Annotated in this window: 61 protein-coding genes and 1 pseudogene (1 of these 62 running past the window's edge); 28 read left to right on the forward strand and 34 right to left on the reverse strand. The window is 67.8% G+C overall.

Going from position 1 to position 54,347, the window contains the following annotated elements; all coding sequences use genetic code 11:
- Nucleotides 1-131: 131 nt before the first annotated feature.
- Nucleotides 132-488, reverse strand: coding sequence for a DUF7344 domain-containing protein (locus NDI79_RS07515; RefSeq protein ID WP_310927862.1), 357 nt, complete (start codon nt 486-488; stop codon nt 132-134).
- A 162-nt stretch (nt 489-650) separates the two neighbouring features.
- Complete coding sequence (locus NDI79_RS07520) at nt 651-1,172, reverse strand: Lrp/AsnC family transcriptional regulator (RefSeq protein ID WP_310927863.1); 522 nt, start codon at nt 1,170-1,172, stop codon at nt 651-653.
- A gap of 166 nt (nt 1,173-1,338) precedes the next feature.
- On the opposite strand from NDI79_RS07520, the gene NDI79_RS23760 reads away from it, so the two are divergent.
- Nucleotides 1,339-1,530: an HVO_A0114 family putative DNA-binding protein gene (locus NDI79_RS23760; protein WP_484494544.1), complete on the forward strand. Its 192-nt coding sequence runs from the start codon at nt 1,339-1,341 to the stop codon at nt 1,528-1,530.
- A gap of 149 nt (nt 1,531-1,679) precedes the next feature.
- Here NDI79_RS23760 and NDI79_RS07525 read toward each other — a convergent pair whose 3' ends face one another.
- Nucleotides 1,680-2,918, reverse strand: a complete 1,239-nt coding sequence (locus NDI79_RS07525) for an MFS transporter (RefSeq protein ID WP_310927864.1) — start codon at nt 2,916-2,918, stop codon at nt 1,680-1,682.
- A 401-nt stretch (nt 2,919-3,319) separates the two neighbouring features.
- Here NDI79_RS07525 and NDI79_RS07530 point away from each other — a divergent pair, with 401 nt between their 5' ends.
- Entirely contained in the window at nt 3,320-3,610 is a 291-nt protein-coding gene (locus tag NDI79_RS07530; protein WP_310927865.1) for a hypothetical protein, read from the forward strand.
- Nucleotides 3,611-4,463: 853 nt separating this feature from the next.
- On the opposite strand, the gene NDI79_RS07535 is transcribed toward NDI79_RS07530, so the two are convergent.
- Nucleotides 4,464-4,679 (reverse strand): hypothetical protein, encoded by a 216-nt coding sequence (locus NDI79_RS07535; RefSeq protein ID WP_310927866.1) that lies wholly within the window; start codon nt 4,677-4,679, stop codon nt 4,464-4,466.
- A gap of 145 nt (nt 4,680-4,824) precedes the next feature.
- Here NDI79_RS07535 and NDI79_RS07540 point away from each other — a divergent pair, with 145 nt between their 5' ends.
- A complete protein-coding gene (locus NDI79_RS07540; RefSeq protein WP_310927867.1) occupies nt 4,825-5,001 on the forward strand; it encodes a hypothetical protein in 177 nt (58 codons plus the stop codon).
- Between the two features lie 256 nt (nt 5,002-5,257).
- On the opposite strand, the gene NDI79_RS07545 is transcribed toward NDI79_RS07540, so the two are convergent.
- The gene (locus NDI79_RS07545; protein ID WP_310927868.1) at nt 5,258-5,662 is read right to left on the reverse strand and encodes a hypothetical protein; all 405 of its coding nucleotides are present in this window, start codon (nt 5,660-5,662) and stop codon (nt 5,258-5,260) included.
- A gap of 298 nt (nt 5,663-5,960) precedes the next feature.
- Between NDI79_RS07545 and NDI79_RS07550 the strand changes: the two genes are divergently transcribed.
- The 3 genes from NDI79_RS07550 (at nt 5,961) to NDI79_RS07560 (ending at nt 8,972) form a co-directional block, all read left to right on the forward strand.
- The gene (locus NDI79_RS07550) at nt 5,961-7,043 is read left to right on the forward strand and encodes a winged helix DNA-binding domain-containing protein (protein WP_310927869.1); all 1,083 of its coding nucleotides are present in this window, start codon (nt 5,961-5,963) and stop codon (nt 7,041-7,043) included.
- A gap of 149 nt (nt 7,044-7,192) precedes the next feature.
- Nucleotides 7,193-7,951, forward strand: coding sequence for a coenzyme F420-0:L-glutamate ligase (locus tag NDI79_RS07555; protein ID WP_310927870.1), 759 nt, complete (start codon nt 7,193-7,195; stop codon nt 7,949-7,951).
- Nucleotides 7,944-8,972, forward strand: coding sequence for a 5,10-methylenetetrahydromethanopterin reductase (locus NDI79_RS07560; RefSeq protein WP_310927871.1), 1,029 nt, complete (start codon nt 7,944-7,946; stop codon nt 8,970-8,972). The genes NDI79_RS07555 and NDI79_RS07560 overlap by 8 nt, the downstream gene beginning before the upstream one ends.
- Here the strand turns inward: NDI79_RS07560 and NDI79_RS07565 are convergent.
- Nucleotides 8,938-9,183 (reverse strand): DUF8024 family protein, encoded by a 246-nt coding sequence (locus NDI79_RS07565; protein WP_310927872.1) that lies wholly within the window; start codon nt 9,181-9,183, stop codon nt 8,938-8,940. The two genes, NDI79_RS07560 and NDI79_RS07565, sit on opposite strands and share 35 nt — an antisense overlap.
- 118 nt (nt 9,184-9,301) lie before the next feature.
- On the opposite strand from NDI79_RS07565, the gene NDI79_RS07570 reads away from it, so the two are divergent.
- Together NDI79_RS07570 and NDI79_RS07575 are read left to right on the forward strand one after the other, a co-directional pair.
- Entirely contained in the window at nt 9,302-9,631 is a 330-nt protein-coding gene (locus tag NDI79_RS07570; RefSeq protein ID WP_310927873.1) for a DUF7573 domain-containing protein, read from the forward strand.
- 5 nt (nt 9,632-9,636) lie between these two features.
- On the forward strand, nt 9,637-9,795 hold the full coding sequence (locus NDI79_RS07575; protein ID WP_310927874.1) for a hypothetical protein: 159 nt from the start codon (nt 9,637-9,639) through the stop codon (nt 9,793-9,795).
- A gap of 13 nt (nt 9,796-9,808) precedes the next feature.
- Here NDI79_RS07575 and mutL read toward each other — a convergent pair whose 3' ends face one another.
- Nucleotides 9,809-11,563 (reverse strand): DNA mismatch repair endonuclease MutL, encoded by a 1,755-nt coding sequence (mutL, locus tag NDI79_RS07580; RefSeq protein WP_310927875.1) that lies wholly within the window; start codon nt 11,561-11,563, stop codon nt 9,809-9,811.
- On the reverse strand, nt 11,535-14,375 hold the full coding sequence (gene mutS / locus NDI79_RS07585) for a DNA mismatch repair protein MutS (protein WP_425499587.1): 2,841 nt from the start codon (nt 14,373-14,375) through the stop codon (nt 11,535-11,537). Before mutS ends, mutL begins: the two co-directional genes overlap by 29 nt.
- A 195-nt stretch (nt 14,376-14,570) precedes the next feature.
- On the opposite strand from mutS, the gene NDI79_RS07590 reads away from it, so the two are divergent.
- The 4 genes from NDI79_RS07590 (at nt 14,571) to yciH (ending at nt 19,252) form a co-directional block, all read left to right on the forward strand.
- Nucleotides 14,571-15,545, forward strand: a complete 975-nt coding sequence (locus tag NDI79_RS07590; protein WP_310927876.1) for an AAA family ATPase — start codon at nt 14,571-14,573, stop codon at nt 15,543-15,545.
- A gap of 4 nt (nt 15,546-15,549) precedes the next feature.
- On the forward strand, nt 15,550-16,587 hold the full coding sequence (locus tag NDI79_RS07595; protein WP_310927877.1) for a DUF58 domain-containing protein: 1,038 nt from the start codon (nt 15,550-15,552) through the stop codon (nt 16,585-16,587).
- On the forward strand, nt 16,584-18,818 hold the full coding sequence (locus NDI79_RS07600; protein WP_310927878.1) for a transglutaminase TgpA family protein: 2,235 nt from the start codon (nt 16,584-16,586) through the stop codon (nt 18,816-18,818). The genes NDI79_RS07595 and NDI79_RS07600 overlap by 4 nt, the downstream gene beginning before the upstream one ends.
- 140 nt (nt 18,819-18,958) lie before the next feature.
- Nucleotides 18,959-19,252 carry a stress response translation initiation inhibitor YciH gene (gene yciH, locus NDI79_RS07605; RefSeq protein WP_008384152.1) on the forward strand — a complete coding sequence of 98 codons (294 nt, stop codon included), beginning with the start codon at nt 18,959-18,961 and terminating at the stop codon, nt 19,250-19,252.
- 87 nt (nt 19,253-19,339) lie between these two features.
- Here yciH and NDI79_RS07610 read toward each other — a convergent pair whose 3' ends face one another.
- The 9 genes from NDI79_RS07610 to NDI79_RS07650 form a co-directional block, all read right to left on the reverse strand.
- Entirely contained in the window at nt 19,340-19,726 is a 387-nt protein-coding gene (locus NDI79_RS07610; RefSeq protein WP_310927879.1) for a rhodanese-like domain-containing protein, read from the reverse strand.
- Nucleotides 19,727-19,777: 51 nt separating this feature from the next.
- Nucleotides 19,778-20,341, reverse strand: a complete 564-nt coding sequence (locus NDI79_RS07615; protein ID WP_310927880.1) for an NUDIX hydrolase — start codon at nt 20,339-20,341, stop codon at nt 19,778-19,780.
- Between the two features lie 26 nt (nt 20,342-20,367).
- Nucleotides 20,368-20,874, reverse strand: a complete 507-nt coding sequence (locus NDI79_RS07620) for a DUF5809 family protein (RefSeq protein WP_310927881.1) — start codon at nt 20,872-20,874, stop codon at nt 20,368-20,370.
- 81 nt (nt 20,875-20,955) lie between these two features.
- Complete coding sequence (locus tag NDI79_RS07625) at nt 20,956-21,180, reverse strand: hypothetical protein (protein WP_310927882.1); 225 nt, start codon at nt 21,178-21,180, stop codon at nt 20,956-20,958.
- A 174-nt stretch (nt 21,181-21,354) separates the two neighbouring features.
- A complete protein-coding gene (locus tag NDI79_RS07630) occupies nt 21,355-21,822 on the reverse strand; it encodes a DUF5810 domain-containing protein (RefSeq protein ID WP_310927883.1) in 468 nt (155 codons plus the stop codon).
- Nucleotides 21,823-21,953: 131 nt separating this feature from the next.
- Nucleotides 21,954-22,328 carry a HalOD1 output domain-containing protein gene (locus tag NDI79_RS07635; protein WP_310927884.1) on the reverse strand — a complete coding sequence of 125 codons (375 nt, stop codon included), beginning with the start codon at nt 22,326-22,328 and terminating at the stop codon, nt 21,954-21,956.
- A gap of 125 nt (nt 22,329-22,453) precedes the next feature.
- A complete protein-coding gene (locus NDI79_RS07640; RefSeq protein WP_310927885.1) occupies nt 22,454-25,630 on the reverse strand; it encodes a bacterio-opsin activator domain-containing protein in 3,177 nt (1,058 codons plus the stop codon).
- Between the two features lie 124 nt (nt 25,631-25,754).
- A complete protein-coding gene (gene rimI / locus NDI79_RS07645) occupies nt 25,755-26,222 on the reverse strand; it encodes a ribosomal protein S18-alanine N-acetyltransferase (protein WP_310928702.1) in 468 nt (155 codons plus the stop codon).
- 248 nt (nt 26,223-26,470) lie between these two features.
- Nucleotides 26,471-28,450, reverse strand: a complete 1,980-nt coding sequence (locus NDI79_RS07650) for an aconitate hydratase (protein ID WP_310927886.1) — start codon at nt 28,448-28,450, stop codon at nt 26,471-26,473.
- A 289-nt stretch (nt 28,451-28,739) separates the two neighbouring features.
- Between NDI79_RS07650 and NDI79_RS07655 the strand changes: the two genes are divergently transcribed.
- From NDI79_RS07655 to NDI79_RS07680, 6 genes and pseudogenes are all read left to right on the forward strand, one after another.
- Nucleotides 28,740-29,138 (forward strand): DUF7522 family protein, encoded by a 399-nt coding sequence (locus tag NDI79_RS07655; RefSeq protein ID WP_310927887.1) that lies wholly within the window; start codon nt 28,740-28,742, stop codon nt 29,136-29,138.
- Between the two features lie 82 nt (nt 29,139-29,220).
- A pseudogene (locus tag NDI79_RS07660) lies at nt 29,221-29,700 on the forward strand (deoxyuridine 5'-triphosphate nucleotidohydrolase); the annotation flags it as partial.
- Nucleotides 29,701-29,774: 74 nt separating this feature from the next.
- Nucleotides 29,775-30,800, forward strand: a complete 1,026-nt coding sequence (locus NDI79_RS07665) for a PAS domain-containing sensor histidine kinase (RefSeq protein ID WP_310928703.1) — start codon at nt 29,775-29,777, stop codon at nt 30,798-30,800.
- A 106-nt stretch (nt 30,801-30,906) separates the two neighbouring features.
- The gene (gene pan2, locus NDI79_RS07670; protein WP_310927888.1) at nt 30,907-32,136 is read left to right on the forward strand and encodes a proteasome-activating nucleotidase Pan2; all 1,230 of its coding nucleotides are present in this window, start codon (nt 30,907-30,909) and stop codon (nt 32,134-32,136) included.
- A gap of 121 nt (nt 32,137-32,257) precedes the next feature.
- Nucleotides 32,258-32,728, forward strand: coding sequence for a pyruvoyl-dependent arginine decarboxylase (locus NDI79_RS07675; protein WP_310927889.1), 471 nt, complete (start codon nt 32,258-32,260; stop codon nt 32,726-32,728).
- A gap of 86 nt (nt 32,729-32,814) precedes the next feature.
- Nucleotides 32,815-33,195: a DUF5811 family protein gene (locus NDI79_RS07680; RefSeq protein WP_310927890.1), complete on the forward strand. Its 381-nt coding sequence runs from the start codon at nt 32,815-32,817 to the stop codon at nt 33,193-33,195.
- A gap of 47 nt (nt 33,196-33,242) precedes the next feature.
- On the opposite strand, the gene NDI79_RS07685 is transcribed toward NDI79_RS07680, so the two are convergent.
- The 3 genes from NDI79_RS07685 to infB form a co-directional block, all read right to left on the reverse strand.
- A complete protein-coding gene (locus tag NDI79_RS07685) occupies nt 33,243-33,461 on the reverse strand; it encodes a DUF8015 family protein (protein WP_310927891.1) in 219 nt (72 codons plus the stop codon).
- Nucleotides 33,462-33,568: 107 nt separating this feature from the next.
- Complete coding sequence (locus NDI79_RS07690) at nt 33,569-33,778, reverse strand: hypothetical protein (RefSeq protein WP_310927892.1); 210 nt, start codon at nt 33,776-33,778, stop codon at nt 33,569-33,571.
- 71 nt (nt 33,779-33,849) lie between these two features.
- Nucleotides 33,850-35,670, reverse strand: a complete 1,821-nt coding sequence (gene infB, locus NDI79_RS07695) for a translation initiation factor IF-2 (RefSeq protein WP_310927893.1) — start codon at nt 35,668-35,670, stop codon at nt 33,850-33,852.
- Nucleotides 35,671-35,966: 296 nt separating this feature from the next.
- Between infB and NDI79_RS07700 the strand changes: the two genes are divergently transcribed.
- Nucleotides 35,967-36,212 (forward strand): PRC-barrel domain-containing protein, encoded by a 246-nt coding sequence (locus NDI79_RS07700; protein ID WP_310924721.1) that lies wholly within the window; start codon nt 35,967-35,969, stop codon nt 36,210-36,212.
- Between the two features lie 23 nt (nt 36,213-36,235).
- Nucleotides 36,236-36,694 (forward strand): NOB1 family endonuclease, encoded by a 459-nt coding sequence (locus NDI79_RS07705; RefSeq protein WP_310927894.1) that lies wholly within the window; start codon nt 36,236-36,238, stop codon nt 36,692-36,694.
- Nucleotides 36,695-36,770: 76 nt separating this feature from the next.
- Here the strand turns inward: NDI79_RS07705 and NDI79_RS07710 are convergent, their stop codons facing one another.
- Nucleotides 36,771-37,520 carry a CPBP family intramembrane glutamic endopeptidase gene (locus tag NDI79_RS07710; RefSeq protein ID WP_310927895.1) on the reverse strand — a complete coding sequence of 250 codons (750 nt, stop codon included), beginning with the start codon at nt 37,518-37,520 and terminating at the stop codon, nt 36,771-36,773.
- 77 nt (nt 37,521-37,597) lie between these two features.
- Complete coding sequence (locus NDI79_RS07715) at nt 37,598-38,890, reverse strand: glucose-6-phosphate isomerase (RefSeq protein ID WP_310927896.1); 1,293 nt, start codon at nt 38,888-38,890, stop codon at nt 37,598-37,600.
- 467 nt (nt 38,891-39,357) lie between these two features.
- On the opposite strand from NDI79_RS07715, the gene NDI79_RS07720 reads away from it, so the two are divergent.
- Together NDI79_RS07720 and NDI79_RS07725 are read left to right on the forward strand one after the other, a co-directional pair.
- Entirely contained in the window at nt 39,358-39,891 is a 534-nt protein-coding gene (locus NDI79_RS07720; protein ID WP_310927897.1) for a DUF8056 family protein, read from the forward strand.
- A 246-nt stretch (nt 39,892-40,137) separates the two neighbouring features.
- Nucleotides 40,138-42,090 carry a DUF7405 family protein gene (locus NDI79_RS07725; protein ID WP_310927898.1) on the forward strand — a complete coding sequence of 651 codons (1,953 nt, stop codon included), beginning with the start codon at nt 40,138-40,140 and terminating at the stop codon, nt 42,088-42,090.
- A 56-nt stretch (nt 42,091-42,146) separates the two neighbouring features.
- Here NDI79_RS07725 and NDI79_RS07730 read toward each other — a convergent pair whose 3' ends face one another.
- The 3 genes from NDI79_RS07730 to NDI79_RS07740 all read right to left on the reverse strand — a co-directional run bounded on the left by NDI79_RS07730 (nt 42,147) and on the right by NDI79_RS07740 (nt 44,224).
- Entirely contained in the window at nt 42,147-42,833 is a 687-nt protein-coding gene (locus tag NDI79_RS07730) for a TVP38/TMEM64 family protein (protein WP_310927899.1), read from the reverse strand.
- 1 nt (nt 42,834) lies between these two features.
- Complete coding sequence (locus NDI79_RS07735) at nt 42,835-43,548, reverse strand: CDP-alcohol phosphatidyltransferase family protein (RefSeq protein ID WP_310927900.1); 714 nt, start codon at nt 43,546-43,548, stop codon at nt 42,835-42,837.
- A 67-nt stretch (nt 43,549-43,615) separates the two neighbouring features.
- Nucleotides 43,616-44,224 carry a GNAT family N-acetyltransferase gene (locus NDI79_RS07740; protein ID WP_310927901.1) on the reverse strand — a complete coding sequence of 203 codons (609 nt, stop codon included), beginning with the start codon at nt 44,222-44,224 and terminating at the stop codon, nt 43,616-43,618.
- Between the two features lie 100 nt (nt 44,225-44,324).
- Here NDI79_RS07740 and NDI79_RS07745 point away from each other — a divergent pair, with 100 nt between their 5' ends.
- From NDI79_RS07745 to NDI79_RS07755, 3 genes are all read left to right on the forward strand, one after another.
- Nucleotides 44,325-44,861 carry a DUF5812 family protein gene (locus NDI79_RS07745; RefSeq protein WP_310928704.1) on the forward strand — a complete coding sequence of 179 codons (537 nt, stop codon included), beginning with the start codon at nt 44,325-44,327 and terminating at the stop codon, nt 44,859-44,861.
- A 103-nt stretch (nt 44,862-44,964) separates the two neighbouring features.
- A complete protein-coding gene (locus tag NDI79_RS07750; protein ID WP_310927902.1) occupies nt 44,965-45,240 on the forward strand; it encodes a hypothetical protein in 276 nt (91 codons plus the stop codon).
- Between the two features lie 47 nt (nt 45,241-45,287).
- Nucleotides 45,288-45,578 carry a hypothetical protein gene (locus tag NDI79_RS07755; RefSeq protein WP_310927903.1) on the forward strand — a complete coding sequence of 97 codons (291 nt, stop codon included), beginning with the start codon at nt 45,288-45,290 and terminating at the stop codon, nt 45,576-45,578.
- A 6-nt stretch (nt 45,579-45,584) separates the two neighbouring features.
- Here the strand turns inward: NDI79_RS07755 and NDI79_RS07760 are convergent, their stop codons facing one another.
- Nucleotides 45,585-45,992: a DUF7968 family protein gene (locus tag NDI79_RS07760; RefSeq protein ID WP_310927904.1), complete on the reverse strand. Its 408-nt coding sequence runs from the start codon at nt 45,990-45,992 to the stop codon at nt 45,585-45,587.
- Nucleotides 45,993-46,109: 117 nt separating this feature from the next.
- On the opposite strand from NDI79_RS07760, the gene secF reads away from it, so the two are divergent.
- The 3 genes from secF (at nt 46,110) to NDI79_RS07775 (ending at nt 48,996) form a co-directional block, all read left to right on the forward strand.
- Nucleotides 46,110-47,006, forward strand: a complete 897-nt coding sequence (gene secF, locus NDI79_RS07765) for a protein translocase subunit SecF (protein WP_310927905.1) — start codon at nt 46,110-46,112, stop codon at nt 47,004-47,006.
- Nucleotides 47,006-48,577: a preprotein translocase subunit SecD gene (locus NDI79_RS07770; protein ID WP_310927906.1), complete on the forward strand. Its 1,572-nt coding sequence runs from the start codon at nt 47,006-47,008 to the stop codon at nt 48,575-48,577. Before secF ends, NDI79_RS07770 begins: the two co-directional genes overlap by 1 nt.
- 212 nt (nt 48,578-48,789) lie before the next feature.
- On the forward strand, nt 48,790-48,996 hold the full coding sequence (locus tag NDI79_RS07775; RefSeq protein WP_310927907.1) for a DUF7511 domain-containing protein: 207 nt from the start codon (nt 48,790-48,792) through the stop codon (nt 48,994-48,996).
- 43 nt (nt 48,997-49,039) lie between these two features.
- Here the strand turns inward: NDI79_RS07775 and rnhB are convergent, their stop codons facing one another.
- The 8 genes from rnhB to aceA all read right to left on the reverse strand — a co-directional run.
- Nucleotides 49,040-49,714, reverse strand: coding sequence for a ribonuclease HII (rnhB, locus tag NDI79_RS07780; RefSeq protein ID WP_310927908.1), 675 nt, complete (start codon nt 49,712-49,714; stop codon nt 49,040-49,042).
- A gap of 68 nt (nt 49,715-49,782) precedes the next feature.
- A complete protein-coding gene (locus NDI79_RS07785) occupies nt 49,783-49,929 on the reverse strand; it encodes a hypothetical protein (RefSeq protein ID WP_310927909.1) in 147 nt (48 codons plus the stop codon).
- 69 nt (nt 49,930-49,998) lie between these two features.
- Entirely contained in the window at nt 49,999-51,291 is a 1,293-nt protein-coding gene (locus NDI79_RS07790) for a tRNA pseudouridine(54/55) synthase Pus10 (RefSeq protein ID WP_310927910.1), read from the reverse strand.
- A 39-nt stretch (nt 51,292-51,330) separates the two neighbouring features.
- Complete coding sequence (locus NDI79_RS07795; RefSeq protein ID WP_310927911.1) at nt 51,331-51,861, reverse strand: DUF4112 domain-containing protein; 531 nt, start codon at nt 51,859-51,861, stop codon at nt 51,331-51,333.
- A gap of 81 nt (nt 51,862-51,942) precedes the next feature.
- Nucleotides 51,943-52,260: a hypothetical protein gene (locus NDI79_RS07800; protein ID WP_310927912.1), complete on the reverse strand. Its 318-nt coding sequence runs from the start codon at nt 52,258-52,260 to the stop codon at nt 51,943-51,945.
- A 228-nt stretch (nt 52,261-52,488) separates the two neighbouring features.
- Complete coding sequence (locus NDI79_RS07805) at nt 52,489-52,617, reverse strand: hypothetical protein (RefSeq protein WP_310927913.1); 129 nt, start codon at nt 52,615-52,617, stop codon at nt 52,489-52,491.
- Nucleotides 52,618-52,745: 128 nt separating this feature from the next.
- Nucleotides 52,746-53,699, reverse strand: coding sequence for an HpcH/HpaI aldolase/citrate lyase family protein (locus tag NDI79_RS07810; protein ID WP_310927914.1), 954 nt, complete (start codon nt 53,697-53,699; stop codon nt 52,746-52,748).
- A gap of 2 nt (nt 53,700-53,701) precedes the next feature.
- On the reverse strand, nt 53,702-54,347 hold the 3' portion of the coding sequence (gene aceA, locus NDI79_RS07815) for an isocitrate lyase (RefSeq protein ID WP_310927915.1). Its footprint extends 395 nt past the window's final position; 646 of the gene's 1,041 nt are visible here — the last part of the coding sequence; the start codon falls outside the window, past its right edge; the stop codon is at nt 53,702-53,704.

Consider the following 54,347-nt stretch of genomic DNA (forward strand, 5'->3'; position numbering starts at 1 on the left):
GTCTTCTCGCAGACAGGGCACGAAAACAGGGCCGTGGTGACTTCGTCCTCGGAGTCGTCGCGAGTGGGCAGTGTCTCGGCCTGTGTGCGCCTACTGAGTCGGGAGAGCCACGTGTGGAGCCGGCTCATGGGTTACGACCCTCCCGCGGGCAGTACGTCTTCATGGTCGGTCACCAACCGGAACAATGACGCGTTGTCGTCGAAGCTGGATCCCCGCCGAATCGTGCGGGAGCCCGTATTCCACGCGAGATAGTCTGCCTCGGAGAATTTGGGCAGATGAATGTGATACAGGGCTGTACGCATCTCGGTGAGGGTGGCGTCGTCAACGGCGTCCGGGTCGCAGTCGATGTGCCAAGTGGCAACCCGAGTGGCGAGGCAGTTGAGGGAGACGGGAGTCTCCTGCTCGTCGAGGTAGTACAGGACGTACCGACGAACGGGATTCGACAATATGCTGAAAGTATTGGTTACCGCCTCGGTTGCCTGGGCCATACTGTGGCAAGGACGAGCTAACGAATAAGCCCGTTTATCTAGACGAGCGATATATTTTGAAAATTCAACCTAATTCAATTATCTATTGATATATCCAAACTCAAATGGGAACTTAGAGCATATGGGCCCCGGATAGATTTGAAAATTCCAAGCGATCCTCGATTATCCTTGATTGGTGACAGACCCGTCGTCGATGTCGTCGTCCTGGCGCGCGCCGGGGTCCGGCCGTGGATAGAAGTGGTCCCATGGCTGGACCCGCGTCTCGGAGATGATCTCAGAACTGTTGATAGTCAAGCCTAAGTCCGCTAGTTCGTTGCGGATCTCTTCGATCTCCCCGACCGTGTCGGCGACGACTTCGACGTGGACATTCCGTTCGCCCCCAAGCAAATCGCGGGTGGTCACCACACCGCGAACGTCGAGGATCTGTTCGGTCATTGATTCCAGCTTATTCGGATTGACCGTGCAGACAAACATGACGTGGAGGGGGTAGCCCGCTTGCTCGTAGTTGATCTCGGGGCGATAGCCCCGGATCACGCCCCCGCCCTCGAGTTTGTCGAGGCGATTCCGGACCGTCGTGGAGGTCACATCCACCTTCTCGGCGATCTCCGTATCGGTCTGACGGGCGTTAAGTTGGAGTTGGTGCAGGATGCCCCGGTCCACGTCGTCGATTTGAATGTCGTCCATACCGTGCCTTGGACGGGGGGAGTGAAAAGTCCGCACGGGCCCCTTCACTACCACGAATACACTCAAAATCACGTACGGACAGCGCGAGAATAACCAGCGAGCCGCTCGCGAACGACTCCGTCGGGCGGAAGATGGAGAAGAGTTCGACGAGCAGGAGGCAGCGTTTATCCTCAACTTCGAGGATCTTAACGACGTCGAACGACTCATGCGTCGGTTGAATCTCCAACACCTGGACATCGTCGCCAGTGAACGTCCGGAGAGTATTCGCGAGACGGCTCGACTCGTCGACCGCGATTACAAAGCAAGAGACATCAGCGTGAGAACGAAACAGTGCTTAGAACGTCTGCTGGCACGTTGAGTCCGTTGACATTCTCATCTCATGACAGTGTATTGGGATGTGCTGAATAGAGAGTGTATATTTAGTATTCGAGCTGCGTTTTGCCCGTGGTGCTCTGAGCTACTATCTATCCAGTCGGGACCTACTGAAGTGAACTGGCTATGCGGAGCTTAGTGTTGGATTGATTCGTCGCCGATAGGAGCCTCCCAGAGAAGGATGGCCGTTGCCCCAACGACGAGAACGATACCACCGACACCCAGTGCGAACAGCGGAGAGACGGCGTCGGATATGACGCCGCTTCCGAGTTGAAACGGGACGACTGCGAGGCCGCTGACCATCGCCATCGCACTTAGAACGGTGGCGCGACCGAGCGTCTCCACACGGTCATTGATGTACTGCCCAGCGAACGATCGGGTGACGTCCGAGACTCCTCGAATCAGAAGGAACGTCGGGAGGGCAAGCACCGGGAGGAAGTACATCCCGATCAACGCGCCACCGACGGCGAACGGGAGGACGAGAAACCACGTTTGTAGTCCGATCGTCTCTCTGATCCTTCCCGTGTAGTAGTTGAGCATCGCACCAACGAGGCTGTACGCCGCATAGAACCACCCCAGCAGGGCTTCAACCTGCGATTGCTGGATTCCAAGGTCGAGAACGACGGTCTCGAAGATCGGCTGGAGAAAGACGAATACGAGGTAGGTGACCGCGGCGTACAGAACATAGTAGTAGAGCAGGAACGACCGCAAACGGCGACGACCGAGGACCGTTCTCACGATACGGACCGTTCGACGGAGGCTCAACTCCTCAGTCGCGGTTTCCTTGTACGTCTGGGGTTCGTCAAGCGTGAGCAGTACCACGACCCCGAGACTCGTCACGCCCGCTGCGACGAACCAGGGATACGAGAGGTCGATGCTGCCGAGATACCCGCCGAGAATCGCCGCACCGGCTCCAACGGCCAACGCCGCCGATTCTCCTCGCCCCCGAACGTGGGCGAACTCGTCTTCGGAGAGGTCGTCGGTGAGTGTGTCGTAGAGCCACGCGTCTTCGCTCCCGGAGCGGAAGTTGTAGCCCAGTGACCAGCAGACGTAGAGGCCTGCCAGCGGAAGAAACGAGTTCGACAGACCGATACCGAGGAGTGTCAGTGATATGAGTGACGTCCCGATGAGGAGACTGTTGCGTCGTCCAACGCGGTCGCCGATGTAGCCAGTCGGTATCTCTCCGAACAACGTCGTCAGATTGTAGAGCACCTCCAGAATGGAAATCTGAGTGAACGAAAGCCCCTGAGCCAAAAAGAAGAGGTACATGATGGGTCGATAGAATTCGACCGCTTTGGTCGACTTGTATATGTAATAATGTAGGATGTTTTTAGAGACAGCCTCCCGGATACCATCTCCTGTGGCTTCTCCCATGCGTATGCTGGCGAAGGAAGAGCCGACAGGTATAGCCTGTTATTACAGAATAGCTGATTAGTGCATATTTCGGCGTATTTAGCCGGTATACTCATCCGATCAATTGCTCTAAGAAGCGGTTGGATGGCGATTAGTCAACAGTCAATTCGCACGTCTCTACTGAACGCCTGTTTCACAACGAGAAGCGTGAAACAAACCGCAGTGCCGTGCTGAATACACCCTCTAAGTCTTGCACGGCTTTTCTGACAGCGTTCGGTGGGGTTTCTAGGGTCGTGCTGAACTCACAGCGCGAGTCGGTCACTAGTTTTCCTTGGAAGAGCTTGCCAAATCGCTCAGAACGGACTGCGGTTTTATCATATCAACCGGAAGTAATTTTCTATCTGACGTTCTATACATGGATGATGGCTGACTCTGCACTCTGGATTGGACTCCTCATACTGGGCGGATTGCTCTGCCTTGCTGGGACAGTCGGCCAGTACATCCGGACGAACGAACTCAACTACTGGGGGTGTTCGGGGACGTGCACCGCTGCTGGAGGTGTCGTCGAGCTTCTGGTTTCCAGTAACTATCTCGCTGAGTCGGGTTTCAGCGACGGTGTCACTTGGTTATTCCTGCTACTCGGATTCGTGTTCATCGCAGTAGCACTCCGAAGGCATGGACTCAGTTGGGGAAATTCGAGCGAAAAGGTCTGAGACACCCGCGCCTTTCTACTGCACGGCTGTTTCGCAACCAACGGGGTGACACGAATCGCAGTGGCGTGCTGAATACATCCTCTGTACTCGACGCCCTCTTTCTGACAGTGTCCGGTGAGGTGCTTGCGGGTGTGCTGAATAGAGGGCGCGAATCGGTCAGTGGACTATCGCTGTAACGGGCCGGGGAGCATCGCTACTCACAGACCACTACTGACTGCACCCTTCGAACTGTGATTCGGACGGCATATCCCTGAATCGTCCATCCATCCCAACGCGAACGGTCACTGAGTAACAATCACCACCTTTGGTTGGATACGTTCTCGCTATCGAATCTTCCCCTCCATCGAGAGTAGCCGAGACGGTGTATTTTCTGCGTCCAGTCGGCAGCCCATCCTCGGAAGTAATGATGGGCTGTTCCTCGTCCGATGGCGGCATCTCTTCGCTCAAGCTGTAGAGCGTCTCGCCTGAGGACTGAATCTGTACTCGAACTGTATGACTCTCATCGTCCATATTCAACAGGACAATCTCTCCGAGACGGGTTTGAGAGCGCTGGAAAGGGGAGGTACAACCTGCGACGGCGAGGAGGCTGGAGCTCAAACCGGTGAGGAACGCACGACGCGAGGGGGACACAGTTTGATAAATAGTGTCGGTTTTGAAAATACTTCGCTTGGTGACCAAGCGAGCGAACGACGACTTGCTGAATACACCCTCTGAGTCGGTCACGACGCTTCTGACAGTTTTCGGTGTGGTTACTGTGGACGTGCTAAATAGAAGGCGCGAATCGGTCACGGGCTCGGGCCTGTTGTAAGAGAATCGAATCGCTCAGAACAGAGTGTATCTCGAACAGAGGATTCTAGGTGGTACCGTCCGCTTCCTCCTTCGGGAGATTCTTTCGCTCTGAGAGATAGTAGAGTACTACGACGAACCCTACTGCGGGGATAACCACTCCCAACCAGTACTTCTCCGGGTTTTTGAGCTTCAGCCGCTTCGCGTCAAAGAACATGAGAACTCCGATAGGTAGTTGCAGGGCGAGCACGCCGTAGAACAGTGTAATTCCTGCGTCGACCATTTCCAACATTTATCTCTCACAGAACATATTAGTTCCGTCAAGTGGTACCGAGGAGTCTGTTGTGTGGCGTAATAGACCATCGGTACTACCTTCTAATCACGAACGGACATGACGTAAATCAAAGATGGATTCGTACCCCAAATTTATGCTCATCACTGCAGCAACGCTGTTACTTGTAACACCCGGTGGAATTGCAATCCTGTATCCAGACATATCCTTTCTCGGACTGTTCACCAGCTTAGGGTTCTGGATTCCGGTGATGATCCTGTTTCTCGTGATGCTGTTCGGGTTCTGGGTCGGTCAGCAGTCGAAGTATACGTGACCTCTTTTTCGCTGAGTAATCGCTCACTACGCAGGCGCTACTCAGCGGTTAGTTCAGCGTAAAGAGGACGGGATAAACGAACCCTCGGCGCTGAATACAGCCTCTGAGTCGGTCACGGCGCTTCTGACAACCTTTGGTGAGGCTTCTGTGGCCGTGCTACAGTGAGAGCGCGAATCTTGAACCGTGCCAGCATGGGAACGTAGATGTCGAAATCGTTCAGTAGAGAACGTGGGTGAAGCAGAGAAATCGACGTGACTTAGCTGGATTTGGGGGTACGGTAGTGGTGATAGAGCAGTTGCGTCACTGGCACTGCCCATGTGAACGCGAGTGAAAACTGAATGACTGCCCCAATATACTGTTGGGGGACAAGCAGCCACACTGCTATGGTTACCACGCAAATACAGCCGAGCGCGACAACCGACGCCGTCACATCGTTCACGTCTCGGAGGTCCACGTCGACCAGTCCGACAGCTGCCACGATTCCGAGAGCCACCCCCAATCCGATGGCCGCCAGTGTCGCCTCCAGTGAGACGATTCGACGAGCCGGGTCAATGGACAGTAGCCACGGGGTCCCAATGAGTGCAACCCCAAATAATCGGAGTGCCCGCGCTCGCTCGCCAGTGCCTAGCAACAAGTGTGTCTCAGAGGAGGACTGGTTCATAAGATGAAAGTGAGATGGCACGAGCATATCTGTTTCGACCAGCCCCTTCGACTGAACACGCTGATACACTCGCACGTCTCCACTGAACGGCTGTTTCACAATGAGAAGCGTGAAACGAATCGTAATGGCGTGCTGAATACATCCTCTGTATCGGTCACGCCAGTACTGGCAGTCATCAAACAGTATATGCACGGTCTGATGGATACCGAGCGCGAGCGTAGCAAATCGGGCCTGTAACCGCCTCTCAGAATGCCCCAGTCGCCGAGCAGATGAATACTCACCGTGTCGTATCGGCGTCATGCGTACCCACACCGACGCGGAAGCGTGGCGCTTGCGGGCGGCGGCGAACGGACTGGACGGGGACGCGGACTCCGCCGCTGCCGTCGTGAAGCGGGTGTGCGGGATTCAGGCACAGGACCCTCGCTCGGCCGCGTTGTCGATACGGCCACGTGCGAGAACTCTCGACGCCGAAGCCGTCGAGTCGGAACTGCACGACGAAGTGATTCGGACGTGGAGCATGCGGGGCACACTGCATCTGATCGCGGCGGAGGACCTCCCGTGGTTGCTGTCGTTGTTCGGTCCGCACTTCGCCGAACGGGGACCGGAGCCGAAACGCTTGGAGGAAGCGGGACTGGACAAGGGGGGAGTGGAGACAGCCGTCGCCACGCTCGGTCGACTACTCGACGATGCGGGGCCGATGACCCGCGACGAGGTAGCAGCCGAACTCGTCGATTCCGGTATCGACATCGACCCGTCGAGTCAGTCTCCGAACTTCCTGATACGAAGAGCCGCACTCAGGGGCATCATCCGCGAGGTTGCGCCTATCGACGGGGCCGTGGCGTACGATGTCCTCGACGTCGAGATTCCGCCACCGGGGTTCGACCGCGAGGCGGCGCTCGTTCGGTTGGCTGAGCGGTACCTCGCCGCCTACGGCCCGGCGACCCTCGACGACTTCGTCGCGTGGACCGGCCTCGGAAAGCGGGATGCCCGACTCGGATGGGAGGAGGCCGAAAGCGTCACCGTGACCGTGGGGGACGCCGAGATGCTGACTACCGTCGATGGCTCCGCCGAGCCACCAGGTGCGACCGGCGACCTCCGACTCCTCCCCGCGTACGACACGTATCTGCTCGGGTACGCCGCGGCGAACCGCCCCGTTCCAGAAGCCCACCGGACGGATGTGTGGCCGGGAGCGGGGATAATCAGGCCGACCATCGTTCGCGACGGCGTCGTCGTCGGGACGTGGCGGCTGGATCGCTCACGTGCGACGTCGGCCGTCGAGGTAACGTCGTTCGACGAACTCGACACGGACGCGCTGGACGAAGAAGTCGCCGACGTCGGTCGGTTCCTCGACGAGGAACTCGACCGCTCTCTGTCGCATTGAACTCCGTTCCGCGCTGAACGCATCCTCTCTGCTCAGCACGCGGTTCGTGTCGGATTCGACAGATTCCAACGGAACCGACGGCGTCGGAGGAACCGGCCGCACTCACCAACATCTGTCCGCTTTTTACGTCCCCGCGCCGACCGACGAGCATGGAACTGTTCGCCGTCCCCGACGTGCCGGAGGTCCGGCCGGGCGACGACCTCGCGGCGACGATTCGCGACCGGGTCGAGTTACGCGAAGAGGACGTCGTCTGCGTCGCCTCGACGGTCGTCTCGAAGGCCGAGGGGCGACTGTTCGACTTGGAGGACTTCCCCGCCGGCCCCCGCGCCCGCGAGATAGCCGCCGACTTGGAGGAATCGACCGGCGAGGAGAAGGACCCGCGCTTCGCGCAGGCCGTGTTGGAGGAGAGCGTCGACCTGTTGATGGAGTCGCCCTTCCTCCTCACCGAGACGCGCTTCGGCCACGTCGGCGTCAACGCCGGCATCGACCGCTCGAACGTCGCCGGCAGCGACCTGTTGCTCCTGCCGAAGCGACCCTCCGAGAGCGCCGAGCGACTCCGCGCGGGCCTGCCCGCCGAGCGGGTTATCGTCACCGACACCTGCGGACGGCCGTTCCGTCACGGGCAACGCGGCGTCGCCCTCGGGTGGGCCGGCATGAAGGCGTCCAGAGACTGGCGCGGGGAGACGGACCGCGACGGCCGCGAACTCGGCGTAACCGTCGAGAGTGTCGTCGACGAACTCGCCGCGGCCGCGAACCTCCTCGCCGGCGAGGGCGACGGCGGCACGCCCGTCGTCGTCGTTCGGGACTTCGAGTGGGGCGACCACGACGGCAGCGACAACCTCTACCGGGAGATAGAGGGCGATTTCGTCCGGCAGGCCGTGCGCGCCTGGGAGCACGACGATGCGTGAGGATACCGACGGCGACGGCGACGGTGGCGGTGACGCCGGCGCTCCCACCCTCGGCGTCGAACTGACGCCCGAACACCCGGTTCCCGAAGTCGTCCGCCGCGGCGTCCTCGCCGAGGAGGCGGGCTACGACGCGGCGTTCGTCTCCTGTCACTACAACAACCGCGACCCGTTCGCCGTCCTCGCGCGCCTCGCGGGCGAGACGGCATCGATTCGGCTCGGACCCGGCGTCGCCAACCCCTACGAGATGCACCCGGTCACGCTGGCGACGAAGACGGCCACCGTCGCGGAACTCTCCGAGGGCCGCGCCGCCTTCGGCATCGGCCCGGGGGACAAATCCACTCTCCGGAATCTCGGTATCGACGACGAACGCGGCCTGCGCTCGGTGCTGGAGGCGTTCAAAGTCGCACAGCGCATCTGGGACGGCGAGCGCGTCAGCCACGACGGGACGTTCGAGGCGAACGACGCGGGCGTGAACTTCGAGGTACCCGGCGAGATACCCGTCTACGTCGGCGGCGAGGGGCCGCACATGTGCCGGATGGCGGGCAAGCACGCGGACGGTCTGCTGTTCAACGGCTCGCACCCGGACGACGTGGCGTGGGCCAGAGACAGAGTCGAGGAGGGAATCGAGGACCGACCCGACTCCCGCGGCGCGTTCGAACTCCTCGCGTACGCCAGCGTGAGCGTCGGACCCGACCGCGAGGCGGCGAGAGAGGCGGCCCGCCCGCCGGTGGCCTTCATCACCGCCGGAGCGGCGCCGCCGGTGCTCGACAGACACGGGATAGACGCCTCGCTCGCGGAGGATATCGGTGAAAAGATCTCTGCGGGCGAGTTCTCCGAGGCGTTCGGCCTCGTGACGCCCGCGATGATAGACGCCTTCGCGATGGCCGGCACCGAAGAGGAAGTCGCCGACCGGATGGCGTCGGTGTTCGACCGCGCCGACGGGGTGGTCGTCGGGTCGCCTCTCGGGCCGGACCCCGACGAGGCGATCAGACTCGCTGCTTCGGCCGCGCGTCGTCGGTAGCGCTCGAACCGAGACCCGTGACGGCGTTCACCGCCGCGCCGAGGACGAGGTAACCGAAGACGAGGCTCGAGACGCCGACGAACGCCGCGCCAATCAGGAACGAGAGCGCGGTGAGCGGGTCGCCCGACAGGAAGATGTCGAAGAGGAACGTCGTCACGAGGTCGAGGACGCTGAGGAGCAACTCCACGACGAAGTCGATGACTGTGACCATACGCCCCGTTTGGCGTCCCCGTACTTGTGTGTTGAGGGTTCGCGTGCGCCCGCCGTCGACGTCGGAGTCCCGTCCGCCCGTCGGTACGGCTAAGGCCGGGCGTCCGCTCCTTCGAGACGTGACACGAGACCGCTCGCTGGACGACTTCGTGGGCGGCGGAGAGGGCGAGGAGAGCGACGGTTCGGACCCCACCGAGGGCGACGACTCGAAGGCGGACTCGGCGGACCGAGCGGACGGGGCCGGCGGAGATGCCGGCGACGACTCGGGGACGACGCCCGATTCGGCGGCGACCGAGTCGGCCGCGCCGACGACCGACGCGGTCGACCCCGCGGTCGGCACCTACCGCTGGGACCCCGACGGCGTCGCCTGCGCCGCCTGCGGCGAGACGGTTCATCGGCTATGGCTCGACGACGGCGGGCAGGTGTGCGAAGAGTGCAAGGAGTGGTGAGGCGGGTGGCCCCCGCCGAGCGTCCGCTTCTCGGCGTCGGCTCGTACCTCCTCTTCGTGACGCTCGGTGGCGTTCTCGGGTACTGGCTCGTCTGGTGGGGCGGCTGGGGACGCCTCCGCCGCGAGTTCGGCTGGGGTCACCCGACCGAGGCGGCGGACCGCTGACCCGACGGCTCTCTCACTCCATCCGCGTCGAACGCCGCTCGAACCCGCGGACGAACGTCTCCTCCTCTATCGAGAGCACCGTCGGCCGGCCGTGCGGGCAGGCGTACGGCGTCTCACAGGCGCCGAGTCGCTCGACCAGTCGCGTTGCCTCCTCGATGCCGAGTTCGTCGCCGGCCTTCAGCGACGGGTGACAGGCGAGGTCCTTCAACAGCCCCTCGGTGGCGTCCGCGGGCGTCTCCCCGCCTCTGAGCGCGTCGAGGGCGTCGCGGACGCTCTCCGGCGCGGCGGCCCGACCCATCGGCGCGGGGACGGCGCTCACCCGGACGGTACCGCCGCCGAACGGTTCGACGGCGAAGCCGAGTCGGGCGAGTTCGTCGCGCCACTCGTCGGCCGCGGCGGCCTGCGCGGGGGACAGCGACACCGTCGCCGGCGGGTCGACGTCGGCCGACGCGGGCGACTCCGAGTCCCCGCCGTCGCCGTCCCGCGCCGCCCGCAGGCGCTCGTAGTTCACCCGTTCGTGGGCGGCGTGCTGGTCTATCACCAGCAGGTCGTCGTCGGCCTCGCAGAGCAGGTACAGCTCTCGAAACCGGCCGATGACGCGCACGTCGTCGAATCTGGACTCCTCGCCGTCGACGGGTTCTAACGTCGAATCGAGGTCCATCGCAACCTCCTCGCTCCGGCGCAAATCGGCCGTCGAGAGGGCGTCGCGCACCGACTCTCGGACGGCGTCTTCGACCGCCCGGTGCGCGCGGAGGCGCACTTCGCGCTTAGCCGGGTGGACGTTGTGGTCGCACCAGTGGGCGGGGAGCGACAGGGAGACGACGGCGACGGGCGCGCGGCCGTCGGGCAACAGGTCGCCGTAGCCCGCGACGACGGCGCGGCGGAGCGTCTCGGAGGGGAACGCGCGGCCGTTCACCGCGGTGTACACGTGGTCGCGGCGAGCGCGGGTGACCGAGGGGTGCGCGAGGAGGCCCTCGACGCGAACGGTCGCGGACTCGCCGTCGTCCTCGACCGTCCGCTCGGACTCGAACGCGGTGCTCCGCCCGGCCACGTCGCGGTCGTAGACGCCGAGGACGGCGTCGGCGTAGTCGCCGCTGCCGGACGTGGAGAACACCTCGCGGCCGCGGCGGCCGTCCGACGGCCCCGACTCCCCTTCTGTCTCGTGGACCAGCGAGAACGCCACGTCCGGGCGGGCGAGGGCGTAGCGGGAGACGGCGTCGGAAACGCGGGCGAACTCGGCGCGCGAGGAGGCGAGCGACCGCCGGCGGGCGGGCGTGTCGGCGAACAGGTCCCGCACCTCGACGGTCGTCCCCCGCGCCCGCCCCGCCGGTTCGACGCGCTTCTCGCCGCCGCTCACGAGCACGCGCGTCCCGCGCGCGCCGCCGTCGTTCGTCACGAGTTCGAGCGTCCCCGCCGCGGCGACGCTCGGGAGCGCCTCGCCGCGGAAACCGAGCGTCGACACCGTCCGCAGGTCCGCGGCGTCGCCGAGTTTGCTCGTCGTGTGCCGGTCGACGGCGCGGGCGGCGTCCGCCTCGCTCATCCCGCGGCCGTCGTCGCGGACGCGGAGCAGGGGCGTCCCGTCGCCGACGACGGTCACCGCTATCCGCGAGGCGCCCGCGTCGAGGGCGTTCTCCACGAGTTCCACGACGACGTCCTCCGGGCGCGTGACGACTTCGCCGGCGGCGATGCTCGCCACCGTCTCCTCGTCAAGCGCGCGGACTCGCTCGCCGGGTTCCGCCTCAGTCTCGGTTTCGGTCTCTCTCGTCAAGTCTCTGTTTCAGGTCGTCGAGGGCGTTCAGGGCCTCCAGCGGCGTCGTCTGGGCGACGTCCAGTTCGCGGAGTTCCGCCAGCACGTCGGCTTCCGCGCCGGTGGTCGTCGTCCCCTCGGCCCCCTCGTCGGACTCGATGCCGTCGACGTAGGCGGCGAGGGTGCCTTCGGAGGCCCGGCCGTTCGTCGGCGCTTGGGCGTCGGCGGAGGTATCGCTTTCGCCGGCCGGGGCATCGTCCGAGGATGTCCGCATCTCCGCCTCGTCGGGTCCTTCGCCGCCGTTCGCGTCGGCCGGTATCGCGCCGCTCTCCCGGACGTACTCGCGGGCGCGTTCGACCACCGCCGGCGGTACGCCCGCCAGTTCGGCCACCTCGACGCCGTACGACGACGAGGAGGCGCCGTCGGCGACGCGGTGCAGGAACGTCACGTCCGGATTTCCGTCCTCTCCTTCCGCCTTCTCGACGGTGAAGTGGAGGTTGAACGCGTCCGGCAGGTCCTCGACCAGTTCCGTGAGGTCGTGGTAGTGCGTGGCGAACAGCGTCGTCGCGCCCACCTCGTCGTGGACGAACTCCGTCGTCGCGCGGGCGATGGCGAGGCCGTCCGTCGTCGACGTCCCCCGCCCCACCTCGTCGAGGAGGACCAGCGAATCCTCGGTGGCGTTGTGGAGGATGTCGGTCAACTCGGCCATCTCGCGCATGAACGTCGACTGGCCGCCCGCGATGTCGTCGGAGGCGCCGACGCGGGTGAAGATTCTGTCCAGAATCGGGAGGCGGGCCGCTCTCGCGGGGACGAAACTCCCGGCCTGCGCGAGGACGGCTATCAGCGCCACCTGCCGCATGTACGTCGACTTCCCGCTCATGTTCGGCCCGGTGATGACCGCGACGTGACCCGCCGAGAACTCCGCCGGGTTCGGCACGAACTCCGACCGCGTGCGCTCGACGACGGGGTGCCGCCCCGCCTCTATCTCCACGCTGTCGGCGCCCATCTCGGGACGCACGTAGCCGTTCGCGGCGGCCACGGCGGCGAACGTCGTCAGCACGTCCAGTGTCGCCAGCGAGTCCGCGAGCGTCTGGAGGCGTTCGACCTCCTCGGCCACGTCGGCGCGGACTTCGGCGAACACCTCGTACTCCAGGGCGTCCGCGCGCTCCGAGGCGGAGAGAATCTCGTCCTCGCGGCGCTTCAACTCCGGCGTGTAGAAGCGCTCGGAGTTCTTCAGGGTCTGCCGACGGGTGTAGTCGTCCGGCACCCGGTCGAGGTTCGGGTTCGTCACCTCGATGTAGTAACCGTGGACCTGCGTGTACCCCACGTCCAGCGAGTCGATACCGGTCCGCTCTCGCTCCCGTTCCTCGAGGGCCGACACCCACTCGCGCCCCTCGCGTTCGGTGGCGCGCACCTCGTCGAGTTCGTCGTCGAACCCCTCCCGGACCACGCCGCCCTCCGTTATCTCCTGCGGCGGGTCGGGACGAATCGCTTCCCCCACCAACTCGCGCACGTCCGCGAGTTCGTCCAGCGAGTCGCGCAGGTCCCGGAGGGGGTCGCTCTCCACCTCGGAGAGCGCCGCCTTCACCTCCGGGACGGCGTCCAGCGTGTTCTTCAACGCGCGCAGGTCGCGGGCGTTCGCGCGTTCGCGCGAGACCCGCGAGACGAGGCGTTCGAGGTCGTACACCTCGGAGAGATGCTCCCGCACCGTCTCGCGGGCCATCGGCCGGTCGAGGAGTTCCGCGACGGCGTCGTGTCGCCGCCGAATCTCCCCCTCGTCGACCGACGGCCGGCGGAGCCACGAGGCGAGTCGCCGCCGGCCGAGGGCGCAGGCCGTCTCGTCCAACACCTCCACGAGGGTGTCCCCGGACCGCGGACTCCGCGACTCGAACAGTTCGAGGCTCCGGATGGCCGTCGCGTCGAGTTGCAGCGACCGCTCGGGGTCGTAGCGGCGGACGCGCGAGACGTATTCGAGGGGGCCGTCGTCGCCCTGCGTGTACTCCGCGTAGTCGAGGAGGCCGCCGACGGCGCGCAGTTCCGCCTCGCTCCCGACGACCGAGTCGGGCGCGGCGACGTACGCCGAGAGCGTCTCGCGGGCGGCGTCGGCCTCGAAGGTTCCGGGGTCGGCGTCGGTCGCCATCGTCTCGAAGCCGAGTTCGAAGTCGGGCGCGTCGGGGGCGCGGAGCAGTTCCGCGGGCGCGAGGCGGTCCAGTTCCTCGCTCATTCGCCTCTCCGTGCCGCTCGTCACCTGGCACTCGCCCGTCGAGACGTCCACCGTCGCCAGCGCCGTCTCCTCGCCGGACCCGGCCACCGCGCCGAGGTACGTCGCCGTCGCCCCGGAGAGCAGTTCCTCGTCGACGACGGTGCCGGGGGTGATGACCTGCGTCACCGCGCGGTCCACCAGTCCCGACGCCTCGGAGGCCTCTTCGACTTGGTCCGCGATGGCGACGCGGTACCCGGCGTCGAGGAGGGCTTCGAGGTACGACGCCGCGTTGTCGATGGGGATGCCCGCCATCGGGTACGTCCCCGTCGAGTCCTCGCGCTTGGTCAGCGTCACCTCGCAGACGCGGGCCACCTCTTCTGCGGCCTCGCAGAACGCCTCGTAGAAGTCGCCCACCTGAAACATGACGACCGCGTCGGGGTGGGCTTCGCAGAGGTCGAGATACTGCGACAGCATCGGCGTGAGTTCCTCGCGGGCGCCGAGCATCGTGCGCGGCGGTCCCTCCGGTCGCGGGGCGTCGTCCCGCCCGTCCGCCGAATCGGGGCCGGGGTCGCGGTCGCTCCCCGTCGACGCCTCCGGGTCCGACGTCTCCGTCCCGTCCGCGTGTTCCATGTCCCGTAGAGGGCGACCGACGGACAAAAGCGGACGGGAAGCCGACGCGACCGGCGAGCGAACCGGTCACACCCAGCAAAGTTACGTGCGCCCGGTCCCTACCCGTGTCCGTGTGCGTGCGAATCGGTGTCGGGGACTTTCACGGGGATGCGAGAGTTCCGCCGCCGATTCGACCGCCTTCTCAACCCCTGATACATGACCGACGCAGACGCAGTACCTGACTCGAAACCGGAGGCAACAGCCATCTCTCCGCTCCCGGTCGAGGACGCCGCCGACCTCGCGACCCGGATCACGGAGAACGTCGAACGCGTCATCGTCGGCCAACGGGACGCCATCGAAAACATTCTCATCGCCGTTCTCGCTCGGGGTCACTTGCTCTTGGAGGACGTGCCGGGCGTGGGGAAGACGATGCTCGCGCGGTCCGTCGCGGTGTCGCTCGGCGGGTCGTTCAAACGCGTGCAGTTCACGCCGGACCTCCTCCCCTCCGACGTGACCGGGGTGAGCGTGTTCAACCAGCAGACCCGCGAGTTCGAGTTCCAGCGGGGACCCGTCTTCGCCAACGTCGTCCTCGGCGACGAGATAAACCGCGCGCCGCCGAAGACGCAGGCCTCCCTCCTCGAAGTGATGGAAGAAGAGCAGGTGACCGTCGACGGGACGACCCGAGAGGTGCCGAACCCGTTCACGGTCATCGCCACGCAGAACGACGTGGAACCGGGTCGAACGTACGAACTGCCCATCGCCGAGATAGACCGCTTCATGAAGAAGATACGACTGGGCTACCCCTCCGAAGCCGACGAGACGGAACTGCTCGGCCGGGTCACCGGCGACCACCCCATCGACTCGCTGGACCCCGTCGCCTCCACCGAGGACGTACTGCAGGCTCGCCGGACCGTCTCGCAGGTGACCGTCCGCGAACCCGTCCGCGCCTACGTGTCGCGCCTCGCGGGCTACACGCGCCAGCACGCCCAACTCGGCGCGAGTCCCCGCGGCGCCATCGCCCTCGTCCGCGCCGCGCAGGCCCGCGCCGTCTTCGAGGGCCGCGACTACGTCGTCCCCGACGACGTGCAGGCCGAGGCGCCGAGCGTCTGGGCGCACCGCGTCCGCACCGACGGCGACGACACCGGCGCGTCGGTCGTCGACCGCGCCCTCGACGCGGTGGCGGTCGAGTAGCGCGATGCGGTTGACTCGACGCGGGTACGCGGTCTGCGCCGTGGTCGCCGTCGGCTTCGCCCTCGGTCTCCGCTTCGGGCCGCGCGCGCTCAACGCCCTCGTCCTGCCGACCGGCGTCGCCCTCGCGGCCGCCCTCCTACAGGTCCGCCTCGCCGCGACGCCGACGGTCGAGCGGACGCTCCCCGCCGACGGCTTCCCCGACGAGACGGGGGAGGTCACGCTCTCGTTCGACGTCGACCGCCCGTACCCGGCGCGCGTCGTCGACTCGCTCCCGCCCGGCGTCGACGGCGACGCCGAGGCGGACGCCCTCGTCGGCGGCGACCCCGTCTCCTACGAGGTGACCTACCGCTCGCGCGGCGAGCACCGACTCGGCCCCGTCGCCGTCGTCGCCACCGACGTGCTCGGGTTGGCCGAACGGGAACTCGTCGCCTCGGGCACCGACGCCGTGTTGGTGTTCCCCCGCGTCCGCCGCCTCTCGTCCGGGGCCCGCAACGACCTCTGGGCGCTGCACGACGCCGAGTTCTCCTCGCGCCGCGAGGAGTTCGACAGGCTCCGCGAGTACGTCCGCGGGGACTCCCTGCGCGACGTGCACTGGAAATCCTCGGCGAAGCGCGGCGACCTCATCGTCAAGGAGTTCGTCGCCGAGTCGGACGCCTCCGCGATTCGCATCGCCGCCGGCGGCGCGCGCGGCGCCGACGACGAGATGGCCGAGGCCGCGGCGACGCTCTGTCTCGCCTTCGTCAGGTCGGGCGTGCCCGTCACGCTGTCGACGCCCTCCGGCGTCGTCGAGGCGGCGGCGGGCGACGACGCCCCCCTGCTCGGACACCTCGCCCGCGCCGAGGCCGGCCCCGTTCCCGACGAGGGGGCGGACGTGGTCGTCCGAGCGAACGAGTCGGCCACTCACGTCCGCTTCGGCGACACCGAGACGACGTTCGACCGCCTCGTCGTCGATGAGTCGGCCCCCTCCGTCGACCCCGACGGGCGACGGACGCCCCCCGCCGCGGAGTCGGCCGACGAGCGGTCCGAGGAGGCGGTCGCGTGAGCGCCGAACCCGGACCCGAGACCGCCGGCCGGTTCGACGGCCTCCGCGACTCCGAGGCCGCCCCGCGCGCCGTCGCCCTGCTCGGCGTCCTCGTCCTCACGTGGTCGTACGTGAGCGTCCTGCTCTACGTCACGAACGTGGTGGGGGGCCGCTCGCGACTGCTCGTCGTCGTCCTCGGGTCGCTCGTCCTCGCCACCGTCGTCGGCTCTCTCGTCGGCGTCCGGACGGCCGTCGCCGTCACCGGCGCCCTCCTCGCCGGCGGGTTCGCCGTCTACGTGCTGGCGCTACCGCAGAGCCAGATTCAACTGCTGACGCCCGACCGCCTCCTCTCGGACACCGTCGCGCTGCTCACCGGGCTCTCCATCCTGCGTCTCACGGGGGCGGGCGTCTGGGCGATGGCCGTCGCGCCGGGGCCGGTGTTCCTATCGTGGTATCTCGCCGTCCGCCGCCGCTACGTCGGGGCCGTCGTCGTCGGCGGCGTCGCCCTCGGCCTGTTCGTCCTCACGGGCGACGCGGGGCAGGTGACCACGCTCGTCGGCGTCGCCGGCGGCGCGGTGGCCGTCGCGGCCGCGACGCTCGACCGCTACGACGCGGGCGTCGCCCAGTTGGACGTGTTGACGATGGTGCTGGCGGCGATGATCGTGCTCTCGGCGACGGTGTCAGTCGTCCCCGGCGCGGGCGCCGCGCCCCTGCTTCCGAACCGCGGGTCGCCCACCGTCGAGGGGAGCCTCGTCGACGCGCAGGACCGACTGAACGTCGTCGGCAGCATCCGACTCTCCCCGCAGGTGCGTTTCACCGTCGAGAGCGACCGGCCCTCCTACTGGCAGACGGCCGCGTACGACCGCTACACCGGCGACGGCTGGGTCAGGACTGGTAACGCCAACCCCTACGAGGGGCGGTTGCGCGGGCCGCCCGGCGCCTCCCGGACCGTCGAGCAGCAGGTCACCGCGGAGGGCTCTCTGTCCATCGTCCCGGCGGCGTGGAAGCCCGTCGACCTTCAGGGCCCAATCGCCTCCGACGCCGAGGTGACGACGCAGGGTAACATCCGCCCGACGGCGCCGCTACGGCTGGGCAACTCCTACCGCGTCACCAGCGAGATGCCCCTGCACACGACCGAGCAACTGCGCCGCTCCGGCACCGACTACCCCGACGAGATAGAGGAGCGCTACCTGCAACTCCCCGACAGCACCTCCGACCGGGTGCGAGAGCGGGCCGCGCAGGTCGCCGGCGGCGAGGACAACGCCTACGACAAGGCCGTCGCCGTCGAGGAGTACCTCGAATCGGAGAAGCGCTACTCGCTGTCGGTGCCGGAGCCCTCGGGCGACATCGCCGACTCGTTCCTCTTCGAGATGGACGCGGGCTACTGCACCTACTACGCGACGACGATGGTCGCCATGCTCAGGGCGCAGGACGTGCCCGCGCGACTCGTCACGGGCTACACGACGGGACAGCAGGTCGCCGAGGACGAGTACGTCGTCCGCGGCCTCGACGCGCACGCGTGGGTGCAGGTGTACTTCGAGGACGTGGGCTGGGTCCGCTTCGACCCGACGCCGAGCGGTCCCCGCGAGACGGCCGAGAGCGCCCGCCTCGCGGAGGCCAGACAGAGCGGCCAGACCGGCGTCGACGTGGAGTCCTCCGAGGAGACGGCGACGCCGACGCCCACCCCGACGCCGACGCCCGAGACGAGCGATGGCGCCGCCGACGAGAGCGGTACGTCGGCCGAGTCGAGCGCCGTCGCCCCCGGCGGCGTCGTGACGCCGGGCGACGGGTCGATTCCCGGCGTCGGCGCGACGACCACCGCCGACGGCGGCGGGTCGCCGATTCCCGACCTGCCGCCGCGGCGGACGCTCGTCGTCGGTCTCGTCGCCGTCGTCGGACTGGTCGCCGGCGCGCGGCGGGCGGGCCTCACCGACCGCGCGTACCGGGCGCTGTGGCTCCGGTACGGCGGCGGCGGGGAGACGCCCGAGGACGACGCGGTCCGCGCGTACCGACGGCTGGAGTACCTGCTCGAACGGGAGTACCGCCCGCGACGGACCGGCGAGACGCCGCGTGCGTACCTCCGCTCGCTCTCCCGGGTCGGCCTCGACGGCGAGGCGGTCCGGGTCGGCGAGGCCTACGAGCGCGCCCGCTACGGCGACGGCGTCTCGCGCGCGGAGGCGGACGACGCCGCGGCCGTCGTGACGAGACTCGTGCGCGAGTCGACGCCGGTCGTCGGCCGACTGTTCCGCTGAGCGGGGAGTCGAACCCCGACCGTTCGCCACGGCCGGCGTTGCCCTCGTGGAACGGCCGAAATCGCCTGCTGGGACGAGTGTGCGCGCGAGGCGGACTCCCGATACTGTTTAATATCCCCATCTTGTACGTTCAGATTGTAATGTCGGAAGTCTGCTCGACGTGCGGGCTCCCTGAGGAACTCTGCGTCTGCGAGGACGTCGCCAAAGAGTCCCAGGAGATCACCATCCGCATCGACGAGCGCCGCTACGGAAAAGAGGTAACGGTCATCGAAGGGTTCGACCCGCGAGACGTCGATATGGACAGTTTGTCCTCCGACCTGAAGTCGAAGTTCGCCTGCGGCGGGACGGTGGAGGACGGTTCCATCGAACTCCAGGGCAATCACACCGGCCGCGTGGAGGACTTCCTCCGCAACAAGGGCTTCAACGTCGCCTGACCGTTCACCCTCGACTACTCCGAGCGTTCCGATTCTCCGTTTTTTCGCGCCGCGAGCCGCGCTTCTCGTGACTCTCCTCGAAGACGGTCAGAACGGCGCGTCCGGCCCCTCGTCGGCGGACGTCGCCTCACCGTCTGCTCCGGCCTCGTCGTCGGATTCGGCTGCGTCGAGCGGTCCCTCCCACGCTTCGAGGCCGCCGCGCATGCTCTCGACGCGGGCGTCGGCGGTCCCCTCGTACGACCCGATGAGGCGGGCGGCCTGCACGCTCGCCTTCCCGTGCGGGCAGACGGTGACGATGCGCTCTTCGCCCTCGAAGTCGGCGACGCGGTCCGGCAACTCCGCGAACGGCACGTTCTCGCTGCCGGGGATGTGACCCCGGTCGAACGTCTCCGGCGACCGGATGTCCACGACGCGCGGGGCGTCCGCGCCGTCGAGCAGCGATTCGACTTCCGCGGGGTCTATCTCGTCGTCCACGTCAGGGGGGAGCGGACGCCGGGAGATAAGCGTGCGGGTGGCGGATGTCGACTACAGCAGTCCGTCCTCGCGCGCGAGGAGGACGCCCTCCACCGTCGCGTCGTTCGTCGGGTCCGCCCGCGCCACGTCGAGGGCCTCCTCGACGGGTACCGACCGGACCGACAGGAACTCGTTGTCGTCCAACTCGCGGCCGACGGGCGAGAGGCCCTCGCAGAACACGAACGCGCGGCGATGGCGGAGCAGCCCCGTCGAACACCAGAACTCCTCGACGAGCGAACTGCTCGACGCCTCGAACCCCGTCTCCTCGCGGAGTTCGCGCTCGGCCGCCTGCGTGTACGACTCCCCGCCCTCGACGATGCCGGCGGGCAGTTCCAACTGCGTCTCCCGGACCGTCGGGCGGTACTGCTCGACGAACACCATCTGCCCGTCCTGCACGGCGACGACGACGACGGCCGAGGCGAGTTCCGCCCAGTAGTAGCGCTTCGTGCTCCCGTTCGGTTGCTCGACGAGGTCGTAACCGCCGGTGAACCACCCCGTCTCGTACTCGACTTCGGTCTCCAGGACGGGCCACTCCGGGTCGGGCAACTCCTCGTGTCGGCGTCCGTCTCCGTTCATCGTGCGACGGTGCGGTCGCTCGCGGCTTAACTCTCCGGACCGGTCTCCTCGGGTTCCGCTCCCGGTCCGTCCGCGGATTCCGTGTCTCTCTCCTCCCTCTCGTCGTCGCCCCCGTCTTCGAACCGCGGCCGGTAGAGCCGCGAGAACGCCTGTCTGCGAAGCGTGCCGACGGCCGCCTCTCGTTCGTTCTGGTACGTCGCGGCGACGGCTTCCTTCGCGAAGGGGGCGGCGTGCCAGACGACGCGCTCGACGTTCGGACTGCCCGCCTCCGTCACCTCGTACTCGGGGTGCTCATCGGCCCACGCGTCGAACTCCTCGCGCGTGCCGACCCGCACGCACAGTCGGTCGGCGAACAGCACGTTCCGTGCCGTCTCCACCACGTCGCCCGTGACGCGCTCTCGGTACTCCTCGCGGTCGAACGACATCGCCCTGGCCGCCTCGCGGACGACCTGCCGTGCGGTCGGGCCGGCCGACTCGAACGCCGCGCGCGCCTCCGCCTCCGTCTCGGGTGCGAACGAACCCTCTGTCTCCATGTTCGTCGAATCCGTCCGAGAAGTGGAACCGCTTTCGGTCGGCGCGCCCACGTCCGGTCCCGTTTCCACGCCCCGACCGGCTCAGTCCCCGCCCTCACCGAACAGTCTGGTGAGCGTCCGCAGGAGGTCGAGGACGGCTTCGAGGAACCGGTCGAGACCCCGAACGAGTTCCGTCAGACGGTCGAGCGCGCCGAGCTGAATCGCGGTCGGCGGACCCAGAACCGTGAGAGCGCCGGCGTCGACGGCGACGGCGCTGAGGAAGACCAAGACGATGCCCGCTGTGAGCGCTCCGGCGCGTCGTTTCATCGGTACCGCCCGTAGCGAGCCCACCCGCTTGTATCGTCCGGCAGACGACCCGACTCCTTTCGAGTGGGTCTCCGCCGTGCTCGAGAACAGTTCGGCCCCGTTATCGGGCGCCGTAAGCCGAGAAGGACGGAATCGCCGACACCGGTCGAGACCGCTCGTCGGTACCGGCGGTCCTCACGAACCGGCGTCGTCCGACGACCCGTCGTCCGCCGATTCGCCGTCGTCGTCGTCGTCGTCCCCCTCGCCGAGCATCTCGCGGGTCATCTCCCGCGCCTCGTCGAGGACCGCCTGCGCCTCGGCGTCGAGCGCTCCGGCGCCGCGCTCTCGGGCGTCGGCGGCGTCGACGCGGTCGGTCGCGCCGGCGCCCGCGCTCCCCTCCTCGAACAGCGAGTCGCCGTCGTGCGCGTGCCCGGCGTGGTCGTGGACGGTGTCCTCGAACACCGTGTCGTAGGGCGCCTCCTCGGCGAGTTCCGCCACCTCCGGGGCGAGTTCCGCAGGTCCGGACGACGACCACTCGGGCACGTGTTCGTCCAACCACGACTCGTGGTCGTCGCCGTAGGTCATCGCGGTGAACGCCATGTGGTTCGCTAAGTGTTCTCCGTCCTGTTGCGGCACGTCGCAGACGGGACACGCGTAGCCCATGCTCGTCGGTTGGGTATCGCGGTACAAGGGTCGTGCGGTCGATTGGTCGAATGCCCGGCCGTGTTCCCCCCTTTCCCTTCTTTCCCCCGTGCTCCCCCCAGAGCGTCAGCGGGTGGGGACGCGAACCCGAATCAGGCTTCGCCCGCCGAGGTCGGGTCCTCGACGACGACGACGCCGTCCTCGGATATCGTGACGTTGTAGCCCACGTACGTGAAGCGCACGCGGGACGGCGACGCGCCTTCGTCGGCGGTCGGGTGACCGCCGTCCGTCGCGGGGCGACCGCGGTTGCGCGTCGGCGCGAACAGCGACTCCAGTGCGTCGGGGTCGACGACGCTCCCGACGGGCGGGAGCGTCATGGCGTCGTCCGGGTTTCCGGTCCACGCCTCGGCGGCGGCGCGGGCAATCGTGACTGCGAGGCAGTCCCCTCCGTCCCAGTCGTGCTCGACGACTATCTTGGACGTTTCGTTCAGTTTCGGTTCCGCCTCGTGTGTCATTGCGTCATCCATGGTTCTCTCGTCGGCCCCCACGCCGACATCTTACTGTTCGGTTCTCGGGTAATAGTCTTCGTCACTACTACAGTATAGTGCGCGCTCGTGACGACCCTATTCGAATAGTACCACGCCTTCGACGCTCACTCCAACACGAGTTCGAGCAGTTTCCGCTCGGCCGCCCGCAGGTGGTACTGGAACGTCGGAGAGGAGATGTCGAACGCCTCCGCGAGCGTCGAGACGGACGTCTTCCGCGGCCACTGGTAGAGGCCGCCGTGGAGGGCGGCCGAGATGGCCTCGCGCTGACGCTCGGTCCACACCTCGTCGAGGCGGGCGCGGAAGCCCTGTCTCGTTTCCGGCGTCTCGGTCACGGTCCGCCGAGCGGCGAGCGACGTCCCCGGGTGGACGGCGTCGAACGCCTCCACCACCGACCGGACGCTCACGTCGGAGGGAATCGTCAGCGTCACCGTGCAGACGCCGCCGTCGGCCCGCATCTCGTGGAGTCTCCCCCGCTCCGCGTACAGCGTCTCGAACGGCGTCGTGTCGGAGGGTCGTATCTCGTAGAGGTGCTCCTCGTCGTCCTCGTCGGTCAGTTCGCGGACGACGGTGCCCGCGGGGAGCGCTTCCGCCGCCGCCTCTCGGGGCGCGACGGTGCGGACGAACGCCCGGTACTCCCCCTCCGTCGTCGGGACAACCCCCGTCACCGTCGCCGGGTGCCCCGTCGCCTCCGAGAGGCGGATGAGGAACTGCCGGTCGTCGCGTATCTCCAACTCGACCTCCGTCTGCTGGTTGCCGAAGACGGGGCGGGACCGGCCCAGTTGGTCGATGACGGCGCCGAGCGTCTCGCCCAACTCGACGAGCACGTCGCCGTCCTCGCCGACGAACGTCTCCGGGCGCGTGCCGTGGACCACGAGGAGTCTGTCCTCGCCGGCCGGGACGACGGCGAGCGACCGGAACCCCCGCGAAAGCGCGTCGCGCCGGTGCGGTTCCCACGCGGGGTCGTTCAGCACGTCGTCGACGACGGCGCGGCGGCCCGTCGAGGCGACCTGCGAGAGCAACTCGGGGAACGGCGTCGTCCGCGCTACCTCCGGCAGACGGGCCGCGTAGCCGTCCTCGACGCCCGCCGTCGTCACGGGCGTTATCGACGGTTCGTCCTCGGCGGCCGACTCGCGGTACTCGCAGAGCCACGCGAACTGGTACGGTTCGGCCTCGACGAGTCGCTCGCACGCCCGCGCCGTCGCCTCCTCCATCGTCGCCGCGTGGACGACCGAGCGGGTCACCCCCCGCACCGTCCGGTTGATGCGGTTCAGTTGCGTCAGCCGCTCGTTCTGCTGGCCGAGGCGCTGGTCTCGGTCCCGGAGCGCCTCCTTCGCTTCGACGCTCCCGAGCAGTTCGCTCGTCGTCGCCGCCAGCAGTCTGAGCACCTCCCTGTCGGTTTCGAGCGGGGTCGACTCGGCGGTGCGCTCGACGGCGAGGACGCCGTACTGGCCGACCGGCGCGAACTCGACGACGTCCCCCTCCGCCTCCGTCCGGGTCGTCCGCTCCTCGGTGAAGGCGACCCAACAGGGGTCCTCGCCGGGGTCGACCGACTCGCGCCCGTGCAGGCGGTCGGACCCCTCGCGCCGGACGAGTCGCCGCGCCGCGGCCTCGTAGTCGAAGAACGCCGCGCGGCACGGCTCGAACAGTTCGTGGCTGGCCTCTAGCGCGCGGTCGACCACGTCGCCGGCGTCCTCGGCCTGCGCGATTTCGCGCGTCCACTCGTGCAGCGTCGTGAGCGAGCGCTCGCGGTGCCGTCGGTCGGTCACGTCGCGGGTGACGCCGACGGTGCCGACGAACTGTCCCGTCTCCTCCTCGACGATGGCCGAGAAGTGGGTCTCCACCCACATCTCGCCGCCGCCGTCGAGTTCGACCTCGAACTCCATCCGCTGGGGCTCGCTCGTCTCCCCGGCCTCCCGCCGGACTTGCGCTCCCGCTTCGGCCGCCACCGCGCCGATGAGTTCCGAGGCGTGCGTCCCGATGAGTTCCTCCGGGTCCCAGTCGAACATCTCCGCGAACGCCTCGTTGGCCTGCACGACGTACTGGTCCGCGTCGAGGGCGTAGACGCCGTCGGTGGCCGCCTCGACCATCCGCTCGTAGCGCAGCAGTTCCATCTCGCGTTCGACCCGGTCGGTCACGTCGGCGAAGTAGATGGAGAGGCCGGCCGAGGAGGGGTACGCCTCCATCTCGTACCACCGGTCGTGCGGCGGGTAGTACCACTCGAAGGACGCCTTCTCGCCCGTCCGCAGCGCCTTCTCGTACCGGTCACGGAGCGGTTCGGACTCCTCGCCGAACACCTCCCACAACTGCTCGCCCACCAGGTCGCGCCGCGCGCGGTCCAGCAGTCGCTCGGCCTCCGGGTTCGCGTAGGTGACGCGCCACTCCTCGTCGACGCCGAGCAACCCCTGGTCCATCCGCACGAACGTCTCCTCCAGCGTCGTCCGCAACGTCTCCCGTTCGAGCACGGCGGCGATGAGCGCTGCGACGTTCTCGACGAAGCGCGCGTCCGTCTCGTCGAACGCGCCGGGCGAGGGGCTGTGGACCGAGAGTACGCCCCACGGCTCGTTGGCGCCGCCGACGACGACGTTCAACTCGCTCCGCGCGTCGAAGTTCGCCGTCAGCGCCGTCGCCCCGCCGGACAGGTCGTTCTCCACGACGGAGCGGCGCTCCGCGAGCGCTCGTCCCGGTCCGGAGTCGAGACCGACGGCGACGCCGCCGACGTACGCCTGCGGCCACCCCTCCGCGGCGACGACCGACAGGTCGCCCCGTTCGGCGCGCGAGCGGAACAGCGCCACCCTGTCGACGCCGAGGGCCTCGGAGACACAGCGGACCGTCTCGTCGAACACCTCCTCGCGGGCCGGCCCGGAGAGGGCGAACGCTCCGAGGTCCGACAGCGCCTGCTGCTGTCTGTCCAGGCGCGCGCGCTTTCGGTCGGTGCGGTAGGAGTCCGCGGCCGTCCGGACGCGGTACGCCAGCCACGTCGCCTCCGCCTCCGTCCCGCGGACGGCGAGGTAGTCCGCGACGCCGACCGAGAGGGCTATCTCGGCGAGTCCGTCGTCGTCCTCGGCGATAAGCAGGACGGGCGCGGCGACGGACGCCGGGTCGAACGTCGCCGTGACCGCGCCTCGCGACGCGAGCACGCAGTCGACCGTGCTGTCGAACGAGGCGGCGGCCGGGTCGAGACCGTACTTCAGCGTCACGACGTCGAACCCCGACTCGAAGCCGTCGACGTCGAACGCCTCGGGGAGGGCGCCGACGACGCAGACGGTGTACGAATCGCTCACTGGGAGGTACTGTGCGACCGAGCGACATGACCTTGTCGCAGGACGGAGTCGGAGCGTGCGAGTGGAATCGGAGGGAAAAGGAGAAGGAGAACGAGAACTACGAGAGCGCGTGCGGTCGAGGGTCTCAGCCGCCCCCGCCCCACTCGCTCAGGTCGAGCACCATGAGGTAGGCGTCCTCGCCGTCGGCGTAGTAGGACGGGACCCGCCGGGCGGAGTCGAACCCGGCGCTCCGGTACAGCGATAGCGCCGAGTTGTTTCCGACGCGGACCTCCAGTTTGACGACGGCGGCCCCCGCGAACGACAGCGCCAGCAGCCCCCGTTGGAGGAGGCGTCGTCCGAGGCCGAGGCCGCGCGCCTCCGGCGCGACGGCGAGGTCCTTGACGTGGCCGATATCCCGGCCGTGGTTCGGCATCACGTCGGCGACGACGTACCCGAGGACGCTCCCCTCGCGGTCGGCGACGAGGAAACCCGGTTCGTTGAGAAACGACTCGAACGCCGCGTACGGCCACGGTTCCGTGAAACAGCGCTTCTCGATGCGGAGCACGTCGAGCAGGTCCGCGCGCTCCGCGTCGCGGACCGTCACGTCCGCCAGCGGGTCGCTCGCCGACGCGTCGGCGTCGCTCTCGGTCTCCGACGACCGGTCGGCCGCCCCGCGTCCCGCGTCCGGAGTTCCCTCGCTCACTCTCTACCTGTTCGCGCGGTGTGCGCAAAAGTGCGGTGGTCGCTCGCGCCGGCCGAGTCGCGGTCGCAACCGAAGTCGCTGGACGGCGGCGCCACTGTCGGGGCGACGGCGTCGAAAAAACGAAAATCGGATTCGGATTCGCGTCGGGTCGGCTCCGCTCAGTCGTCGGCGGGCGTCGCGCCGCTGCCGCCCTCGTCGGCGTACTGCTCCTTCGTGAGGCGGAGCTTGCCGCCGGCCGCGAGGATGCGGCGCTCGCGTTCGGAGGCGTTGAGCGTCGCGGTGGCCTCCCAGTCGTCGTTCACGCGGACGGTGAACTCGTCCTCGCCGGCGCTGACGGCCTCGGCGACGTCGGTGACGACTTCGACGTCGTCGCCCTGCTCTATCTTCTCGTAGGTCTCGTCGTCGATGGCGAGCGGCAGGATGCCGAAGTTGAACAGGTTCGCCTTGTGGATGCGGGCGAACGACTGCGCCAGCACGGCCTCGATGCCGAGGTACTGCGGGCACATGGCGGCGTGCTCGCGCGAGGAGCCCTGTCCGTAGTTCTCGCCGGCGACGAGGACGCCGCCGTCGGCGTCCATCGCGCGCTGTGCGAACGTGTCGTCGACGCGCGAGAGCGTGAACTCCGAGAGCTTCTCGATGTTCGAGCGGAACTTGAGGATGTCCGAGGTGGCCGGGATGATGTGGTCCGTGGTGATGTTGTCCTCCATCTTCAGGAGGGCCTCACCGCGGATGTCCGCCTCGAGGGGCTCGCCGATGGGCGCGTTGCCGATGTTCGGCCCCTTGATGAGTTCGTCGTCGACGGCCTCGTCGGGCGAGATGAGGTCGGCCTTCGAGCCGTCGTACTTGTCGGGCAGTTCGATGCCCGGCGCTTCGAGGTCGCCGAGTTCGTCGGCGAGGTCGCGCGGGTCGACGATTTCGCCCTTCAGCGCCGCGGCGGCGGCGACCTCCGGCGAGCAGAGGTAGACGTTGTCGTCCTCGATACCGGAGCGACCCTCGAAGTTTCGGTTGAACGTCCGCAGCGAGACGGAGTCGGAGGCGGGGACGTGACCGATGCCGATGCAGGCGCCGCACGTCGCCTCGGAGAAGTTGACCCCGGCGGCCATCATCTCGGCGGTCCAGCCCTGCCGCGCGAGAATCTCGGAGGCCTGCTTCGAACCGGGCGCGACGATCATCTCGGTCTTCTTGTTGACCTCGCGGTCCTCGAGCATCTTCGCGGCCGGGAGGATGTCCTCGTAGCCGCCGTTCGTACAGGAACCGACGATGACCTGGTCGACCGACTCGCCCGCGACTTCGCGGACGGGGACGACGTTGTCCGGCATCGACGGCTTGGCGATGAGCGGTTCGAGGTCCGAGAGGTCGATGGTAATCTCGTCGGCGTACTCGGCGTCCTCGTCGGGCGAAAGCTCGACGTACTCGTCCTCGCGGTCCTGCCGGGCGAGGTAGTCCTTCGTCTTCTCGTCCGTGCCGAAGATGGACGAGGTGGCGCCGAGTTCCGTGCCCATGTTGGTGATGGTCGTCCGCTCGGGGACGGTCAGCGAGTCCGCGCCGGGACCGGTGTACTCGAACACCTTGCCGACGCCGCCCTTCACCGAAAGCTGACGGAGCATCTCGAGGATGACGTCCTTCGCGGTGGCCCACTCGGGAAGCTCACCTTCGAGGCGGATGTTGACGACTTCGGGCATCTCGACGTAGTAGGCGCCGCCGCCCATGGCGACGGAGATGTCGAGGCCGCCGGCGCCGATGGCGAGTTCGCCGAGGCCGCCGGGCGTCGGCGTGTGCGAGTCCGACCCGAGGAGCGTCTTGCCGGGCGCGGCGAAGTTCTCCTTGTGGACGTTGTGACAGATGCCGTTGCCGGGGCGCGAGAAGTGCGCGCCGTACGTGCCCGCCGCCGACCGGAGGAAGCGGTGGTCGTCGGTGTTCTTGAAGTCGAACTGGTAGGTCTGGTGGTCGCAGTACTGCGCCGCCAGTTCCGTCTGGACTTCGTCGAGTTCGAGCGCCTCGAACTGGAGCCAGACCATCGTACCCGTGGTGTCCTGCGTGAGGACCTGATCGATCTCGATTCCGATCTCCTCTCCGGGTTCGAGTTCCCCTTCGACGAGGTGATCGTCGAGAATTTTCTCCGTAAGCGTCTGTCCCATATCGTCCTGATTTCGACTGTCTACGATTATAAATCCCGCGTGTTTGAGGTCGGAGGTATGACCCTTATACGCATATCTCAATCTTCTTTAGACACTGATGGACGTGCGCGCCGGCGTGCAATCGCGGCTCGACGCCGCGAGCGTTTCTCGCCGTCGAAATCCCCCTCGGCGCCGTCGTCGCGGCGGAGCAGTCGGGTAGCCGCCGTCCTCCGCACGGTCCCTACCGAACCGACCGACGGACGCGCCGAGGAGCGAAAGCTCTGATATCTCCGCTCGCGATTCGGCGCTCATGGACGGTTCGCTCGTGGAAAAAGCGTGGGACGACATCGGCGCCCGGGTCGGCGGCGACCTGCGGGTGGTCACCGAGTACGGGGCGACGGAACACGAGGTGCGGATGCGGGAGGACATGCGCGAACTGTACGACTCCGGCGAGAGCCAGTCCATCGTCGACGACACAATCGTCCACCAGTTGAGCGGTCGGACCGCCGAGGGGGCGTTCAAGGCGGGTCGACTGCGGGCGTTCGTCCGCGTGTTCGACGACTCGTGGGTCCTCGCGTGGACGAAGTCGCTCCCGAAGAAGACGGGATTCATCGTCTCCATCGACCGGGGCGGCGAGACGGCGACGATGGACGACCTGGAGTGGTGCATCGACTACCTCGACGCGGAGATAGCCCCCCTGATGGGGTGACTCGGGTGCCGGTCGCCCGCCCGTCCGGTTCTCCGTCCCGAAATCGGAACGACAGCGCTTTGCGTCTCCTCGAACGTCCCTCGGTATGTTCCGCTCGGGCGCGTTCGTGGCCGACCACGTTGAACCGACGGCCGACTCGCAGGTGCAACCGAACGGCGTCGACCTGACGCTGGAGTCGGTGCTCGAACAGGTCGCGCCGGGACGACTCGGCGTCGACGGGAAGCGAATCGGTGAGCGCGAGTCCGTCTCGCTCGCGGACGGCGTCTACGCCCTCCCGCCGGGCGGGTACGTCCTCCAGTACGCCGAGACGATAACCATCCCCGAGGGTCACGTCGGCTTCCTCTACCCCCGGTCGTCGCTCATGCGCAACTCCTGCATGCTCAACACGGCTGTCTGGGATGCAGGCTACGAAGGCCGCGGCGAAGGATTGCTACAGGTCCACTACGACGTCGAACTCGAACCCGGCGCGCGCGTCGCCCAACTGGTCCTCGCGCGCGCGAATCACGACGACGTGTACGACGGGAGCTATCAGGGCGAACGCGTCGGTTCCACCGAAAGATAGATTCGGCTCTATCGCCTCCATACGTTCGGTCCTCGATAGGTCCGAACCGTGATATGAACTCGCCACCGCCAGAAGTGTATCCGTTGATACTCCACGAAACGCCCAACCCGACGGTGGTGACCGACGAGTCCTTCGCCATCGTCGACGTGAATCAGGCCTGTCTGGAGTTCACCGGCTACTCCCGCGAGGAGATGCTGGGGACCCTCCCGATGTTTCTCGTGAACGACCCCGAGGTGTACGAGTCGATGACCGCCCGCCTCGCCGCCGGCGAACCGTGGGAGGGGGAGTTGGAGGCGGTCACGAAGTCGGGGGAACGCGTCTACGGTCGCGGGACGACGTTTCCGCTCGTCGACGACGGCGAACTGGTCGGCTACACGGGCATCTTCATCGACCTCTCGGAGCGCCGTCGGAGCGAGCAGACGGTCAGCGTGCTGAACCGGGTGCTCAGACACAACGTCCGGAACGACGCGAACGTCGTCGGCGGCGTGCTCTCGACGGTGCGGGACGCCGTCCCGCCCGCGGAGCGCGAACTCGTCGACCGGGCGATACGGCGCGTCGACCGACTGCTCGAACGGGCCGAGACGGCCCGCGACCTACACGAACTCCTCGAACGCTCCTCGTCGGTGCTCGCTCCCGTGGACCTCGGAGAGACGGTGGAGACGGTCGTCGACGAAATCCGGAACGAGACCCCGATAACGCACGCGGCGTGCGACGACGAGGTCACCTTCCACCTCGACCTCCCCGACAGTCCCCTCTGGGTGCTCGCGGACGAGGCGCTTCCCCGGGCCGTCGGCGCCGTCGTGGAGAACGCCGTCGAGTACAACGACGACGAGGAGGCCACCGTGTGGGTGTCGGCGGCGGCGACGGACGCGGAGGCGACGCTGACCGTCGAGGACGACGGACCGGGTATCGACGCCGACCGCTCGGAGTACCTGTTCGGCCGCACCGAGGAGTCCCAACTCAGACACGGACAGGGGCTCAGCCTCTTTTTCGTCGACCGACTGCTGGCGTTCTACGGGGGGTCGGTGCGCTACCGGCCGCGCGACCCGACGGGTAGCGCGTTCGAACTTCGATTCCGGCGCGTCGACTCGTCCGACTGAGGCGCCACTTGCCGGTTTCGGCCGTTCGCACCCGGAGACGGGCGGTCACAAAACCGCCGGGGTACCCAAAGGCACATTTACGCGCACCTCCAAGCCTCGGTAGCAGATGTCTAGAAGCCCCTCGCTTCCCGAACGCCCTCGGCTCGACCTCGACCCCGAGATGTCGGACGCCGAACGGTTGTCTGCGCTCAGACAGCACTTCGAGCGTCTCACGGAGGTCAACCGAGAACTCGACGACCGCCTCTCGGAGGCGACAGACCGTCGGGACGACCTGCAGGACGAGGTCGACCAACTGAAGCGTCGCAACGAGACGCTGAAGACCTCCTCTCTGTACATCGCGACGGTCGAAGAGGTCACCGACGACGGCGTCGTCATCAAGCAACACGGCAACAACCAGGAGGTCCTCACCGACACCTCCCCCCACCTCGAATCGCAGGTGGAGGCCGGCGACCGGGTGGCCATCAACGACTCCTTCGCCATCCAGTCCGTCCTCGACGACGAGACGGACTCCCGCGCGCAGGCGATGGAGGTCGACGCCTCGCCCGACGTGACGTACGACGACATCGGCGGCATCGACGAGCAGGTCCGCGAGGTCCGAGAAGCCGTCGAGGACCCCCTCACGAACCCCGAGATGTTCGAGAAGGTCGGCGTCGAACCGCCGTCCGGCGTCCTCCTGCACGGTCCGCCGGGCACCGGGAAGACGATGCTGGCGAAGGCCGTCGCCAACGAGACGGACGCGACGTTCATCAAGATGGCCGGCTCCGAACTCGTCCGGAAGTTCATCGGCGAGGGTTCCCGCCTCGTCCGCGACCTCTTCGAACTCGCGGCCGACCGCGAACCCGCCGTCATCTTCATCGACGAGATAGACGCCGTCGCCTCGAAACGCACGGACTCGAAGACGTCCGGCGACGCCGAGGTTCAGCGGACGATGATGCAACTCCTGTCCGAGATGGACGGCTTCGACGACAGGGGCGAAATCCGCATCATCGCGGCGACGAACCGCTTCGACATGCTCGACGAGGCCATCCTCCGACCGGGCCGCTTCGACCGCCTCATCGAGGTGCCGAACCCCGGCCACGAGGGTCGCGTGAAGATTCTCGAGATTCACACCCAGAACATGAACGTCGCCGACGGCGTGGACTTCGAGGAACTCGCCGAGGAACTCGACGGCTACTCCGGCGCGGACATCGCCTCGCTGACGACGGAGGCGGGGATGTACGCCATTCGCGACGAGCGAACCGAGGTCCGCCGCGAGGACTTCGACGACGCCCTCGAGAAACTCCGCGACGCCGAGGAATCGACGTCGATTCCGGGCTTCACCGACTACCAGTACTGACGCCGACTCCGAGCGAGACGCCCGAGGGGCACCTCGCCGGCCGCGCCGCTTCCGCGGTCTGCGGTTCTGCACCGGCGGACGTTCCGTAACCCCTTATTCTCCGCGGCGCCGTTCTCCGACGATGAGCACCATCTACGTCGTCCGCGGCGCGGGCACCGCCCCCACGAAGATGGCGTCCTACGACGCCGCCCTCGCGGCGGCCAACGTCCACAACTACAACCTCGTCCCCGTCTCCTCGGTCATCCCCGCCGGGGCGACGGTGGAAGCGGTCGACGTCGCCCCGGACCTCGGCCCGGCGGGCAACCGACTCACCGTCGTCGAGGCGCGGGCGACCACCGGCGGCGTCGGCACCGTCTCGGCGGGTCTCGGCTGGACGACCGGTCCCGGTCCGGGCCTGTTCTACGAGGCGTCCGGCGAGAACCCCGACGCGGTCCGCCGCGCAGTCAAAGAGGGTCTCGACGCGGGCCGCGGCCTCCGCGAGTGGGACTTCGAGGACGAACGCGTCTCGCTGGCGACCGCCGAGAACGACGGCGAGGGGTACACCACCGCCGTCGCCCTCGCCGCCTACGGGCGGAGCGAACCCATCCTCTGAACGCTGGCCCTTTCCGACGACGGCGGTTCTCGGTTCCTCCGACGGCTTTATCTTTCGCGTTCCCGTAGGCTCTACGACTCATCCTTATGAACGGAAACAACCCCTACGCGGGCGCACCCGGTGTGGTGGACGCGGGTCGCCCCGAGGAATCGGAACTCTCGGCGTCGGAGGTACGGCACCTCCGCGAGGCCGTCGCCGGCATCGTCTCGCGCACGCAGACGTACCTCCCGGAGGGTTACGCCGTGGGCTCGGAGCTCTCGTACGGGTCGAACGGGCCGCAGGCCACCGTCGCCGTCCACCCGCCGGTCGGTCGGCCCATCAGCGCCGGCTTCACCCCGGACGAGGAGGACCTGGAGTCGGGGCTCACCGACGACGACCGCGACGAAGTCGCTCGCGGCCTCGCCGCCTCGGCGGCGTTCCAGGTGATGAGCGCCGTCGGCGACGACCTGACGCCGACCGCTCGGTAAGACGTTTCTTCGGTTCCGCGCCGCACGGTTTCGACCGTTCTCCGCACCTACTCCGAGAGCGGCGGGTCCGCGAACAGCGCGTACGCCAGCATCGCCGCCGAGGGAAGTCCCCCGGCGCCGACGCCGACCGCGGCGGGGACGCCGGCGGCCGCCGCGCCGACGGTCCCGAGGAGCATCGGAAGCGGTACCGTCGTTAGGAGCCAGTCGTAGCGCGATTCGAGAAGCGGTCCGACCGTCTCGCCAGTCGGGGTTTTCCTGACGCGCATCGTACTCGCCTCCGCGACTCGTTACTGGCGGATTCGTCCCAAAGGTTACTCCGAATCGGACTGTCGACACCAGAGGGTACGTCGGCTCGGAGCGTTCGCTCTCCCGTTCACCACGGTAACCGTCCCCGCCGAAGTCCGACGACCAGACTCGCGAAAACGGCGACCAGCACCGCCGTTCCGAAGAGGGTGAGACCGATATCGAGCGTCGAACCGGCGGGCACCAAGCGCTCCCGCGCGAGTGCGAGACCGAGGACGAGAGCGAGCGAGCCGGCGGCTTTCAGTCGTCTTCTCCGGCGCGAGCGATTCGACGAGGACACGGCTAAGGAACGACGACAATTCGCAAAAAAGCTACCGTCGACGACGCGGGTGACCGCCGAAGCGATGCCCGCTACTTGCCCCAGAAGGGGTCGCGCTGGCGGTGTTTGTCCAGGTAACCGGTCAGCGCTTCGAGTTCGTCGGCCGGAATCTCGTCGGAGAGTTCCTGTTCGAGTATCTTCGCGTGCTTCTCGGGGAGTTCGGTCCACAGTTCGTCGCCCTCGTCTATCTGCCGGCCGACGGTGGGACCGTCGATGGCGATGGAGACGCGGTTGCCGGCGCGGACCTCCGAGACGTCCTCGCCCTGCTCTTGGATGCCCGAGAGTTGGCCGACGCGGGTGGGCTTGCTCCCCTCCCACTTGGCGACGTTCGTGTTGTTCTTCAGCGTGCCCGACAGCACCTCGACGCCGACGACGGCGGGGCCGGACTGCCGGAAGACGTGGTCTTCGAGGATGCGGAAGCGGCACGGCCGGATGATCTTGTCCAGCACCGTCTCCTGCTGTGCGCGCTGTCGCTCGTCGACGAAGCCCTCGTACTCCTCGATGAGCTGATATATCACGTCGTCCTCGAACAGGCGCACGTCGCTGGTGTCGAGTTCGTCCTCGGCGTTCGGCAGGACGTCGACGTTGAACCCGAGGATGACTTTGTGCTCCATCTCGCGGGCCGTCGACGCGACGGCCACGTCGCGCGGTGCGATATCGCCCACCTCGGCGCGGAGGATGGGCACCTCCGCCTCCTTCAGCGCGTTCGCCATCGCCTCCAGACTGCCGAGGGTGTCGGCCTTGACGACGACGCCCTCGTCGGCCGTGTCGACCTCTATCTCGGCCAGTTCGGAGGTGACATCGTCGATGACGTCCTCTTCGGAGCGATCGCGGACGACCCGGATGGGCGCGCCCGCCATCGCGTCGTCGAGGTCCGGCGCGGCTATCTTTATCCCGGCCGCGGCGCGCACCTCGTCGACCTTGTCGAACCGCTTCTCGGTCCGAATCTCGGCGTTCGGGCGGGGTTGCAGGAGGGCGCGCACCTCGGTGACGATGGGGCCGTTGACGCCGCCGACGACGATGGTGTCGTCCTCCCGGACGCTCCCGTCGTACAGTACCACGTCCACCGTCGCGCCGAACCCGCGCTCCTCCTTCACTTCGAGGACCGTCCCCGCGCCGGGGCCGGAGATGTCTATCTCCATCTCCTCTTTCATGTAGCGCTGGGAGAGACCCATCAGGACGGCGAGGAGGTCCGGGATGCCCTCGCCGGTCATCGCCGAGAGGGGGACGACGCCGACGTTCTTCTGGAAGTTCTGGACGCGCCAGTAGAGGTCCGCGGAGAACCCCTCGTCGGAGAGGTTCCCGATTATCTCGTAGAGGTTCTCGTCCAGACGCCCGCGGGCGCTGTCGGATTGGCTCTCGTAGCTCCCTTGGATGGGCGACCCGTCCTGCGGGTTCCATCCGGGCGTCGTGTCTATCTTGTTCGCGGCGACGACGAACGGCGTGCCCGTGCGCTTGAGGATGTCGAGGGCTTCGAGCGTCTGCGGTTGGAAGCCGTCGTTCACGTCGACGACGACGATGGCGATGTCGGCGAGGGCGCCACCGCGCGACCGGAGCGTCGAGAACGAGTGGTGCCCCGGGGTGTCGATGAACAGGAGTCCGGGCAGGTCGAAGTCCTCCGGTTTCACGAGGCTCCCGGCCATCTGCGAGACGGTTTCGAGCGGGACCGCCGTGGCGCCGATGTGCTGGGTGATGGCGCCCGCTTCGCCCTCCGAGACCGCCGAGCCGCGTATCTTGTCGAGCAGCGTCGTCTTGCCGTGGTCGACGTGCCCGAGAACGGCGACGATGGGCGTCCGGAGTGCGTTCGATTCGGTTGCGGGAGGGGCGTCAGCGTCGGCGTCGGTGTCAGACATGAAGAGTCACTCCGAGAAGTTCGTACCGATAGGCGGGTGGCGTCGAAGTTAAGTCCATCGTCACGTCGGGACGCGCGTGAACGCGAGACACGGGGAGTCCGCCGATTTCGGCCGAATCGCGTTCCGGCGCTTCCGTCGACGGCCGGCGGCGACCCCCGGCGACAGACCCATCGGATGCGGGTTCCGCCCGACATCGAAAGGAGGAGGGGGCGCCGGCGCTCCCCCGACCGTGTCGTCCGACGGCCGTCGGACGGACCCCGTGGCACTTATGTAACCGTGGTCGAATATCTCCGGTCATGGCCGACGTACTCGCCGAGAACCTCTCCGGGAAGGCCGTCATGGGGGCCGACGGGACGGAACTCGGGATGCTGTACAACATCACGATGAATCTGAAGACCGGGACGCTGCACGACCTGCTCGTCTCGCCGCACGAGGAGGTCCGCTCCGAGAAGATTCCCTTCGACCGGGACGAAGACGGGCGCTTCCGCGTTCCCGTCTCCAGCGTTCAAGCCGTAAAAGACTACATCGTCGTCCAGCGATAAGGAGCAATACAGACACAGTGCCGATGCAGGTTCTCGACTCTTCCGCGTTCATCCACGAGTATCACACCGACGACCAGACGGCCTCTATCCCCCTCGTTGCAGAGGAGTTGGAGGGAGAGGCCTCCTTCCGATTCGACGCGATGGAGGGGGCGGGGATGCACGTCCACATCCCGGCGTCGGGCACCGTCGAGAAGATTCGCCGCGCCGCCGGCGAGACGGGCGACCGGGAGACGCTCTCGGACACCGACATCCGCCTCCTCGCGGCCGCCTTCGAACTCGACGCCACCCTCGTCACCGACGACTACGCGATGCAGAACGTCGCCGAACGGGTCAACGTGTCCGTGAACGCCATCGCGCAGGACGGTATCGAGGAGCAACGCGACTGGCGGTTCCAGTGTCAGGGCTGCGGCCGCGAGTTCGACGAGAAGAAGGAGCGCTGTCCCATCTGCGGCAGCGACCTCGCGCGAAAGAACCCCGCGTAAGACGCGGCGCGACGCGGTGCGATTCTTCGTTTTTCACGCCGCCGAGCGGTGCGGCTCCCTCCGAGAACCTCCCCGACTACCCCGAAATCAGCCCCACCGCCAGCGCGTAACTGGCGACGAACTGGACGGTGTTGTAGAGGCCGTGGGCGGCGACGGGCACGAGCAGGCTCTCGCTCTTCTCGTAAATCAGGCCGAGCACCCCCCCGAGGACGAGGACGACGACGAGCGACACCAGCGCCCCCTCGCCCGTGAAGGAGGTGAAGTGGATGGACGCGAACACCGCGCTCGACGCCGCGATGGCGAACGGGACGCCGTACTCGCGGCGGAACAGCCCCTGCACCGCTCCGCGGAAGACGAGTTCCTCCATCGGCGCGACGAGGAGGAGGGTGACGGGGATGTAGTAGAGGAACAGAATCGGCTGGCCCTCCGCCGTCGCCGCGACGGCGCTATCGCCGGTGTCGACGCCCAACTGCGTGAGCCCGAAACTGATGAGCAGATAGAGACCGAAGAGGACCCCGAACCCGACGGCCGCCCACTTCAGGTCGCGTCCGGTCGGGAGCCGACGATATATCAGGTCCCACTGTTCGGTCACCGTGAGGTAGCCGACGGCGGCGACGCCGAAGCCGACGAACTGGGAGGCGCTGACCAGCGCCGTTCCGAGCGCCCCGCTGGGGTCGACGCCGACGGCCCGGAGGAGGGCCGTCCCGAACGAGACGAATATCGTGGCGCAGACGAGGACGAGGAGTACGACGACGACGACGCCGCCGAACGTGCGGAGGGCCGTCCGGAGGTCCGACCGCGAGGACGAGGAGACGTCGGATGCCATTTCGTTGCCCTCGATAGGCGGCGGCGGCGGATAGGGGTGCCGGTCCCGGCTCTCGTTTTTCGTTTCCGGCCCGACGGCTACTCGACGACGAGGCTCGTCTTCTCGGACACCGCGTCGGCCTCCTCGAAGTCGCCGCCGCCGAGCAGTCCCCGCGCGGCGCGCTTGCCCCACTCGACGGCGGGTTGGGTGAACGTCGAGACGCCGGCGAGTTCGCCGTACAGCACGCACGCGGCCTCCATCCCGTACAGCAGTTCGCCCAGTCCGCGTTCGTCCACCGCGTCTATCTCGACGCGCACGTTCGGAACGCCCGCGGCGGCGAGACTCGCCTCCGTCGCCTCGAACTCGGCATCCAAGAGTTCCCCGAGCGACGACCCGCCGAGGTAGGAGAGACCCTCTAAGTCCGTCTCCGGGATTCCGCGGTCCGCGCGCTCAGTCGGTCGAACGAGCGTCACGAGTTTGTCGCGCGGGCCGGCGCGGTAGAGTTGCAGTTGGGAGTGTTGGTCCGTCGCGCCGAGGGCGCGCGCGGGCGTCTGGCCCAGTCCGTCCTTCCCCAGGCTCTCGGCCCACAGTTGCGCGAACCACTCGGCGAAGTACTCCAAGTCCTCGGCGTAGGGCATCATCGCGTTCGTCAGCGCGCCCCGGTTGGCCAGTGCGTACGACGCGGCGCCGTAGGCGTAGGCGGGCGACTCGAACAGCGACCCCGAGAGCCGTTCGGACTCCGCGCGGGCGCCGGCGAGGAGAGCGTCCAGGTCGTGTCCCTGAATCGCCGCCACCGCCAGTCCGACCGTCGACAGCGCGGAGAACCGACCCGGTACCCCGTCCGGAACCGGCAGCGAGGGCAGGTCGTGTTTCTCGGCCAGGTTTCTGAGATTGCCCTCCTCGCCGGTGGTCACGAACGTCCGGTCGGTCCAGTCGACGCCGGCGTCGTCCATCGCCTCCCGGACGACGAGGAAGTTCGACAGCGTCTCCGCCGTCGTGCCCGACCGCGAGACGACGTTGACCACCGTCTCCGAGAGGTCCAGCGTCGACAGCAGGCGCGTGACGCGCTCTGGGTCGACGTTGTCGAGGTAGTAGGCGTCGGGGTCCGAGGGCTCCGCCAGCGCCGAGGAGAGCGTCGCCGCGCCGAGGGCGCTCCCGCCGATGCCGACGGTGACGACGGCCTCGGGGGCGTCGAACGGTTCGACGGCCGACCGAATCGCGTCGGGGTCGGCGGTGTCGGGAAGGTTCAGCGCGGCGTAGCCGTGTTCGGCGTTCTCTCTCCCTTCCTCGATGGTTTCGTGCGCCGCCGCCACCTGTTCGTCCAACCGTTCGAGCGACGACTCCGAGACGCCGGGCGTCGTCGAGAGCGCGTTACCGAGGTCTACTCGCATACCTGAACGCCCGACGGGGGCGGGCAAAAAGATGGGTATTGTCGGGAGTCGCTGGTCGCGTCCGTTACGGAACGGTCAGTGACGATAACACCACGAAAGCCCCGACACGCTGGACTCGGGGGGCTCGCTGTGCGCCTCGCTCGTTTCACTCACTCGGTGCTTGCTTCGCCCGCCGTCGTCCAGCGCACCGTCCCTTTCAATCCCGCCCAGTGTGGCCCGTCCGGCCGCCGTCGGGCGGGAATGAAAGGGGCCGCTCGCTCGGGGAACCCGGACGAAGCAAGCACCGCAGGAGCGAACGCAGTGAGCGACGAGGAGCACAGCGAGTCCCGGGACCCGAGCGAGCGGGGGCTTTCGTAGCGTTCTCAGTCGTAGCGTCTGCGCCGGATTCGACACTCACCCGTTCACCTGAATCCCGTACAACGAACGAGACCGGTTCGCTCAAGAGTCGCCGCCCCTAACCTCCGACGATGGCAACGGGTTACAACGGCGTCTTCGGGGCCTTTCCCTACGCTTTCCGCCGCAGTCGGTCGCTCCTGTTCAAGTCGTACGTCCTGTGCAGCGCCCTCGCCGTCGCGCTCGTCTCGCTGTTCGTCGTCGCCGCCATCGTCGTCCTCCTCGGCCGGACGGCGGCGGTGCAGGGCGGGTCGCTGACGCTCTCTCGCGCCTTCTTCATCGTCGTCGGCCTCCTCGTCGTCCTCCCGGCCGTCGCCCCGACGCTGGCCGTCGCCCGCCGCTACCGACGCGACATCGAGTCGACGCCGCGGTACGAGGTGGCGCTGGCCGTCGCCGGCTACCTCTTCTTGTTCTCCCTCTACTTGGGCGTCGTCGCCTCGATGCCCGAGACGTTCGTGCTGGACGGCGAGACGGTGACGCGTCCCGCGCCGTCGGGGGTGTTCGCGCCGTTCGTGGCGCTCCTCTACGCGATTCCGCAGGCGCTCTCGTGGGTCGTTCCGCTCTGCGGCGCGCTGCTGGTCGCCGCCGCGCACAAACTGTTCGGCTGAGTCCGGCGCGGGTCGCCGCTCTCGCTCCGCCCGCTCGTCCCATCGAATCTGTCTCGTCGCTCGCGAGCGGCGAGACCCGGAGCGGGGTGCGGACTCGGGTTCGGCGACTCCCCGACTCGATGCGGCGGGAGAACTTCCGAACATCGGCCCTTTATCGGACGATAGTCTCATTTTTATTAGCTAGAGGTCCATACATAGGTGGTTTCTTAAGAAATAGTTATGTCCACCTTTGTCATCGAAGGGTCTATGCCATGTAGTCACGCGGCGGGCGGTGGCGGCGACGAGGAACGGGGCGAACGAACGGACGAGGGCGTCGCGCGTCGGGAGTTCATGAAATCGGCCCTCCTCATCGGCGGAGCGAGCGCGTTAGCGACGTCCGGTGCCGTCGTCGGGTTCTCCGGTACCGCCGGAGCCGCGCCCGCGACCGCAGCCGAGCGCGACAACAGACAGCACGCCTGGAACCGGTTTCTGACCGATTCCGATACGTCCCCGGCGGGGGTCGACTTCCACGTACTCCTGTGTCTGAACTACCGAGGCGCGGGGGAGCCGTCGCCCGCGGACCGGGCCGAGATGGAGGGTGCGCTCTCGCAACTGGAGGAGGCGTTCGAGTGGAGCGACCGCGGACTGCTCTTCACCGTCAGCTACGGGCAACCCTACTGGGACCGGTTCGACGACGCGCTTCCGAGCGGTGCCCGCCTCCTCGATAACCGGGCGTCGACGGACGCGATGGTCAAGCGGACCCCGGGGACGTACGAGGCGTTCGAGGACCCGCAACTCGAACCGTACGACCTCTTCGTCGACCTCGCCAGCGACAACGTGACGAACATCCTCGCGGCCGAGGAAGCGCTGTGGGGCAACTGCGAGGAACTCGAGGAGGTCGAAATCGCTCATACGTTCGAGGGACTCTTCGAGAAGCCCGAAGCCTACCCCGACCGCCGAACCGGGTTCGTCGGCGTCGGCGTCGCCGGCGACGACACCGAGGCGGTCCGGGCCCACGAGGGGTTCGGCAACCCCAACGAGGACATACCCGAGGACGCACAGCTCACGATGGGTTTCCGGTCGTCCTTCGAGGACAACGCGAACCAGGAGGAGAACGTGACGCTCGTCCACGACCAGCGGTTCGACGACGGCGAGGCCCGACCGCCGGGGCAGTTCGCTCAAGGGACCGTCCAACACCTCTCCCGGTTGGAGGTGGACCTTATCACCTGGTACGGTGACAGCCTCACCTCCCGTCGGACCCGGATGTTCAGCCCGCGTCACGACCTCGAAAACACCGGCGTGACCGGGCGGAAACTCGGAGACCGAAGCGACCCCGGCGGGTATCCCATGCGGGACGACGACGCGGAGTCCGACGTGGCGCGGGAGACTATCGACGCCGCGCGCGCGGTCAAGGAGGTCATCGAATCGGGCGGCGAAGAGGGGTTGGAGGCGGCCGTCGACGAGGGAAACGTCATCGGGCACGCTCAGAAGCTCGCGCGCGCCCGTATCGACCACGGCACCCGCGTCGGCGACGGCGAGCGATGCGGTCGGTTGGAACCGTTGCTCCTCCGCCGCGACTTCAACTCCCTGGACGGGACCGGAGCGGACCTGCCGAACGCCGACGAGATGGCCCCCGACGAGCGGTCGATACCGCCCAACTCGGCCCTGCACTTCCTCGCGCTGATGCGCTTCAACGAGGACATGGTCACGACCCGGCGGGCGATGAACGAGATAGCGTTCAGCTCACCCGACGGTAGCGTTCGCCACGACCCGGTCCCCGAGGTCGAAGCGGAACTCGACGCGCACGGGATTCAGGAGTACATCCTCGCCACCCGGCGGGGGAACTTCCTCGTGCCGCCGATAACGCTGCGCTCCCTGCCGACGCCGCGCGCGTTGGACCTCGATATCGAGGTCAGTCCCGACCCGCTTCCGGCCGAGGGGTATCTCCCAGTCGAGCTCAGATCGACCGAAGACGTACACGTCGCCGACCTCGACGCGGGCACGCTCCGGTTCGGCCCGCGAACGGAGGTCGACCAGGGTCGAGGGGCGACCGTCGAGCGCGTGTACGGCGACTCGCACGGCGACGGCCTCGACGAGCGCATCGCGCTCTTCCGGGTCGAAGAGGCCGGCTTCGAGGACGGCGACGGCGTCGGACGGCTCTTCGGAAAGACGCGCGACGGCGTCGCCGTGACGGCCGAGGCGGCGGTGTCCGTCGAGTAGTCCGAGGCTGAGCCTCGTCCGCGGCCCGCGGCGTTCGACGGGGCGTCCGACCCGACTCACGCGGGGTCGGACTCCGAGGTCCGGCGGCGGGCGAGGTAGACCACCGCCGAGAGCAGGGCGACGGCGGCGAGGACGCCGAAGGCCACCGCCGCCCGACCGGAGGCGAACTCGTCGCCGGCGAGGGCGACGAGGACGAACGTCGGGAGGCGGCCGACGAGGACGAGGGCGAGGAAAGTTCGCAGGCGAATCCCCGTCAGACCGGCCAGCGCGCAGACGGCGTCGTCGGGGAACGTCGGCAGGAGGAAGACGACGAAGAGGCCGACGACGCCGTGACTCTCGGCGAAGGCGTCGAAGCGGTCGAGAACGTCGTCGGCGACGACCCGTTCGACGAACGGGCGGCCGTACCGCCGCGCGAGGGCGAACACGACGGCGCTCCCGGCGAGGACGCCGAGCATGCTGTAGGCCGTCCCGGCCGCGACGCCGAACAGGTAGCCGCCGACGACGCCGAGCGCCTGTCCCGGAATCGGCGCGAAGATCACCTGGAGCGCCTGTACGAGCACGAACGCCGGGGCGGCGTACGGGCCGAGGCCGGCCACCGCCGACCGTATCCACTCTGGGTCGAGGAGGAACGGGGCGTACGCGCGGACGGCGAGGGCGGCGGCGGCGACGACGGCGGCGAGGAGGCCGAGTCGGACGAGCGCCGCCCGGCGGGCCGCCGCGGACGCGAACAGTCGCGTCCGCATCTCAGAGCGGGCCGAACTCCAAGGCGAGACAGAGGCCGACGGCGACGGCGCCGCCGACCGCGACCTGCAGGTGGGCGTCCTCCGTCTTCTGCGCCCGGTACTCCGAGGTCATGAGCGGACAGACGGCGACAATCGTGAGGCCGGCGAGCCAGCCGTTCCAGACGGGGACGAACTGGAGGAGGAAGTAGTTCGCGAGGACGACAAGGTGGGTGTGAACCACCGTCGTCCCGCGGTAGTAGCTCGTTCCCGCTTTCTCCTCCCCCTCTCCGTCGCCGACGAACCCCTCGTCGTTGTGCCGGACGAGGCGGAGGCCGCCGAACATGAGGACGACGAAGCCGACGACGGCGCTGGCCACCCAGTTCGGCCGCATCGCCACGTGGTAGAGCAGGGCGGCGGAGACGAGATAGGTGAAGACGTCGATGAAGGAGTCGACCCGCCGTCCGAACGCCGACGGCGACCCGTACTCGCGGGCGTAGTAGCCGTCGAGTTTGTCGAAGACGAACCCGACGAGGACGGCGAGGATACCCCAGTTCGGTTCCCCCTGTACGAACAGCACCGCGCCGACCCACGCCCAGAACAGGGCCGCGAGGCTCAGCCAGTCGGCGACGCTCAGGTGCCGAATCATGTTCTCCCCCGTCGAGGACTCGACGACCCGCCGCGCCCGCGCGTCGAGTCGCTCCGCCCACCCGCGCGCCGACCGTCCTTCGTTCGACATGGCTCTACTCACTCCACCCGACCGCAGGAGTATAAATTTAACCTGAGAATATATACTAAAAAGAAATCTATATATCTACTCCTGGCTCCCGAGCGCTCCGTTCCGGTTCCAAGGGGTCTATCGACCGGCGAGAGAGGCAGAAGAGGCGGTAGTAGACGTGTTCGTGGCGCGGTTCGAAGCCGTTCGCCTCGAACGTCCACCGCGATGGGGCGTTGTCGAGGGCGACGAGGGCGTGGACGGCCGCCGCGTCGCGTTCCCGCGCCCAGTCGCGCGCCCGCGACACCAGCGCGGTGGCGATACCGCGGTTCCGACGGTCGGGTCGGACGAACACCCGCCGGACGTACGCGCCGTCGAACCGGAGCGTCTCTTCGAGGGGGTGGACGCGGTGGGCCGCGTCGACGCTGACGAACAGGTAGCCCGCTATCTCCCCGCCGTCCAGCGCGCAGAGCACCCGCTCTTCGGGCAGAAGTTCGGCGAAGGCGTCGTACTCCTCGCCCGCCTCCTCCGGGCGTCGGACCTCGAACCGCACGCCGTCGACGTCGCCGTCGGCGCCTCTCCCGTCCGTCGGGTCGGCGACGTACTGGTACATCCGCGTCCCCGTGATACCGGCGCGCTTCGACGTCTCGTACAGTCGCCGCGCCGGTCCGGTCCGCGTCAGTCGCCACAGCGGAGGCATACCGGAGGCGTCCGCGGCGACGGCGATAACTCCTCTGGAGAGACGCGCCGCCGGGGCCGTGACGAAACCCCGAAGTGGTCGCCGCGCCTACTCGGAGGGGATGACCGAGGACGACGGAGTCGGCGGAGACGAACCGTTCGGCGACGCGGGGCGGACCGACAGCGGCGGCGACGAGCGAGTCGAGGGGACGTTCCTCGTGACCGCCGCCGACGAGGATTCCGCGGTGCTGAAGAACGTCGACACCGGGCAGGTGCACACGCTGTCGTCGAACCCCGGCGTCGAACGCCACGACGCCGTCACGGGCGTCGTCGCCCCCGACCCGCCGATGAACGTCTCCTACCAACTCGTCGACATCGAGTCGCGGTGGGGGCTCACCATCGAACTGTCCGGCGAGTCGCCGACGGCGGACTCCCGCGACGTCGCCGCGTCGCAACCGACGGGCGAACTCACCCGGAAGGAGCGCGCGGGGACGGGGGAGATTCACGTCATCACCGTACCCGAAGAGGAGACCGACCAGGCGGCCGCCGACGTGGCCGACGACGCGGAGAACACGCTGTCGCGGGCGGCCCGCCTCGGCGTGAACCGCGTCGAGATTCGGACCGCCCCCGGCGTCGTCGTCGTCCGGTACATGCCCTGACCCCGTCCCCGGCGCGGGCGTCGCGCGGACGCGGCTTCGCCGTCCCACCGATTCGGCGCCGCCGGACGGTGGTCTGTTATACCGTCCGCCCGAACCCCCTCTCATGGACCGAGTGCGAGCGTTGGTGATCCAGTACACGTGCGTCGGCGCCCTCTACCTCCTCGCCGGCGCGTGGACGATGGGCACCCGAGGGTTCTCCCTCGGCGGGGCGCTGTCCGCGTTCGGCGGACTGCTGCTCGTGGCGTCCGGCGCCTGGAACCTGCGCCACGGGGACGGGAAGTACGGCCTCCGGAGCCTCGCGGAGCGGGACTGGTTCTTCTGGCCGCAGACGGTCGCAATCGTCCTCCTCGCCGTCGGCGCCGTCTTCCGCTTTCTCTGAGTCCTCGGCCGCCCAAGAGCTATCGTCGTCCGGCGACGAGGCCCCGTATGGACAGAGAACGCGTCGTGGTCGTCTGCATGGGACTGTACGCGCTGGCGCTCGTCGTCGACAGCGTCGTCGAGTTCCTCACCGAAGGCGTCACCCTGTTCGGCGTCGTGTTCGCGGCGTTCGGCCTGTTCGTGCTGGTGACGCTCGCTCGGAGCGCCTCTCGGGGAACGACGGACGACGGAATTCAACGAATCGCCGACAGCGACCTGTGGTTCTGGTCGCTCGTCGTCCTGTTCGTCCTCGGCATCGCGGGCATCGTCCTCGACCTGACGAACGGCGCTCTCGCCTGAGACCGACTACGACCCCTCCCCGCGCTCCTCGCGTTTTCCCCGTTCCTTCCCGCTCGTCGGCGTCGGCCCGTCGGCGCTCTGGACCCGCCACCCGCCTTCCACCTCGCCGGGTTCGCTCTCGCGCGTCGCGTACTCGACTTCGGTGTCGGGGCCCATCCGCTCGGCGCCGTCGACGGACTCGATGCGGAGGGGGACGTCTAGTGAGTTGCCGCAACAGCCCACGTCGACGAACTCCTCCCACGTCTCGCCCGGCGTCAGGTCCTCCAGCACTCGCCGGAGGTAGAGGCGGAAGCGGTCTGTCTCCAGTTGGTCGCGCGCCCACGCGCTGAGGTCGTCCGGATAGGAGATGACGACCCGCCGGGCCTCGCCGTGCTCTTTCGGTGCCGCCGTCGCGTTCGCGCTGCCGTCGTCCATGCGCCTCGGTACGCCCTCCGAGTCAAAACGTCTCACGGTCGCACGGACCGCGTACCGGCCGTCGACGAGTGGGGGCGTATAAGAAGGCTTATTCGGGGACCGTGACGAACGCCACGCATGGTCGACTTCACGGTACCGGAGGTAGATTACACCCGGTACACGAATCGCCAACTCGCCGCGGTCCCCCTGGCGGTGTCGGCGGTCGCGCTCCTCGTCATCGGCGGGTGGTACGTCATGACGGGCGTTCCCGTCAACCAGGGTATCGCCTTCACCGGCGGGACGGAGATTCAGGTCGTCGTCGACGGCTCCGGCGACGCGCAGGAACAGATTCAAGAGGCGTTCGACGCCGAACCCGCCTCCGTCCAGTCCGTCCCGGCCGAGAGCGGACTGTACATCGTGACGTTCCAGTCGGACTCGGCGTCGGGGCCGGACGCCGGCACGGACGCGAACACGCTGTCCCAGCAGGCCGAGCAAGCGGGCTTCGAGGTCCGCTCCGTCTCCTCGGTGTCGGCCAGTTTCGGCGGTGACACGCAACTGCTCGCCCTCGGCGGCGTCGCCGTCGCCTTCCTCGGCATGAGCGTTCTCGTCTTCGCCATGTTCCGCACGTTCGTCCCCTCCATCGCCGTCGTCATCTCGGCGTTCTCCGACATCGTCATCCCCGTCGCTCTGATGAATCTCCTCGGCATCCAACTCTCCCTGGGGACGGTCGCCGCCCTCCTGATGCTCATCGGGTACTCGGTGGACTCGGACATCCTCCTGAACAACCACATCCTCCGGCGCTCCGGAGACTTCTACGAGTCGACGTACCGCGCGATGCGGACCGGGGTGACGATGACGCTCACCTCCATCGCCGCGATGATCGTCATGACCGTCACGGCGACGCTGTTCGGCATCCAACTGCTCGCGGCCATCGGGACCGTCCTCGTGTTCGGTCTCGCCGCCGACCTGATGAACACCTACATGCTCAACCTCAGCCTGCTTCGCTGGTACAAGTTCGAGGGGGTGCGTCGGTGATGGCGGGCCTCCGGGACAACTGGCGGGTCGCCCTCCTCGTCGTCTTCCTCCTCGTCTCCACGTTCGCGCTGTTCTCGCCGACGATCGGCGGGGACTCCGGGTCGGGCGCCGTCGGCAACGCCACCGACACCGGACCGACGAACCTCCAGTTCGGCCTCGAACTCTCCGGCGGGACGCGCATCCGCGCGCCCCTCGTCGGCGTGACCGCCGAGGGGGTCCAGTTCGGCGGCGACCAACCGCGGGTGGTCGAACAGACCGTCGCCTCCAACCTCGAAGACGCCACGGTGACCGACGTCATCGCCCGCCAGTCGGCCAACACCACGACGGTCGAAGTCACGGCCGAGAACGTCACGCAAGAGGAGTTCCGGAACGCCCTCCAGTCGTCGGGCTACGGCTTCGAGACGGTCCGCGACGGCGTCACCGCGGCGACGCGCGAGGAGGTCGTCCGCATCCTCACCGACAAGATCAACCAGGCCGGCCTCTCCGGGGGGTCGGTCCAGCAGGTGACGACCGCGACGGGCCAGCACTTCATCCGCGTCGAGGTGCCGAACCGCGACACGAGCGAGGTCCGCCAACTCGTCTCCGAACGCGGGACCGTCGTCGTCCAGGCGTACTACCCCGTCGAGGAGAACGGGTCGACGACCTACCGCTCGGAGGTCGTCCTCCAGCAGAACGACTTCCAGACCATCGGCTCCGTGCAGGAGCAGGGCTCGAGTCCCTCCGTGCCGGTCACCATCAAATCCTCCGTGGCCCCCGAACTCCAGCAGTCGCTGGTCAGAACGGGAATCGCACAACCCGGCGGCACCTCCTGCACGTACGACCAGAACCCCAACAGCACGCAACCGTGCCTCCTCCTCGTCGTCGACGGCGACGTCGTCAACGCGTTCGGGATGGACGGGGGTCTCGCGGGCAGCATGCAGAGCGGCGAGTGGGCGAACAGCCCGGAGTTCGTCCTGACCGCCCGCAACACCTCCGAGGCCCAGCAGGTCGCCATCAACCTCCGCGCCGGCGCGCTCCCGGCGCAACTCGACCTCTCGGGTCAGGACGGCGGCACCACCTCCTACGTCTCGCCGAGTCAGGGTGAGAGCTTCAAGTTCGACTCGCTCATCACCGGCATCGTCGCGGTGCTGGCGGTCAGCGGCGTCGTCTTCGTCCGCTACAGCGACGTGAAGGTGGCCGCGCCGATGATCGTCACCGCGCTCTCCGAGGTGGTCATCCTCCTCGGGGCCGCGGCGGCCATCGGCTACCCCCTCGACCTCTCGGTCATCGCCGGCTTCATCGCCGTCATCGGGACGGGGGTGGACGACCTCATCATCATCGCCGACGAGGTGATGGCCGAGGGCGAAGTGTCCTCGCGCCGCATCTTCCAGTCGCGCTTCCGCAAGGCGTTCTGGGTCATCGGCGCCGCCGCGGCGACGACCATCGTGGCGATGTCGCCGCTGGCGGTGCTGTCGCTCGGCGACCTGCAGGGCTTCGCCATCTTCACCATCCTCGGCGTCCTCGTCGGCGTCCTCGTCACCCGCCCGGCCTACGGGGACATCCTCCGGTCGCTGACGACTATCGACCGCTGAGGTCGCGGTTCCTGTCACGGAGCGTTACTCTCCGCCGTTCGCGGCGGTTTCGACGACCCCGACACCGTCCGTCTATTTTCGCGCCGACGCCGCCCTAATCCTGTAGGCTGCCATTTAACTGCACGGGCGCACGTACTGTAAACTGTACAGCGACACGGACCGTAGTTGCCCGCTCGCGCGGGAGACGACGTAGACAACGGGACACGTACACTATGTCAACCGATGCCCCCCTGACGGACGATGCAGATGCCCCGCACGCAGCAACCGCCTCGGAGACGTTGGTCTCCACCGTCGTCGAGTACGACGACGAGTCCGACGAATGTACGATCTACCCCCTCCACGCCGACGACGAGGAACGCGTCACGACGTGGGTCTCCGCCAAGCGGGAGTCGTACGTCTCGCTGGACGAGATGCGCTGAGCGGTCCTGCTCTTCCTCCCCTCCTCGACCCGTTCTCTCGCGATCAAAAGTCGGCCAGCGACGACTGCGCCGCCGCCGCCAACACGTCGTCGCACGTCGACCACGAGGCGCGCGCGCAGTCCGGTAACTCGCCCGTCTCGCCGACGTACGTCCTGAGGAACTCCCTCGTCGTCGGGTCGCTCGGATAACCGCTCCCGACGGGGCCGTACGCCGCGAACGCCTCGCCGACGGCCGCCATCCGGGCGTCTCGCTCCACCTTCGCGACGACGCTCGCCGCGCCGACGTGCGGGTACGTCTCGTCCGCGCGGTGTTCGGCGGTGACGGAGACGGCGACGCCCGCCTCCTCGACGCCCGTCCGGACGCGCCGCCCGAACCGCGACTCGTCCACGTCGCCCGCGTCCGTCACCACCTCGTCGCCCCCGCGCGCGACGGCGGCGAGGGCCTCGACGTGCGCGGCGACGGTCAGCGCGTTCATGTCGGTGTCCGGCCGGTCGATTCGCTCGGGTTCGACGAACGCGACGCCTATCTCGACCCCCTCCCGGTCCCGGAGCGTCGCGGCTATCTCCTCGCGCCGGCGCGCCGCGAGGCGCTTGGAGTCGTCGATACCGCCCGGCAGGGCGTCGGCGTCGGCGCGCACCGCCGCGGCGACCATCGGCCCGAGCACCGGTCCCTTCCCCGCCTCGTCGCTGCCGACGAGGGCGGGCGACCCGTCTGTCATACCTCTCTCGGCGGACAGCGGCGACTAAGCGGTTGCGGTCGTCGTCGGCCGAAAAAATCGACGGGCGCTCAGTCGTCCGCCAACGGCGGCCCGGCACGCCCCGGCGACTCCTCCGGGTCGTCGGCCTCCTCGAACTCCGCGCGCAGGCGCTTCTCGACGAGCGCTTCCCACTCCGGATTCGACTCGTAGTGGTGACACATGGTATCTGCTCTCACTCGTAGGCGCGGTCGGAGACTGGTAAATCCTCGGTCCGTCGGTCTACTGATGGGTTACGGACGGACCGCCTACCGCGGGTCGTCGCGGAAGAACGACTCGTTCTCGAACTCCTCGTCGGTGCCGTAGACGCCCGTCACGTCCAGCGCCGTCACCTCCGCGTCGACGCCGAGGAGGCCCGCCAGACTCGGTTCCGTGCGCCCCTCGTCGCCGGAGACGAGTTCCTTGATGTAGAGGCCGCCGGCGCCGTGCACCTCGACGGTGGCGTGCCGTTCGTCCTGCCAGTCGCCCGTCGCCTCGAACACCTCGCGGGTCCGGGTGAGCGCCGCCCGGCGGTGGTCGACGCGGTTCGGCGTGTACTGTTCGATGGTCGCCCCGTCGAGTTCGGCGAGGGCGTCCGTGAGTTCGTCCTCGGAGACGTCGTCGCCGAACTCGACTTCGGCGCGGTAGCGCTTCGAGGCGTTCAGTTCCTTCACGCGTTCGACCATGTCGTAGGCGGCGAGGCGGAGGCCCTCGACTTCGACTTTCCCCTCCGCGAAGGCGTTGATGTCGCCCTCCAGACGCTCCACGTCCACGTCGCGGCGGCGCGGTTCCATGATTTCGACGACGAACGGGCGGCCCGTCCCGACCATCAGGGCGTCGACGTCCTCCCGGCCGGCGCCGTGGAACTTCGCGTCGGTGCCGTCCATCACGTCCATCACGACGGGAGCGGTCAGACCTTCGACGCTCTCTTGGTACATGTAGCCCGTCCCGTCGCACTTGTCGCAGGGCTGTTTCCCGAGGTAGCCCGTTCCGTGACACTTGTTACACGGCCACTCGGTCTGCGGGATGTCGCGTTCGAGTTTGCGGTAGCGGCCGTAGACGAACGTGGAGTTTATCTCGACTTCCACCGCGTCGGCGTCGATGTCGAGGAGGAACTGCACGTCCGGGCGGCCGAACTCCACCTCCGTCTCCGTGAGTCGGCCGAACCGCTTGCCCACCTCGCGGTTGAACTCCGATTTGAAGAGTTCGCCCGCGTCCTCGGCGAGTCCGGCCCCCTCGCGGAGGAGTACTTCGTTCTCCTCGACCAGCGGCGGGGGGCGCGTCCCGACCTGATAGGTGTCGAACTCGACGCCCTCGACGGCGTCGGCGCAGCGTTCGGCCCACTCGTCGAACCGGGCGCACGCCCCCTCGCACACCCAGCAGTCCTCCCGCGGTACGTCCTCGGGTTCCTCGTCGTCTTCGAGGGCGGCGGCGACCCGGAGGCTCCGGCCCCGTTCGGCGTTCGTCAGCCCGAAACTCCGGTCGGCGAAGACGCGTCCCAGACACGGGTCGCAGACGGGACTCTGCGCGGCCACCTCGCGCGCGTCCTCCAAGATGCTCATACCGGGTGATGACGTGGACCGCGTTTCTGTCTTCCCCTTTCAGACGACCTGAGAGAGGAGCCACCACGAGGTGAGAGCGACGCCCGCGCCGAGGGCGACGACGAGGCAGAACAGGAGGAGGCCCGCGACGGCGAGCACCCGCCCGTCGCGTTCGGCCCCCGATGGGTCGGCGCGCCGCGCCTCGAACAGGCGGACGTTCCGCCGGTTCGCCTTCCACGCCGCGTCGAACGCGTCGCCGACGAGCGGAATCGACCCGAAGACGGCGTCGACGACGAGGTTTCCCACCATCCGAGCCACCGTCTCCCGCGGCGCGCCGAGTGCGGCGGCCTCCGCGACGATGTACGCCGAGACGGCCGCCGCCGGCAGGTCGCCCGCGACGGGGAGTAGTCCCAGTATCGGGTCCAGACCGATTCGCCAGTCCGTCCCCGGAACCGGTATCGCGCTGTCCATGTAGTAACTCACGCGCCGGAGGCGCGCGAGGGCCTCGGCTTCGGGGTCCGCGGCGTCCGCCACCGGTCCGCTTACGACGAACGGGGCGGCGTCGGCGTTCGCGGCGTCTGAGGAACTCACGGGAGAGAGTGGCGACGGAGGAACTTGAGCGTTCGCTGGGGAGTCGGAAACGAAGGGAGGGCCGAAGCGGGGGGTCGAACCCTATTCGAGTTCCACCTCCCGCACGTCCTTGACGCCGAAACCCGATTCGAGGGCCGCGGCGACGGCCGCCGCGTCGGCCGGACCGCTGACGCGCAGGGCGGCGTCGACCTGCACGCGTAAGTCGTTCAGCGCGGGTCGTAAACCGCTCACGTCGGCGCGGTCCACGCCGACGACGCAGTCGACGGCGGCGAGGCGGGCGCGGACGCCCTCCTCCAAGTCGCCGTCCGCGTTCCGCGTGACGAGGACCGTCAGCGACGCGCGGACGACGTGTTCGTTTTCTGCTTGCTGTGCCTCCGGACTGGCAGGACTGATTGCCATAGGCTCCCGGCGCGGGTCGAACGCGCCTCCCGCCTCGTCCGCCGTGACGAGGCGTCGAGTGCCGACACGGGAGCGGTCCGGTCGGTCGCGCCGCGTCGGATTCGCGGACGCGACGGTGGGCACTCGGAGCGTGGTCGGCCGCGCGAGAAAGGGACGGGCCGGCGTCGTCTCGGGTGAGTCACACGGAGACGAAGCCGGTTTCCCGGACCCCGCCCGCGCGGCGCGACTTCACGCGCCGAGCGCGGACCGGACGCAGAGGAGGGGATTCTCGGAACCGTCGCCGGAGAACCCCGCGTCGATTCCGATGCTCCACTTACCCTCGTCGCCGACTGCGGCGGCCGCACCTGCGGCTACCATCGAAGTCGGACGACGAGTGGCGGTGTGACGGAGCATCGGTTCCTCTGCCCGCGGGTCGCGGGACTCGATTCGGCAGACGGGGTAGTTCTACTTAATGTTTTTTCAGGTGTGCTACGAGCTACCGCGGCTCAGAGCACCCCGGCGGCCTCCGCGCGGGCGACGAGTCGCCGCGCCATCTTGTTCGTCGCCTCGTCGACCATCTCCCCGTCGACGGAGACGGCGCCCTTCCCCTGCGCCGTCGCCTCGGCGTAGGCCTCGACGATGCGTTGGGCGCGTTCGGCCTCCTCGCGGTCGGGCGCGAACGTCTCGTTGGCGATTTCGATCTGGCTCGGGTGGACGGCCCACTTGCCGTCACAGCCGAGGAGGCTCGCGTTCCGACAGGATTCTCTGAATCCTTCCGGGTCCTCGATTTCGGCGTACGGCCCGTCGATGACCTGCAATCCCTCGGCCTTCGCGGCGTGGGCGATGCGGGCCAGTTGGTAGTGCCAGTAGTGGCCGGGGTAGTCGCCGCCGGACCCGATGGTCAGGCCCGCCGCGCCGACGCTGGCGGTGTAGTCGCCCGGTCCGAACACGAGCGATTCCGTGCGGTCCGAGGCGCGGGCTATCTCCGCGACGTTCGTCATGCCCGACGCGGACTCGATCTGACACTGGAGCCCGATGTCGCCCTCGGGCAGGCCCTCGTTGACCTCCACCTGCGTGAGCAGGTTGTCGACCGTCTGCACCGTCGAGGCGTCGTGGCACATCGGCACCATGATGGTGTCGACCGACCCGCCGGCCGCGCCGACGACCTCGATGACGTCGTCGTACCACCACTCGGTGTCGACGCCGTTCATCCGGAAGCAGGCCCGCGTCTCCGACCAGTCGCCGTCCTGTAAACCCTCTATGACCGTCTCGCGGGCGTCCACCTTCTCGCCGGGGGCGACGGCGTCTTCGAGGTCCAAGAACGCCTCGTCGGCGCCCGACTGCGGCGCCTTCTGCACCATCGTCTCGTCGCTGCCGGGCGTCGCCAGTTGGCTCCGCCGCATCGTCGGCTGGATGTCGGTACTCCGCTCGTCCGTCGTCCGCGTCGATTGCTCGCTCATCGTCAGTCGTCGCTCTCGATGGGGGTGCTCTCTTCCTCCGAGAAGCCCTCGGAGCTCTCGATTCGCTCGCGCGCCTCGCGGTCGAACTCCATCTCCGTCTCCTGGTAGTCGGAGACGAACGCGAGTTCGTGGTGCGATTCGGTCGGGTGCCCGAGATACCGCTCCTCCAGTTCCATCTGCCCCGTCTCGTCGTTCTCCGCGAGGTTCCGGAAGTCCTCGTAGACGCTGTGGGCGCCCGAGTGCAGGCCGAACAGCGTGATGAAGATGTACTCGTAGCCGAGGTCGCCCAGTTCCTCGAACGTGAGCGGGTCCTCCTCTTCGGACCACGCGAACGACGAGGAGTAGTTGAACGCCAACTTCAGGTCGGGGTGGGTCTCGTGGATGGTCTCGGCGTACTCGACGGCGTCCTCGCGCGAGGGGTCGGGCATCTCGGGCCAGACCATGTCGACGCCGGCGTCGGCGTAGATGCGCCCGCGCTCCAAGTGCTCCTCCCAGTCGCCGTTCGAGGAGCCGTAGGCGTCCGTCCGGGCGATGACGAACGTGTCCTCGGACTGCTTGGCGTCGACGGCCGCCTCGAACCGGGCGCGCGCCTTATCGCGCGAGACGATTTGCTTGCCGGCGATGTGGCCACAGCGCTTCGGCGTCGTC

The sequence above is a fragment of the Halogeometricum sp. S3BR5-2 genome (assembly GCF_031624635.1).
Taxonomy (GTDB): domain Archaea; phylum Halobacteriota; class Halobacteria; order Halobacteriales; family Haloferacaceae; genus Halogeometricum; species Halogeometricum luteum.

Bases quoted from the DNA above. Each gene is read 5' to 3' on its own strand.
- NDI79_RS07515 (WP_310927862.1), bottom strand. From the start codon at position 488: ATGGCCCAGGCAACCGAGGCGGTAACCAATACTTTCAGCATATTGTCG.
- NDI79_RS07520 (WP_310927863.1), bottom strand. From the start codon at position 1,172: ATGGACGACATTCAAATCGACGACGTGGACCGGGGCATCCTGCACCAA.
- NDI79_RS07525 (WP_310927864.1), bottom strand. From the start codon at position 2,918: ATGGGAGAAGCCACAGGAGATGGTATCCGGGAGGCTGTCTCTAAAAAC.
- NDI79_RS07530 (WP_310927865.1), top strand. From the start codon at position 3,320: ATGGCTGACTCTGCACTCTGGATTGGACTCCTCATACTGGGCGGATTG.
- NDI79_RS07535 (WP_310927866.1), bottom strand. From the start codon at position 4,679: ATGGTCGACGCAGGAATTACACTGTTCTACGGCGTGCTCGCCCTGCAA.
- NDI79_RS07540 (WP_310927867.1), top strand. From the start codon at position 4,825: ATGCTCATCACTGCAGCAACGCTGTTACTTGTAACACCCGGTGGAATT.
- NDI79_RS07545 (WP_310927868.1), bottom strand. From the start codon at position 5,662: ATGAACCAGTCCTCCTCTGAGACACACTTGTTGCTAGGCACTGGCGAG.
- NDI79_RS07550 (WP_310927869.1), top strand. From the start codon at position 5,961: ATGCGTACCCACACCGACGCGGAAGCGTGGCGCTTGCGGGCGGCGGCG.
- NDI79_RS07555 (WP_310927870.1), top strand. From the start codon at position 7,193: ATGGAACTGTTCGCCGTCCCCGACGTGCCGGAGGTCCGGCCGGGCGAC.
- NDI79_RS07560 (WP_310927871.1), top strand. From the start codon at position 7,944: ATGCGTGAGGATACCGACGGCGACGGCGACGGTGGCGGTGACGCCGGC.
- NDI79_RS07565 (WP_310927872.1), bottom strand. From the start codon at position 9,183: ATGGTCACAGTCATCGACTTCGTCGTGGAGTTGCTCCTCAGCGTCCTC.
- mutS (WP_425499587.1), bottom strand. From the start codon at position 14,375: ATGGAACACGCGGACGGGACGGAGACGTCGGACCCGGAGGCGTCGACG.
- NDI79_RS07590 (WP_310927876.1), top strand. From the start codon at position 14,571: ATGACCGACGCAGACGCAGTACCTGACTCGAAACCGGAGGCAACAGCC.
- NDI79_RS07595 (WP_310927877.1), top strand. From the start codon at position 15,550: ATGCGGTTGACTCGACGCGGGTACGCGGTCTGCGCCGTGGTCGCCGTC.
- yciH (WP_008384152.1), top strand. From the start codon at position 18,959: ATGTCGGAAGTCTGCTCGACGTGCGGGCTCCCTGAGGAACTCTGCGTC.
- NDI79_RS07615 (WP_310927880.1), bottom strand. From the start codon at position 20,341: ATGAACGGAGACGGACGCCGACACGAGGAGTTGCCCGACCCGGAGTGG.
- NDI79_RS07620 (WP_310927881.1), bottom strand. From the start codon at position 20,874: ATGGAGACAGAGGGTTCGTTCGCACCCGAGACGGAGGCGGAGGCGCGC.
- NDI79_RS07625 (WP_310927882.1), bottom strand. From the start codon at position 21,180: ATGAAACGACGCGCCGGAGCGCTCACAGCGGGCATCGTCTTGGTCTTC.
- NDI79_RS07630 (WP_310927883.1), bottom strand. From the start codon at position 21,822: ATGGGCTACGCGTGTCCCGTCTGCGACGTGCCGCAACAGGACGGAGAA.
- NDI79_RS07635 (WP_310927884.1), bottom strand. From the start codon at position 22,328: ATGGATGACGCAATGACACACGAGGCGGAACCGAAACTGAACGAAACG.
- NDI79_RS07650 (WP_310927886.1), bottom strand. From the start codon at position 28,450: ATGGGACAGACGCTTACGGAGAAAATTCTCGACGATCACCTCGTCGAA.
- NDI79_RS07655 (WP_310927887.1), top strand. From the start codon at position 28,740: ATGGACGGTTCGCTCGTGGAAAAAGCGTGGGACGACATCGGCGCCCGG.
- pan2 (WP_310927888.1), top strand. From the start codon at position 30,907: ATGTCTAGAAGCCCCTCGCTTCCCGAACGCCCTCGGCTCGACCTCGAC.
- NDI79_RS07675 (WP_310927889.1), top strand. From the start codon at position 32,258: ATGAGCACCATCTACGTCGTCCGCGGCGCGGGCACCGCCCCCACGAAG.
- NDI79_RS07680 (WP_310927890.1), top strand. From the start codon at position 32,815: ATGAACGGAAACAACCCCTACGCGGGCGCACCCGGTGTGGTGGACGCG.
- NDI79_RS07685 (WP_310927891.1), bottom strand. From the start codon at position 33,461: ATGCGCGTCAGGAAAACCCCGACTGGCGAGACGGTCGGACCGCTTCTC.
- infB (WP_310927893.1), bottom strand. From the start codon at position 35,670: ATGTCTGACACCGACGCCGACGCTGACGCCCCTCCCGCAACCGAATCG.
- NDI79_RS07700 (WP_310924721.1), top strand. From the start codon at position 35,967: ATGGCCGACGTACTCGCCGAGAACCTCTCCGGGAAGGCCGTCATGGGG.
- NDI79_RS07705 (WP_310927894.1), top strand. From the start codon at position 36,236: ATGCAGGTTCTCGACTCTTCCGCGTTCATCCACGAGTATCACACCGAC.
- NDI79_RS07710 (WP_310927895.1), bottom strand. From the start codon at position 37,520: ATGGCATCCGACGTCTCCTCGTCCTCGCGGTCGGACCTCCGGACGGCC.
- NDI79_RS07715 (WP_310927896.1), bottom strand. From the start codon at position 38,890: ATGCGAGTAGACCTCGGTAACGCGCTCTCGACGACGCCCGGCGTCTCG.
- NDI79_RS07720 (WP_310927897.1), top strand. From the start codon at position 39,358: ATGGCAACGGGTTACAACGGCGTCTTCGGGGCCTTTCCCTACGCTTTC.
- NDI79_RS07725 (WP_310927898.1), top strand. From the start codon at position 40,138: ATGCCATGTAGTCACGCGGCGGGCGGTGGCGGCGACGAGGAACGGGGC.
- NDI79_RS07730 (WP_310927899.1), bottom strand. From the start codon at position 42,833: ATGCGGACGCGACTGTTCGCGTCCGCGGCGGCCCGCCGGGCGGCGCTC.
- NDI79_RS07735 (WP_310927900.1), bottom strand. From the start codon at position 43,548: ATGTCGAACGAAGGACGGTCGGCGCGCGGGTGGGCGGAGCGACTCGAC.
- NDI79_RS07740 (WP_310927901.1), bottom strand. From the start codon at position 44,224: ATGCCTCCGCTGTGGCGACTGACGCGGACCGGACCGGCGCGGCGACTG.
- NDI79_RS07745 (WP_310928704.1), top strand. From the start codon at position 44,325: ATGACCGAGGACGACGGAGTCGGCGGAGACGAACCGTTCGGCGACGCG.
- NDI79_RS07750 (WP_310927902.1), top strand. From the start codon at position 44,965: ATGGACCGAGTGCGAGCGTTGGTGATCCAGTACACGTGCGTCGGCGCC.
- NDI79_RS07755 (WP_310927903.1), top strand. From the start codon at position 45,288: ATGGACAGAGAACGCGTCGTGGTCGTCTGCATGGGACTGTACGCGCTG.
- NDI79_RS07760 (WP_310927904.1), bottom strand. From the start codon at position 45,992: ATGGACGACGGCAGCGCGAACGCGACGGCGGCACCGAAAGAGCACGGC.
- secF (WP_310927905.1), top strand. From the start codon at position 46,110: ATGGTCGACTTCACGGTACCGGAGGTAGATTACACCCGGTACACGAAT.
- NDI79_RS07770 (WP_310927906.1), top strand. From the start codon at position 47,006: ATGGCGGGCCTCCGGGACAACTGGCGGGTCGCCCTCCTCGTCGTCTTC.
- NDI79_RS07775 (WP_310927907.1), top strand. From the start codon at position 48,790: ATGTCAACCGATGCCCCCCTGACGGACGATGCAGATGCCCCGCACGCA.
- rnhB (WP_310927908.1), bottom strand. From the start codon at position 49,714: ATGACAGACGGGTCGCCCGCCCTCGTCGGCAGCGACGAGGCGGGGAAG.
- NDI79_RS07790 (WP_310927910.1), bottom strand. From the start codon at position 51,291: ATGAGCATCTTGGAGGACGCGCGCGAGGTGGCCGCGCAGAGTCCCGTC.
- NDI79_RS07800 (WP_310927912.1), bottom strand. From the start codon at position 52,260: ATGGCAATCAGTCCTGCCAGTCCGGAGGCACAGCAAGCAGAAAACGAA.
- NDI79_RS07805 (WP_310927913.1), bottom strand. From the start codon at position 52,617: ATGGTAGCCGCAGGTGCGGCCGCCGCAGTCGGCGACGAGGGTAAGTGG.
- NDI79_RS07810 (WP_310927914.1), bottom strand. From the start codon at position 53,699: ATGAGCGAGCAATCGACGCGGACGACGGACGAGCGGAGTACCGACATC.